Source organism: Staphylococcus pseudoxylosus (genome assembly GCF_003697915.1).
Taxonomy (GTDB): Bacteria; Bacillota; Bacilli; order Staphylococcales; family Staphylococcaceae; genus Staphylococcus; species Staphylococcus pseudoxylosus.
In genome coordinates this window covers 57,672-115,342 of the sequence record NZ_RCVN01000011.1, presented here as the reverse complement: position 1 = coordinate 115,342, position 57,671 = coordinate 57,672, and the positions used below count along the sequence as shown (strand labels likewise).

The window sequence follows — 57,671 nt, the reverse complement described above, 5'->3', positions numbered from 1 at the left end:
GCTCAGGTAATCATTAATCCCACTTTAAAGAACCACTTCTCAATGTAAAGAGTTAGTGGTTCTTACACATGAGTAATGACTCAGGTGTACTGCTATTGAGTTAGTGGGACTTATGCATGAGCGTTAGCTCAGGTAATCATTAATTCCACTTCTCTAAAGAACCACTTCTCAATGTAATGAGTTAGTAGTTCTTACACATGAGTAGTGACTCAGGTGTTCTGCTATTGAGTTAGTGGGACTTATGCATGAGCGTTAGCTCAGGTAGACCTTTTATTTTTTATCAAATATAGTCATCTTAATGGGGGGAGACGGTGAAATCTTTTTAATTAAATTAGATTTCAGTCTCACTCCTTATCTATTTATAGTCATTTAGTCTCCTTGTTGAGAAAACATTAATACAACGAAGTTGTTTAGCAAGTGTGGGGTTTCTGTTTTGCTGCCAATTTGACTTGTTAGCAGAATGAAAGTTTTTAGCGCAATGTAGACCTAACTTTATTTTTAATTTACATAAAATTTACTGTATTAAAATAATCACTCAAAATTTGTGCACTACACTTAAAGTGTAGGTCGATAATACATATTTAAAGGAGTTATTACTTTATGAAAATTTTTAATAAATTCGCAACTGTTTCTGTGGCAAGTGCAATCGTTATGGGTTCTGTGTTGGGGAGTGCGCAGTCAACGTATGCCTCGGGTGGAGGACATACATCAAAGGAAAATGAAGTTTCATATATGGGTAATACAAAAAATCCAAAGAATGTAATATTTTTAGTTGGGGACGGTATGGGCCCTTCATATAATTCTGCTTATCGTTATTTTGCTGATAATCCAGAGACAAAAGAAATGGAAAAGACTGCTTTTGATAATTATCTAGCAGGTAATCAACGTACAAATCCAAGTGACCCAAAAGAAAATGTAACTGATTCTGCGGCTGGTGCAACAGCGTTTAGTTCTGGTCATAAAACTTATAATGGAGCAATTGGTTTAGATGATAATAAGAAAAAAGTGAAAACTGTGTTAGAGCAAGCAAAAGAGAATGGTAAATCAACTGGATTAGTTTCTACTGCAGAATTAACCGATGCAACGCCAGCTGCATACGCAGCGCATGTTGATAGTCGAGACAAAAAAGATGAAATTGCTAAACAATTCTATAACGATAAAATTAATAGTGAGCATAAAGTAGACGTCTTACTTGGTGGCGGGGCAGAATATTTTGGTAAAGAAAATGGTAATTTAGTAGATAAGTTTAAAAAAGATGGCTATGATGTTGTTGATAATAAAACAGATATGAAACAGTCTACGAACAAAAAAATCTTAGGGCTGTTTGCTGACAATGATATGCCATTGCAAATTGACGCACCAGATAAAAGCCCTAAACTTCTAGATATGGCAGATACAGCAGTAAATAAATTACAAGAAAATGATAAAGGTTTCTTCTTAATGGTAGAAGGTGCATCTATAGATAAAGCTGGTCATCCAAATGATATAACCGGTGTCATGTCTGAAATGAATGGTTTCGAAAAAACCTTTGAATTTGCGACAAATTATGCAAAATCAAATCCTGATACATTGGTTGTTGCAACAGCAGACCATTCAACTGGTGGTTTGTCTATTGCTAAAGGCAAAGATTATGTGTGGAATCCAGAAGCAATTCATTCTATGAAACATTCAGGTATGCATATGACTAAAGAAATTGCTGAAGGCAAAGATCCACAAAAAGTAATTCAAGATGGCTATGGTTTTGAAGTTGAGCAATCACAAATTGATAAAATTAAAGATGAAGCAACAAAACTTAATAAATTAGATAAAGAATCGGATGAATATAAAGAACAAATGCAAAAAGTACAAGATGCAGTACAAAAACCAATTAATGATAAATCTCACACTGGTTGGACAACATATGGTCATACTGGAGAAGATGTAAACACATATGCATATGGACCTGGCAGTGAGCAGTTTAGAGGAAATATCGATAACACAGATAATGCGAACAATATCTTTGATTTCTTCAAAAATGAACAAAACTAATTGAATCAAATGAAATTAATATAAAAACATTGAGAAAATGATAAATAAGAAAGAAGCGAGATTGATAAACCACATAAAACATTGGTTTATCTCTCGCTTCTTTCTTTATTTGATGGGGAAAAATGATATGAACTAAAATGTTTGATTCATACAAGGATTATAAAAAGATAAAACCAACCTACTCAACGTAAAGAAACAGTTGCTAGGTTGGTTTTATGTTAATGTTTGAAATGTATATTTGATAAATGTTTTCGATAATTATCTAAAGCCATTTTAGATTGAGTAATAGCGTCTAATGATTTATCGTAATTTAATGCGATGTAACGGTAATATAAAATATCGACTGTGAACAATTGGGCAAATAGAGAGGTTGTTGCAGCCATACGTAATTCATTTTCATCAGTTTGACCATATATCAGTGTATAATCTGATATTTTTGCAATAGGATTATCGTTTGAACTGGAAATAGTTATTATAGGAATTTGATAATCTGTGGCAACTTTTGCCATAGACTGCAATTCACTATGGCTACCTTGATTTGTCACAAATATAATACAATCACGTTCATCATGTGTAGCAAGTGTAGACATGAACAAATGTGTTTCTTGCAAAAGTCTTACATTTAATCCAATTCTAGATAACTTTTGAAATAGGTCTGTAACAATAACAAGTGAAGCCCCGTAACCAAATAGAAAAATTGTGCGAGCGCTTTGCATCTTTGCGCATATCATATCTATATTTTCATTCTCAATATGGTTTGAGACGAAGCTCATCGTGTTTGTAACACGTGACAACATTTTAGACTTCAATACATCTACAGATTCATTATCCATTAATTCAAGATGATTATTGTTTAATGTTTCTTCGGGTAAATAGCGAGATATGGCTATTTTAAGTTCTTGAAACCCTTTTTCAGTCATTTTCTTACTAAATCTAACAATAGAAGCGGTACTTGTATCTATTTCATTAGATAAATCTTGAATTGACATATTGATAATCTTGTGTGGTGTATTTAAGATATAATCAGCAATTTTTTTCTCACTTTTAGTTAATTCTGGGTATTGTCGATCAATTTTATATAATACGTTGGTCATAGTTAATCACCTAGAGTATCAGTTTCTCGCATAGCCTTTGTCGTGCCAAAGAAATAAGTGAATAAGAAACCACCGGCATATGCTGCGAGTAATCCGGCTATATAGCCTAAGTACATGTGGTCCGAAATCAATGGTAATAATGATATGCCACTAGGGCCAATTGCGGTTGCACCAATATGGCCTATGCCTCCAATGACAGCGCCACCGATACCACCACCAATACAAGCCGTAATAAATGGTTTACCTAAAGGTAAGGTAACACCGTATATAAGCGGCTCACCAATTCCTAAAAATCCAACCGGCAGGGCACCTTTAAGTGTATCTCTTAACGTTGTATTTTTACTACATCTTACCCATAATGCTAAAGCAGCTCCTACCTGTCCAGCACCAGCCATAGCCGCAATTGGTAATAAATAAGTTGCACCAGTTTGATTGATCATCTCAATGTGAATAGGTGTGAACATATGATGCAAGCCTAACATAACTAATGGTAGGAAAAAGGCACCAATAATAAACCCACTAAAGACACCACCAATGTCGATAATTGCATTGATGACTGAGACAAGTCCATCTGAAACGAAGCCAGCTAAAGGCATAAAAATAAAGATTGTTAGAAGCCCTATAATAAACAGAGTAATTGTTGGCGTAACGATAATATCTATGGCGTTTGGAACAATTTTATGTAATCGTTTCTCAACGATACTAAGGAGCCATACTGCAAAAATCACGCCAATTATACCACCTTGACCAGCTTGTAACGGTTCGCCTGTGAAAATGTTGGTAATCATATTTTCATCAGTTAAACCCGTTAATAATGTTGTACCACCAATAACACCACCTAAACCTGGTGTAGCGCCAAATTCTTTAGCTGCATTGATACCAGTAAAGATTGCCAAATACGCTAGCATACCATCTTTAATAACATTAAAAACTGTGACAAGTTGTGTTACCCATTCGCCAGAAATCTGACCAGCCGCTAATAGGTTACTTAATACAGCTGCGATACCACCAATTAAACCTGCCCCGATAAATGCCGGAATAAGTGGTATAAAGATGTTAGCAATTGTTTTTAGTAATTTATTAAATTTACCCCGTTGCTGTTTACTTTGAATAGAAGTTTTATTTTCTTTAGCTTTTGCTTCAGCATCAGCACGGTAATTTTTAGTGTTATGAGGAATAGTTTCACCTAAACGTACACCGCTTAAGTCGGATATACGAGTAGCAACTTTATTCACCGTTCCTGGTCCGACAACAACCTGTACGCGATCGTCTTTTACGACACCCATCACGCCTTTAATTGCTTTCAGTTTCTCATAGTCAACCTTATCTTCAGTGAGTACTTTTATTCTAACTCGAGTCATACAATTAATAACGTTATCCATATTATCAAGTCCGCCTACAGCGTCTATGATATTTTCGGCAAGTATTTGCTCTTTTGTCATAAAATGACCTCCTTTTCTGTCATTAAAGATTTATGAAATTTGTAAATAAGCGACAGTTGTATTTAAAAATAATTAGTTTTTAATGGCTTGTTTGATAATATTGTCGTTTTGTTGTAAACGTTTTGAAGCTTCCGATTTGGATATATCGCATAGGTGCATGACAACAGCAACTTTTAAATTTTGGTCTGCGTCTTCATATAATATTTGAGATTGGTCGTATGTGGTATCGCAAATATCTTGAATAATACGAATAGAACGATCAATTAATTTTTGATTTGTTGCTTTAACATCAACCATAAGGTTGTCGTACACTTTACCAACACCAACCATTGTGATAGTAGATATCATATTCAGTATTAATTTTTGTGCAGTTCCTGATTTTAATCTAGTAGAACCAGTTAATACTTCTGGTCCAACATTAACTTCAATAGGGTATTGGGCTAATTTGCTAATTTGAGTGTCTACATTACAAGAAATTGCTACGGTAAATGCACCAACTTTGTTTGCAAATTTTAGTCCTCCTTTGACATAAGGGGTACTACCGCTTGCAGCAATACCAATAACAACATCTTTTTCAGACAGGTGGATGTGTTTTAAATCTTCCTGTGCGAGGCTTTCATCATCTTCTGCACCTTCAACTGCCACAGTCATCGCGCGTTGTCCACCAGCGATTAAACCAATGACCTCATTTGTATTCGTATTAAATGTCGGTACGCATTCAGCGGCATCAAGTACGCCTAACCGACCACTTGTACCTGCTCCCATATAGATAATACGGCCACCTTGTTTAAACTGTTGTGTGGTAATTTCAATTACTTTTGTTAAATCAGGCAAGATGACTTTTATTTGCTCTGGTACCTTTTGGTCTTCTGCATTCATTGTTTCTAAAGCTTGTTGAATAGTCATTTCATCTAAATGCATGGTTGCTTCATTTCTTGATTCAGTTATTGATTTATTCATGATTTCAACTCCTTAGCATTTATAGTGAATTCAAATGAATCATTAGGTCGCATACAGTTGATAATGGGTATGTCGTCGTTATCAACTTGCGCTACAACATTGACATTTTTATGAGGTGGTAATACTTTCTTAATGATTTGTAATTCACCTTGATAACGTCCGTTGTGTTTATTGTCTAAAGTTATTGAACCGCGTGTCCTTTCGTTTATTAATGATGGCTGGATGTCATCTTTACAGTAATGGCGTGCTTCTTGAGATCTGATTAAATTACCGGGATTGTCAGGACGAACTGTGTGAGGTTTTAGTAAAATTTCTTCCGCCGGTGTATCAAATAATGTTATAGATAATTTAAAATGTCTCTGCTTTAAAAATGAAATAAGTTGTTGCGCACGATGACAGTTTAAATACGGGTCACCAATCATAATATATTGTGTATTTAAGTCTTGAAGCAATTGGGCGCTCTCAATTGTATGCAAATATCTTGTGGTTTCTATTGTTGGTAAGCCTTTGAAAAGTGGCCCGCGAAGTGTAGTTCCTGCAATAAATCCATAAATATTAGCCTGAGGATTATACGCTAAAATCAAGTCGTTTTGTGATTTAACAAATTGCGCTTCTAATCCTGTGTCAGGCCTAGGATAATAGTTATGGCAATAACATAAGTAATTAAAATGATTTAAGTGTTGATATAAATGTTGTAGTAAATGATCTGAAATAATACTAGCGTTTAAACAACATTGAAAATCATTACTTATAATTTCATTAACAGTGTCAATGGAAGTACTGTGATCAATTCGAATAATAAATTGAGCAGAGTCATATTGCTTTAAAAAGTCATAAAAATGATGATCCAGCAATGAAGGATTGATATCAATCATATAGTTCAGCTGGTCGTTTGATAAAAAATCTAAAAGTTCTCCCAAATAGCGATATTTAGTGTCATCATTATCTTCAGGTATTTGAACTGAAGTAAAAATCGTTTTGTACCCTAAATCGACCATGCGTCGTATATACGACTTATCGATGGGGTGGCCGAGATAAACGGAAAAGCCATGCATCAGTTATCACTCCTTAATTACTGTAATCGTTTTCATTGTACAATACATGAAAAACTATTACAATTTCATTTTCAATAAAACCTTAAAGTGAAATTTTATTACAAAATAAAGGAGAGTGATTTTAGTATTTTGAGTAATTGTCCTTGAATAATTTCAATATGTTTAAGCGTATTGCCAATTGTGAACTCATCCATTGGATCTTCTATTTGATTGGATAGAAAGTTGAAATAGTTATAATGAAAAAGGGAATGGTGTTGTAAATTGTTTTGAATAAAATCGTTGTAGTCGTGTTCTATGTATATATGTAAGTCTTGCTGAAATTTTAATTTGTCTCTATGATTGGTCATAATGCCATATTTGTATAATTCGATTAAATTTAATAATTTCATTATACGTTGTTCTAAGTTGTGTAATTCTAGGTGATACATAAAAAGACATCCTTTCGTAATTTATGATTTTAATATTAGATAGATTTTAAAGTGTAGATAAATGTTTAAAATAAATAGACATTATTAAGTGGAATGTAGTAGAGGTGTTATATTAGCTTAGTTTCAAGTTTAATTAACTTAATGGCAAATTAAACTTGGAACAAAACAGAAAATAATAAAAAAACCAACTGGCACATTAGGACTCAGTTGGTTTTAAAAATTGCTGATAGTTATTTATATTTATATCTTGTGTCTTAATTGTTTTTTCAAATGAATACGAAATATCATGAATATCAATAATCGGAATTTCATTTGTTTTACCGAGTCCAATTTCAAAGATAATTGCTTTCCATAATCCTTCATCACATAAAAGGCCAATAAAAATGACATTTTCTGTTACAACTTGATTGTTGTTGTAAAATTCCATCGCCATTACGTTTCTTTCGGTACTATAAATGAGTACATCAGAAAAGATGGGGGGCAAGTTTGTGTGTTGTTGTTTGTCAAATTTAATATAACGATCTAGTTTTTTTAGCGTTCGTCTCATTTTAGTATAGGGTAAGTTGAGACATTTTTTAATAATAGCATTAATTTCTTCTCTGTATGGAAGCGTTGTATATGATTGACTTTCATTGAGTACCAAGAATAAAGCGGATAATTGATTCTCGGTCAGCTCAATTTCATAACTATTTGGCGTTTCTTGCAGTTGATAACCACCAAGTTTGCCATGTTTTGCTAGTATTTTAACACCTTGATCTTCTAAATCTTGAATATCTCTTAAAATAGTACGCTTTGACACATTTAAATTTGTAGCTAATTCTGATGCTGTAATCTGTTTATTCTCTTGAATGGCTAGAACAAGTTTATTTTGTCTTTCGCGTTTATTCATTAGAAAGTCACCTCCCGAATGATTACATATTACATTTATTATAGCATAAAAGTGACAATGACGACATTTAGAAAATAAATTTTAAAAAAATTAAAGAAAACGCTTACATTATTAAGAGGATTATGTTAATATGAATTTAGTAACAAGGGGATAGCGAGTAGATGACAAAGGGGTAGGCTATTACATAATAGTTTTGTTAATATCTATTCGTACGAGTTACTAATAAAACATCTTCAATATTTATTACTTACTTTCCTTTCTATTTAACCGACTAGCATCGCTAGTCGGTTTTATTTATGTTATGGATGGGGCTTTAAAAGCTTCACATTTATATATAGGCGTTTTCAATGTTAGTTTCTATCATATATTTCTTTGATAATTCTATGATAGAATATAACAAATTATACATAGCGATTATTTTCTTAATATACTATTTAAAAGAGGTGTACTACATATGGAAAAAACACAATTAAATTACATAGATGAGTCAGTAATAACTTGGTTAGAAACTTTGGACGAGATTATTCCTAGCCTCATACAAGAAATGGTAACGAGCACGAAACAGAATAGATTTGATTTGGTGACAAATGTTGATCAATCAATTCAACAAAACTTTGAACAATTTTTAGCTGAAAACTTTTCAAATCACCAACTATTTGCTGAAGAAAAGTCTAATATTGATATCAATGCCAAACAAGGGCACGTTTGGGTAATGGATCCTATAGACGGTACGACAAATTTAGTTAAACAACAAGAGGATTATTGTATTATCTTAGGTTATTTTGTTGATGGAGAGCCTGTTTTGTCTTATATCTACGATTATCCACATAGAAAACTATATAAAGCAATTAAAGGATACGGTGCTTATGTAAATGGAGAGCAACTTGTAAAACCAGAACCTATAGATTTACAAGAGGCGATTATTTCATTTAATTCATTAGTGATTAATGATGAAACAATTCATGGTTTACAGGATGCGTCATTTGGCTATCGTTGTATTGGTTCATGTGGGTTAGATTCAATACGTGTTATTAAAGGACAATTTGGTGCTCATATAAATACAAATCCTAAACCATGGGATATTGCAGCACAATTTTTATTTGCAAGTGAACTTGGCTTGAAAATGACAACATTGGATAATACTGAGTTGGATTTTTCTAAGGCAGGCCCTTTTATAATTAGTAATCCAGCATGCCATGAAAAAGTATTAGCAATTTTGAATTCCGGAAATGGATATAAGAAATAAAAATTGATTTACTATATTAATATTTTATTTAATAAATAATAGGTCTTAAGAACTATGTCATCTTAAAAGTAATACTATATAATGTATTATTAAATAGAGTAGAAAATTGAATACGGAAATGGAGTATGATAAGAGTGAATCGTTCTGAGAAGAATAGGAAAATGGGCTTACCTGCTAAAATATTTTTATGGTTTTTTGGGATATTAGTTTTATTTGCTTTGCTAGCAGTGATTTACCTAGGTTTTAAAATATTTTCTGTCGGTGGGTCAATACACAACCCATTAGATAGAGATAAATCCGCATTAAGAGATAAAAATGTGAATTTAGATAATGGTGATCCATTTACTATAGCGTTGTTTGGTGTAGACTCAGATGCTAAAAGAGATGCAGCTGGAGGCGGACAACGTAGTGATACGGTGATGGTACTATCGATAAACCCACAAAAGAAAACAACTGAAATTGTAAGTATCCCTAGAGACACACAAGCTGATATCGTAGGTAAAGGAACTACTGAAAAAATTAACCACGCCTATGCTTATGGCGGCCCAGATATGGCAGTAAAATCAGTTGAAAAACTATTAAATGTACCAATTGATCATTACGCAACGATAGATATGGATGGTATGAAAGATATGATTGATACGGTTGGCGGTATCTCAGTAACAAGTAACGCTACATTTTCTTATGATGGCTATCAGTTTAACCAAGGTGAAAACACAAAAATGGACGGCAAAGAAGCCATGGCATTTATTAGAAGTCGTAAAGAAGATGGCGCAGGCGGAGACTTTGGACGTCAAGAACGACAACAATTAGTGATACAAGGTCTTGCAAACAAATTAACAAGTGTAAGTTCAGTTACACACTTCAATTCATTGATGAATCACGTCGAGGACAACGTTAAGACAGATCTAACAGTTGGACAATTAAATAAAGTTAGAAGTAATTATAAAGATGCTAATGACAATGTCAATAGACACCAATTAGAAGGTCAAGGTGGCATACAAGATGATGGACTTTATTACTTCGAACCAAGTGAAAGTTCAATAAGTGAAATAGAATCAACAATTAAAGATAATCTAGGTATATAATTTATAAAGCTATATGTTTACACTATCATGTAAATATATAGCTTTTTTTATTTGGCTATTGTAATGGTCGTAGTTTCGTTTTCTATATGTTTAATTTTGCACTATATACTAAATAAAGAATAAAAAACAGTGGAATATAATAGAATACCTTAACATTTAATGTAAATACATATACAATGTAAGTAACATTATCTTAAAAAAGTGTGGGGCTTTTTAGATGGAATGTTAACCAACATCTTATGAAGTTTTTACATGGGCAGAATAAATAATAATAGGGGTGAAGATTATGCAAGAACATTTAATTGTCTCTTTAGACGGTAAAGACTATCTTGTAGAACCCGGAACAAATTTACTTCAGTTTATTAAATCTCAAGATACTTTTGTTCCGTCTATATGCTATAACGAATCGTTAGGTCCTATCCAAACTTGTGATACATGTACTGTGGAAATTGATGGTAAAATGCAACGAGCATGTAGCACGACAATAGATAGACCAATGATTGTTAATACGCAAAACGACAAAGTACAAACAAGTCAAAAAGAAGCACTAGATAGAATTCTAGAAAAGCATATGCTTTATTGTACTGTGTGTGATTATAACAATGGTGATTGCGAAATTCACAATACAATGGACCAATGGGGATTAGAACATCAAACTTATGAATATAAGGAAAAACCTTATGAAAAAGATTACGGTCCATTCTACCGTTATGACCCAAATCAATGTATTTTATGTGGTCGCTGTGTTGAAGTTTGCCAAGACGTTCAAGTTAACGAAACACTTACAATTGATTGGGAACGTCAACAGCCACGAGTAATTTGGGACAATGATACAACGATAAATGATTCATCATGTGTAGGTTGTGGACAATGTGCAACGGTATGTCCGTGTAATGCAATGATGGAAGTGAATATGGAAGGTAACGCAGGTTACATGACAGATTTAGAGCCAGGTTCACTTGCAGCGATGATTGATTTAACTAAAAAAGCAGAGCCAGGTTATGGTCCATTGTTTGCTGTTTCAGACTCAGAAGCGGCTATGCGCGAAGAACGTATCGAAAAAACTAAGACAGTATGTACATACTGTGGTGTAGGATGTTCTTTCGATGTGTGGACGAAAGATAGAGAAGTGTTAAAGGTTCAGCCACAACACGAATCACCAGCAAATAAAATTTCTTCTTGTGTTAAAGGGAAATTTGGTTGGGATTATGTTGATTCAGATGAACGTTTAACGAAGCCTTTAGTACGTAAAAATGGGCAGTTTGAAGAGGTTGAATGGGAAGAGGCATTGAAAGTTGTTGCGGATAACTTTAACAAGGTGAAAGCTTCGCACGGCTCTGATGGTTTAGCATTTATTTCTTCTTCTAAAGCTACAAATGAAGAATCTTATCTCATGCAAAAACTCGCTAGACAAGTTATTGGTACAAATAATGTAGATAATTGCTCACGTTATTGCCAGGCGCCAGCGACTAAAGGATTATTTAGAACTGTAGGGCATGGCGGTGACTCAGGTTCAATAGATGATCTTGAGATTGCAGATATGGTTGTATTGATAGGTACAAATACAGCAGAAGCACATCCGGTAATTGCATCTCGTATTAAACGAGGACATAAATTATATAACAATACTTTAAATGTTTTTGATATACGTAAACATGAAATGGCAGAGCGTGCCGACAATTTCTATCAACCAAAACCAGGGACAGATTTAGTGTGGTTATCCGCTGTAACAAAATATATTATTGATAATGAATTGCATGATAAGTCATTTATTGATGAATGGGTAAACCATTTTGAGGATTATTATAATTCGTTAGCACCATACACTATGGAATTTGCAGAAGAAACTACAGGTATTTCTAAAGAAGCATTAATCGATTTCGCACAACAAGTAGTAGATGCTAAGTCAGTATCTATTGCATGGGCGATGGGGGTTACACAACAAGATATAGGTAGTGATACATCAACTGCAATTTCTAATTTATTGTTAGCAACAGGTAACTATAGAAAACCAGGCACAGGTGCTTATCCTTTACGTGGACATAATAATGTTCAAGGATGTAGTGATATGGGTAGTATGCCTGATCAATTCCCAGGCTACCAAAAAGTTGTAGACGAGGAAATTAGAGCTAAATTCGAACGTGAATATGGCGAAGCATTACCAAGCAAAGTTGGTAAAGATAATCATCAAATGATGGAAGGCATACACGAAGGTGAAATCGATTCCTTATACCTATATGGTGAAGATACGGGAATTGTCGATTCTAATATCAACTATGTACAAGCAGCATTAGAGAAAGTTGGATTCTTAGTAGTACAAGATGAATTCTTTACGTTCACAGCAACGTTTGCAGATGTTGTGTTACCAGCAAGTCCTTCACTTGAAAAAACTGGAACATTTACCAATACAGAGCGTCGTATCCAACGTTTATATCAAGCTTTAGATCCTAAAGGCGATTCTAAACCTGACTGGGAAATTATCCAAGCAGTAGCCAAATCATTAGGATATGATTGGGGCTACACACATCCAAGTGAAATCATGGATGAAATTGCTAGAGTTACACCACTTTATTCAGGTGTAAGTTACGACAGACTTGAAGGGTATAATAGTTTGCAATGGCCAGTTGCTGAAGATGGTACAGACGAACCAACGTTATATCTTAATGGATTTAATTTTGAAGATGGTAAGGCTAATTTCTATCCATTAACGTTTGATAACTTCTTTAAAGTGAACGAAACGTATGACTTACATGTTAATAACGGACGTTTATTAGAACATTTCCATGAAGGTAATATGACTTATAAAGTACCAGGATTGGAATATAAAATGCCACATGCTTTCGTAGAAATATCTCCTGAACTTGCTAAAGAAAGAGATATTCATGAAGGCGCAGAAATTAAATTGATTTCTGAAACTGGCGAAGCAGAATTAATTGCTCACGTAACAGATAGAGTAAAAGGTAAAGAGATTTATATTCCTTTAAATAATAATGCAATGGTTCATGGTGATAAAGGTGCAATCAACTTATTAACTAATAGTGATGTTGATAAAGACACAGATACACCATCATACAAACGCACAAGTTGTCGTATGGAAGTTAAAACGCGTAGGGGTAAATCGCCACTGAATCCTACGAACTTCCGTGTCAATAAACAACGTCAACCACAATATAGTGTTCGAGTTCAAGACAAATGGAAACGTGAGGATTATACATTCCCAGGAAGTCAGGTGGATAAATAATGGCTGAAAGAATAACGAATATTAAACGTATGCAAAAGTCCGAAGAAGAACTGAAACAAGATAGTTTGGCGGAAGTGACAGATGCAATTGTTGCTAATAAAGACAGTATTTTAAAAGCAATAAATATTATCAGCACATTAGATGATGCTAAATTATTAGATGCATTATCCGGTGCCGTGAAAAGTAGGGGCGTCATTGCTAATAAATTTGCAGTCGAACTCAACAAAGAACAGTATACAGGATTAATTTCAAATATGGCTTCACTTGTATTCTTACTTGGTGACTTAGATGTAAATGACTTATCGACAATGCTTAATAAAGTAAACAAAGGTTTGAGTGTTGCCAATAAAGCAAACCCTAATCAAAAAACATCTATTACTGGTTTAATGGGTATATTGAAAGATGATGAAATGAATCGTAGTTTAACCTACATGCTGAATATGCTAAGAGGTATGTCTAGAGAATAGATAGTTTGTAATTATAAAATTTTAAAAAATAAGCGAGGCTAGGATAGTTATTATTGTCCTAGCCTCTACTGTGTTTATAGGTGGAATTAATCTACACCAATTGATACATATTTAGTTACTTAAAAGTAAACAATCTGCTAGAAATGTACTAAAACCCATGGTGGAATTTGAATTTCTTTGGATTACCTTACTGTTATTGTTTTTAAAATGACATATTGAAAGATGATTAAATGTGATACAATTTCTATTATTAGTGTTTTATTTTAACTTATTATTTAAGGCAAGGAGTGGAAGACGTATCAATCCGAAGATGATAAAAATCTCAGCTATAATGTCAAATATATTTCTAGTTATTGGAATTGTATTTTTATTAACTTTTAATATTTTAATGGCGATGACGATGTTTGTATTATCTCTAGTCATTAGCTTAACTATATTTAACACGTTATTTAGAGATAGAAAAGGTATGAGAATAGTAATTAATGTTTCCTTTATAATTGTTTTAATTGCTATTGTATTTGCTTATGTTACATTAACAAAATAAGTGTAGGATAAGGGGTTATTTCACATAATGAATGAAAATCTAAAGCGTAAATTACCGTTGATTTTGGTGGGGCTAATTGTATTAATATTTATTGTTTTATTGATTATTAATGAAACAGATTTATTTGATAATCGTAAGACGCACACTTTTGATGAAGCGGTTGATAAGCAAGTTGGCGCAGGCACATTAAATATGACTGAAAAAGATGGTCAATTTGTTGTAGCTTCAAAAAATGATGTAAAGCAAGCAATGGATGTTAATAATGATAAAGATAATTTGAACCATATGGATATTTCTGAAAAAGTGCCAATGTCTGAAAAGGAATTAAACAATATTTTAAAAGATAAGGGCATTTTAAAAAATAAAGGTAAGGCTTTTTTAAAAGCACAAGATGAATATGAAGTGAACGTACTATATTTAGTAAGTCATGCGCTTGTAGAAACGGGTAATGGCCAGTCAGATTTAGCTAAAGGCATTGAAGATGATGGAGAGCACTACTATAACTTTTATGGCATTGGCGCATTTGATGAAGATGCTGTTCATACGGGTAGTAGTTTTGCAAAGAAACAGCAGTGGACCTCACCTGAAAAAGCAATTATGGGTGGCGCTAAATTTGTAAGAAATAATTATTTTGAAAATAAGCAACTTTCGTTATATCAAATGCGTTGGAATCCAGAATCCCCAGGAGAACATCAATATGCCAGTGATATTGAATGGGATGAAAACATCGCAACGTTTATGCAACGTTACTATGATGATTTAGGTATAAAAAAAGATCATGTAAAAAAAGATCATGTAAAAAAAGATTACTATTTATAAACAATAACAATAGAGAAGACTAGGGAAATATGGAGTGGTTTGAAAAATGAAAATAGCTATAGTTGGAGCAGGCATTGGTGGTTTAACCGCAGCAGCTTTATTAAAGGAACAAGGACATGAAATAAAGGTGTTTGAGAAAAACAGTGAAATAGCTGAAGTTGGAGCTGGTATAGGTATCGGCGGTAATGTCATCGATAAATTAGGCAAACATGATTTAGCTAAAGGTATTAAAAATATTGGGCAAATTATAGATGTAATGGAAGTTTTGGACGACAAAGGAAACGTGTTAAGCAAAGCAAAACTTAAAAAGAATACTGTGAATTTAACTATGACAAGACAAGGATTATTAGATGTTATTAAATCGTATGTACCTGACTCTATCATATTTACAAATCATAAAGTAACACACGTGGATAGTGGTGCCTTGAAAGTTAAATTGCATTTCTCAGAACAACAATCAGAAGCATTTGATTTATGTATTGGTGCAGATGGTTTACACTCTCATGTTCGTAATACGGTAGTGCCTAATAGTGAAACATTGTATCAAGGCTATACGGTATTTAGAGGCTTAGTAGAGGACGTAAATATTAAACCGGACAACGTTGCTAAAGAATATTGGTCATCTAAAGGAAGAGTGGGCATTGTTCCGCTATTGAATAATAAAGCCTATTGGTTTATTTCAATTAATGCTAAAGCGCAAGACGCTACGTTGAAATCTTATGGTAAGCCTCACTTACAAGCTAGATTTAATCATTTTCCCAATGAAGTTAGGCAGATTTTAGACAAACAAAGTGAAACGGAAATCTTATTACACGATATGTATGATTTACAACCATTGAAAGCATTCGTATATCAACGTGTGATACTCTTAGGTGATGCAGCGCATGCAACTACTCCAAACATGGGACAAGGTGCAGGACAAGCGATGGAAGATGCTATTGTACTTGCAAATTGTTTGCAGGCCTATCCCTTTGAAGAAGCAATTCAAAGATATGATAAGTTACGCGTTAAACATACAAAGAAAGTAATCAAAAAGTCTAGAAAAATAGGTAAGGTAGCACAACTAAGTAATAGAATATTGATTGCTTTAAGAAATAAAATCGCTAAATTAACACCAAATCAATTGATATCTAGAGAAACAAAATTCTTATACAAATCGAAAAGTAAATAAAATATTGAAATAAATAATAAGAACCTAGAAATACGTTTAAATTGTAAAACGTGTTTCTAGGTTCTTTATTTGTTGTTCATAATTAATAGCATAAAGATATAAAACTTTAATTAACTACGTATTTAGGCTCATGATTAGTCAATTTACTAACTGTATCATTTGCAACAATCTTAGACATCATATCTCGAGATTCAAATGTTGCATTACCAATGTGCGGTGTAAGCACAACATTGTCCAATTTTTTAAGTTCATCATTGATCTCTGGTTCGAATTCAAAAACGTCTAATGCTGCGCCTTCAATTTCTTTATCTTGTAAAGCTTGTACTAAGGCTTGTTCATGTACGATAGGGCCTCTTGATGCATTGATAAGGTAACTTGTTGGTTTCATTATTTCGAATTGCTCAGTATCAATCTGATGATGCATGTCTGGATTATATGCAGCATTTATTGTTACGAAATCTGCATTTTTTAATAATGTTTCTAAATCTACATATTTGGCACCAATTTCACGTTCTCTATCAACTTTTTGATTAGGGCCTGTATAAAGTACATTCATATCAAATGCTTTGGCACGTCTAGCCACTGCACTACCTATTTCTCCAAGACCAATGATACCAATAGTCTTACCGGAAACTTCTCTACCACGGAAGAATAATGGTGCCCATCCATCAAAACCAGTTGTACGGCATAGTTTATCACCTTCTACAATGCGTCTTGCAGCAGAGAGTACAAGGCCAAAAGTTAATTCGGCGGTTGAGTTAGTTGATGCTTTAGGTGTATTGGTAACATCTATATTGAGTTGACGTGCATAATCGCCATCTATATTATTAAAACCTGCACCGTAATTTGCAATTATTTTTAAATTACTTGCTGCATCAATCACATCTTTATCTACATTTGTTGAAAGTAGACTAATTAATGCATCGGCATCTTTTACACCTTCTTTTAGTGTTTCTTTATCAATAATGCCTTTGCCTTCATACATATCAACTTCAAAACCTTGATCTTTTAATAAATTGAGTCCTACCTCTGGAATTGGACCTGCTATATAAACTTTTACCATGTATAATCACTTCCTTTATATCAAAGTATAGTAAATTTCATTGAGTCAAACAAATAAAAGTAATGATTATATAGAAAAATATGAAAACGTTTTACATTTTTTAAAATTTAGTTTATTAATTTTAATCCAACAATGGATAAGATAATGAGGCCGATAAAGAAAATGCGCTTTATACTTTTAGATTCATTATAGATGAGCATACCAACTAAAGTGCCGCCTCCAGTACCAATACCACTCCAAATGGCGTAAGCAGTTCCCATTGGTATATCATTCATTGCTACTTTAAGCGTGCTAAAACTACAGATAAAAGCGACAGCTAAAAGTACGACTAGCCATTTCTTTTTAGTTCGTGCAATTTCATTTAAAATAACGACGCCGATGACTTCTAATAGTCCTGCGATAAATAATATAAACCAAGCCATCAGCTTTCAGTCTCCTCAGTTGATAATTTTAATCCAATAATACCAATAACTAACAAAATGATTAATCCGATTTTTAAAAAGTTAAACGGGTCACCCAAAAAGATCATATCTACTGCTACAGTTCCAACTGCGCCAATACCGACAAAGACAGCATAAACTGTCCCAACAGGAAGGTATTTACAAGCGGAAATAACTAAGAAGAAACTAATTATAATCACGATGATTGTACCAGTCCAACTAAGTAAAGAATCAGCAGCATTTAGTCCTGTTACCCATAATATTTCAATTAGTCCGGCTAAGATAACTTTAAACCACTGCATAAATTGTGCCTCCTTTTTTCACTAAACTATTCTATTTTCTCAAATAATATATAAGAATTCAATGTTATCAATTGTACAAAAGTTATAGTGATTTGTGATTAATTATAATATGAAATGAAAATGAGCAGAAATAAGTGGTAGGGGAAAAATCAAATTTGGATATTTAATGAAGGGATAATATGGTTTATGAGGTTGAAATAATTTAATAAGCATAGAATTAAAGTTAATGTTTAAAACACTGATGATTTTCATAAAAGGACCACCTGAGCTTAATGCTCATGTGTAAGAACTACTAACTCCATAAAAGGACCGCCTGAGCTAAGGCTCATGTGTAAGAGTCACTAGCTCAATAAAAGGACCACCTGAGCTTAAGGCTCATGTGTAAGAACTACTAATTTTCATGAATGAAAAAAGTAGTTCTTTAAAAAAAAGTCCGGAACATATGTTTATGTTCCGGACTCAATAGGGTATTTTCTATAAATAAGTTGAATTAAAATTAATTATAGTAAATAACCATATTTATTAATTTGTAACTATAGATTAGTTTACGTGGATATAGTTATAAGAGCTTGCTTCACCAGCTGAAATTGTACGTTCACTTACTGAATAAGGTCCACCATTATAGTTCATTTCTGATACTGTAACAGAACCGTCACTACCCACACTTTCAACGTAAGCCACGTGACCCATTGGGCCTGAACCTGATTGTAAGATTGAACCAGCTTCTGGATTGTTATCTACTGCATAACCTGCAGAAGAAGCAGCAGAAGCCCAGTTATTAGCATTTCCCCAAGTAGAACCAATGCCTCCACCTACTTTGTCAAATACATACCAAGTACATTGTCCTGCTGTATATAAGTTAGCGCTTGAATGATTTGATTGTGTAGTTTCATTTGTTTGTTGTGTTTGTTCAGCTGCATCAGCTTCGCTTCCGTGATCTAATCCTACGATTGCTGCGCCAATACCTGCTGTTAATGTTGTTGCTGTAACTAATTTTTTCATAATTAATAAATCCTCCCAGAGATTTTAAAAAGTTTATATTTTAGCTTAAATGCTTATCTTTAAATTTTATTTTTCGCTTTGCTTTCAACGACAAGTAATACTCTAACAGATGAATCAAGCTTTGTGTGGAATGTTACGCTTTTGTAAAACAATTAAAAAAACCTCACATATCGTTGTAATAAACGAGATGTAAGGTTACAAAATCGTATCGAGCCGTAATATTTCACAAACGGTGATATTATAAGGTTTTTGTTATTAATTTAAAGTACACTCCGACTTTATTGTTACATTCATTGTAAAAAGTCACAAAATTGTGATTCAAATTATTTGAAGAATCTAATGGATAAAGGTGGTAAATAATCTTCACCATTATATGCTTTTACAGCTGCCACAATTGTGAAAATGAAATTTAAAAGTACAAGTATAGGAAGAATGATAATTCCTATAATAATAAATATAGCGATTGTAGCCACTGTTACCCAAATTAAGTATGAAAGTAAAAAGTTCAAATAATTCTTGCCGGCTCTATCTACAAACGGCGATTCATCCCGTTTGATTAGCCAAATAATTAATGGTGCAATTAAAGATGTAAAGAAACTTAATACATAGATAAGGGTTGCCATTAATCTAGCATCTGCATCTGGCTCTTGATTCCCATATGTGTTTGAATATTGTTCTTCAAACTGTGTTGTCATAAGTAACAAACCTCCTTTGCTTTAATATAATCATATCAAATCTAAGTGGACTTTAGTATGTAATTAAAATAATTCAAAAACTTTTAAAATATACCTATTTTGATATAACGTTAGTTGTTAAAATATAGCAATATCACTATAGGTACTTACTTATGTTATAACCATAAACTTAAGTTGTAAACCAGTGTTTATTTAATTTCTTATTAGGCTATAGTTCAAAGTAATGATTTAATATCGTACATAATAAATTTGGAAAGAAGGTTGATTATGAAAATTGCTATCGTAGGCTCAGGGAATGGAGCGGTAACAGCAGCATTAGATATGATTAATAAAGGACATGAAGTGAAGTTATATTGTCGAAATCAATCTATTAATAAATTTGATAAAGCATTAGAACAAGGTGGATTTACTTTTAATAATGAAGGTGAAGAAAGCTTTGTAGCATTTACAGACATTAGTGATGACATGGAATATGTAATGAGTGATGCAGAAGTCATTCAAGTCATTATACCATCATCATTTATTGAACATTATGCACATACTATGGCTCCTTTTGTGAAAAAAGACCAATTGATTTTCTTTAATATTGCAGCAGCTATGGGTTCAATAAGGTTTATGAATGTTTTAGAGGATATGCACATTGATGTCATGCCTCATTTCGCAGAAGTCAATACACTAACATACGGTACTCGAGTGAATTTTGAAGCAGCTCGTGTAGAGCTATCATTGAATGTAAGAAAAGTGCATTTTTCAACTTATGATAAAGATTATTTAAGTGATTGTTTCGATAAAATTGAAAAGCTATATCCATATATTGTAAAAGAAGAAAGCTTATGGAAAACTAATTTAGAAAATGGTAACCCTGAAGTTCATCCAGGTCCAACATTATTAAACGTAGGTCGCATAGATTATTCAGATGAATTCGCGTTATATGAAGAGGGCATTACGAAGCATACAGTTAGGTTGCTACATGCGGTTGAATTAGAACGTCTTACATTAGGTCGTAAATTAGGGTTTGAGTTATCTTCGGCAAAGGAAGCACGTATTGAACGAGGTTATTTAGAAAGACAGGATGAAGATGAACCATTAAATAGATTGTTTAATACAAGTCCAGTATTTTCACAAATTAAGGGACCAAATCATGTCAAAAATCGTTATCTAACAGAAGATATTGCCTATGGCCTCGTATTGTGGTCTAGTCTTGGACGTGAGATTGACGTTCCAACACCTAATATTGATGCAATCATAGTAATTGCTTCAACTATTCTAGAGCGTGATTTCTTTGAAGAAGGACTGACGATAGACGAATTAGGGAAAGATAAGTTAGGACTTGATTAATTAAAGTAATTGATGAGGGGGATGCGTATGAAAAGACAACCAACATTTTTAGAGGCAATCTCAACCATATTAGTAATGATTGTAATCGTAATTACTGGTTTTGTTGTTTTTGAAATTCCGATACAAGCATTGTTGATTCTATCTTCTGCATACGCAGCTTTGATAGCAAGACGAGTAGGTTTAAAGTGGCAAGACTTAGAGGAAGGTATAACGTATCGTTTGGCAACAGCGATGCCAGCCATTTTCATTATTTTATCAGTAGGTATTATCGTTGGAACATGGATGTTTTCAGGAACAGTTCCTGCATTAATTTACTATGGCTTAGAATTTTTAAATCCTAATTTATTTTTAGTATCAGCGTTTATTATTTGTGCTATTACTTCTGTAGCAACTGGTACAGCATGGGGGTCAGCATCTACAGCAGGTATTGCATTAATGGCTATTGCTACACAATTACATATTCCAGCAGGTATGGCTGCAGGCGCAATTATTGCAGGGGCAGTATTTGGAGATAAAATGTCGCCGTTGTCTGATACAACTAATTTAGCAGCATTAGTTACAAAAGTGAATATATTTTCGCATATTCGAGCAATGATATGGACGACGGTTCCTGCTTCGATTATCGGACTTATAGTTTGGTATATTGCTGGAAGACAATTTGGTGGTAATACGAATACATCAAATGTTAATGCGTTACTTAATGAACTATCCCAAATTTATAATATTAATATTTTCGTTTGGTTGCCATTAATCATTATTATCATATGTTTATTGATAAAAATATCAACAGTACCAGCAATGCTTATTTCGAGTTTAAGTGCCATTATTGTTGGTGTATTCAATAATGGGTTTAACGTGGTTGATGGATTCAAAGCGACATTTGACGGATTCAATAAAGGGATGGTGTCATCAAGTAATGGAGCATTAACTGATAGAGCGATTGGCCTGATTGAACAGGGTGGTATGATGAGCATGACTGAAATTGTCGTCACCATTTTTTGTGGTTATGCTTTTGCTGGTATTGTTGAAAAATCTGGTTGCTTAGATGTCATACTTAATAAAATTTCTAAAAACATCAATTCTGTCGGTCAGTTAATATTAGCTACAGTACTTGGTGGTATTATGATGGTACTTGCAGCAGGCGTAGCTTCCGTCGTAATTATTATGGTGGGTGTATTATTGATGGAAATGTATAATAAAATGGGACTAGATCGAACTAACTTATCTAGAACACTTGAAGATTCTGGTACTATGATCATTCCATTAATTCCTTGGGGGACATCAGGCATTTATTATACACAACAGTTAGGCGTAACTGTAGATCAATTCTTTATATGGACAGTTCCATGCTATTTATGTATTGTTTTTGCACTATTTTATGGTTTTAGCGGTATCGGTATTAAAAAAGTAAAAACTACAGAATGAAGCATTTTACAACATATTCTAAATCAAGATGGTTAGAATGTTTAATATTGAATTGCAGCATGTTAGAGAGGCTGGGGCAAATTTTTAATTGTCCCAGCTTAAATAATATAAATGCATGTGCATCAAGCTCAGGCGATTTTTTAGCAATTGCGACCTTAGTGATTTTTGTTGAGTTAGAACAACGAAATTTTTAAAATAAATTGTATTTCTGTTTCGCTACCTTATACTCGCGCTTTCTTTACGCTGCATAGTTCATTACTAATTAAATGCTATTTCACTATACTAATAAGATAGCACTTTTAACTAATATTCTTTTATAAATTTCAGATTAGAAGTTTAAAAAAATATAAATAGGATATATATAACTATGAATGAGGTGGAGTTTTGTTATACATAGTAATAATTGTAGCGATATTACTATTAGACATTGCAACTCATCAATATTTCAATATAGGTAAAAATTGTTAAATATACTTCCGTTATCTATTGTGCAATCGGTTTTGTTTTGTATATTGTAGCGATATTACATGACAAAATCGATTGATTAATGTAGCGAATGATTTTAGTTGTTATGGAAAATACAATATGACATTTAAGTGTATCACTTAAGTAATAACTTTCTATCACGGCAGCATAGATTAAATCATGCTTTTACTTAATAGGTAAGTTTGAATGAGGAAGTCATAAATATAAATACAGTAAGATATTGGTTAAATAATTGCTAAGTGGATATTATTATCAATAATCAGTATGTGCCGTTACTATCTTAATTGTTAATATAAAAAAAGACCAAATGCTAATAATAGCATTTGGTCTTTTTTATATCACTAATTAGTGAATGTAATTGTAACCTGAAGCTTCGCTTGCAGAGATAGTACGTGAAGTTACAACACCAGCACCTTGGCCGTAGTTCATTTCAGAAACGTTGATTGAACCGTCGCTGTTAACATTTTCAACGTATGCAACATGTCCCATAGCACCAGTTGAAGATTGTAAGATTGAACCTTGTGAAGGGTTGTTGTTTACTGTGTAACCTGAAGCTGCTGCTGCGCTAGCCCAGTTGTTAGCATTACCCCAAGTAGAACCGATTTTACCGCCAACTTTGTCGTATACATAGTATGTACATTGTCCAGCAGTGTATAAGTTGTTTGAAGAACCTGAAGTACTTGAAATTGAGTTTGAAGAACTTGATGGTGCACTAGTTGTACTAACTTTAACATTGCTGTTTGAAGTTGAGTGTGAAACTGCGCCACTTCCACCAGTACCTTGGTTGTTTGCTGTATATGATTGAGTCGAGTTCGTGTTGCTTGTAGCATATGAACTATTGTTATTGTAGTTATTGTAGCTATAACCACTGTTTGAGTGACCTTGGTCTGCTTGACTTGGGTTCCAGTTACCTTGCCAAGTGTAGTTGTAATTACCTTGTTGATCTATTGTATAAGAATAGCTATATGAAGTAGGGTCATTTGGATTATACCCACCATTATTGTTTTCTGCTGCGTCTGCTTCGTGTTGAGCTAAACCAAAAGTAGCGATTCCTGCAGTAGCGATTGTAGCTGTAGCGATTTTTTTCATTGTTAAATATCCTCCTAAGAATTGTAAATAAATATATCCCAGTCTCTAAACGACAATTTTTATAATTTTTTAATTCGCTGTTTTAACGACAAGCAATACTTTATCAGAAAAACTTACGTTTGTGTGGGTTGTTATCATTTTGTAATTTAGTTCTAATAATATATCGGTTTATGTAATAAAAGAAATATAAGTGTTGCGCGTTTTAAAGGCGTTGTTATAGCGTTTTCGTTTTGGTCGGTGTAACATTGCACTACACTTTATTACAACGATGTAAAATAACAGAAAATTTGAAACTCTAAAAAACAGGGGTATTTGATATTTAAAATATAAATAATTACTCTTACAAATTGTAGTGAATTATCTTATTTAAATTAAGCAAATTAATATTTTATTTACTATTCAAGCAACGATATTGACACCTTATAAAGAAGATATTAATATAGTAGTATAAAAATTATACTTATTTAGTGAGGTGAATAAATGAAAATTGAATTGGGTTTGACATCTTTTGCTGATAATAGTGATATATATATGGAAGATGGTTATCAACCTGCTATAAGTAATGCACAGAGAATTCGTAATATAATAGAAGAAATTGAAATAGCAGATCAATATGGACTTGATATTTATGGTCTAGGGGAACACCATAGACCTGATTATGCCGTATCAGATCCAGTCACTGTGTTAGCAGCTGCAGCAAGGAATACTGAGCATATTAAACTTAGTAGCGCAGTAACTGTACTCTCTTCTGACGATCCTGTACGTGTATATGAAAGATTTTCTACATTAGATGCAGTTTCGAATGGGCGTGCAGAAATTATGGTAGGTAGAGGGTCGTTTATTGAATCATTTCCACTATTTGGTTATGATTTGAAAAATTATGAGGAACTTTTCAATGAAAAGATTGAGTTATTAATGCAAATTAATAAGAAAGAAGTTGTAAATTGGGAAGGTCATATGAGACCATCAATTCATAATTTAGGTGTTTATCCAAGAACAGAAAGAGGTTCACTACCTATTACTATTGCTACTGGAGGTACACCTGAATCTTCTTTAAAAGCAGGAGCGTTAGGATTACCGATAACTTATGCTATAATAGGTGGCGATCCAAAAAGGTTTAGAAGAAATATAGATATGTATAAATCTATTGCTGAATCTTATGGGCATAATGTAAATGAACTACCAATAGCTACACATTCTTGGGGATACATTGCTGAAACTGATGAACAGGCAAAGCGAGCGTTCTTTCCATCGGTTAAGGCAAATCATGATATATTGGCAAAAGAACGTGGATGGCCAATGTATGATGAGAATAGTTTTGAGCGAGAAGCCGGACCTAATGGCGCACTATACGTAGGTAGCCCTGAAACGGTTGCTCAAAAAATAATTGAAACGATTGAAGCTTTGGGTATTACTCGCTTTATGTTGCATACCCCTGTTGGATCAATGCCACATGAAAATACAATTAACACAATTAAATTGTTGGCAGAGCGGGTAAAACCTATTGTAGATAAATATTTTGAAAACAAATAAAAGGAGATTTTGTAATGATATTACGTTATTTAACAAATTTAAAATTAGCTAAAGAATTATATGGTGCAGCAAAACCTAAACTTAAAGGTGACCAATCAATGAAAGATACATTTGTAGAGGTATTTAATTTACCTTCAAATGCAGTACCTTTAGCTGGTGCAGTAGAAGCATTAAGTGCAGTATTCTTCGTATTAAGTTTTGCTAGTAAAAGACTTTCTCGTGTTGCTTCACTATTAACAATTTCAGTTTTAGGTGTAGCTGCTTATAAACATTTTGAAGCTGGTCATGGTAAAGCAGGGGCTAAACACGCTTTAGATTTATCAGGTTTAGCAGCGTTAAGCTTCCTTGATACAATTGATTGTAAAAAAAAGTAAGTCATTCATTTAAATAGATTAATAAATAAAGCGTGTCACTTTGAAAGTGTCACTGTATAAATGACAAGCGCCGGGACATTTAAGAATGTTTCGGCTTTTATTATTTTAAAAAGCAGGATTCATAAACTGTTTTATTATATTTATATGTTATTTTGGATGACATGCTAGTAAAAATTATGAATTTTGAAGTTGCATGCCTCAATATTCGTTTATTGTTATATTGATAATAATTTAGAAAAGTTAAGAGGAAATGTTGTTTTGCATTTTACAAAGTCATCATTTGTTAAATGCAATGGATGAACATATTCTTTTTTTAGTAATAAAAAGAATGAATATCCAACTAAAATTTGAATTTGAAAAGTAAATACTAAAAAAATAGTAGTATTTTTTAATATTTCTTATACTTGGAGATATTGAATTAACGGAATGTAATAGTATAGAATTATTATATTAATATTGTTAGAAATCGCTTTGACATATTAACATCATGAAGAAACAAAAGGAGTGGTTTTATGATTGAACAAAATTTTAAAACACTGAATGAACTAATTACAACTTATCAAAAGGGCAAACATTTTTTCAAAACAACTAAAAAGCAACATAAGCTTAACTATGAAGAGATATTTATTTTAAACTATATCTTTAATTGTAAGGAAAATGAGATTACAGCAAAAGAAATAGCTAAGTATTCAGAGCTACAACCTTATTATTTAACGAAAGCTTTACAAAAATTGATTAAAATGGGGTATTTGAGCAAAAAGAGAAGTGAAATAGATGAACGAACAGTAGTTGTGCGTGTGAATGAAGTACAACGTGGTAAAATTAATGGGATAATTAAAACGTTACAACAAACATTGTGATGAATGATGAAGGTAGTGATAAAATAGAATTGTACATAAGTAAAAATAAAAAGAATATTCTGAATAATGTAAAATTATAATATTTATTATGTATTTAACTGATATTTATTTTTAGAAACAAATTAACTGTGTTATACTAATATTTGTTGAATGAAAGCGCATACAAAAAGCATACAAAACGACTGGGAAAGGTGTTAATATGAATTTACTAATCGGAGTCATATTTTTAGGGATTGTTTTATGTTTGTTTACATTATTCACTAGTAAAGCGCCTAATGGTGGTAAAGCGATGGGGGCACTTGCCAATGCTGCAATTGCATCATTTTTAGTTGAAGCATTTCATAAATATGTAGGCGGAGATTTGATTGGCATACCATTTTTAGGAGATTTAGGAGATGTTGCTGGTGGACTTGGTGGTGTTGCAGCTGCAGGTTTAGTTGCATTAGCAATGGGCGTGTCTCCTGTCTATGCATTCGTAATTGCTGTTGCTTGTGGCAATATGGATTTACTACCAGGATTCATTGCAGCTTATATCGCTAGTTTTGGTATGAAGTGGATGGAAGAAAAATTACCAGACGGACTCGATTTAATCGCAGCAATCATTGTTATTGCACCGATTACAAGATTAATTGCAATTGGTACTACGCCTTTGGTTGATGCTAGTTTGATTCAAATAGGTAATATTATTAAAGAATCAACTACATCAAGTCCGATATTAATGGGTATTGTTTTAGGTGGTATTATTACAGTGGTTGCGACTGCACCATTAAGTTCAATGGCATTGACCGCATTACTAGGGTTAACTGGTACGCCAATGGCTATAGGCGCATTAGCAGTATTTGGTTCTTCATTTATGAATTTCGTACTATTTAAGCGTATGAAGTTTGGAGATCGTAAAACAACGATTTCAGTAGCGATTGAACCGTTATCTCAAGCAGATATTGTAACTGCAAACCCAGTACCTGTATACATAACTAACTTTATGGGTGGTGCAATTTCTGGTGTGATTATAGCTATGTTTGGATTAGTTAATGACGCGACAGGAACTGCTACACCAATAGCTGGACTTATGGTTATGTTTGGATTTAATAACGCGTTAACTGTGATTACAGTCGCAGTTATGTGTGCTGTCAGCAGTGCAATTTGTGGATACTTAGGTTCACTTATATTTAAAAATTATCCAATTATCACGAAAGATGAATTACAAAATGGCACGATGCCTAAAAAGGTCAAAAAATATTATAAATTGAAAAAGCAATATGCTAAAAGTTTAGCTTTATAAAATTTTGTGAGTGAAATGTTGGCTAATTTAAAAAGGATAGAGACAATAAGATCTATTTACAAATGTTTCATTTTTGTCATATTCCTACATATATTAAATGTACAAAAAGTATTAAAAAACAAAGGATACATAGTTCAAGATGAAAAAGCTTGATAATGTATCCTTTGTTTTTTTATGAGTGAAACGAATCAGCATTGAATATTGTTAATTTTGGTAAGTTAAATAATCTAGTGACAGAATAAAACTCTCAAAAAATCAAAAATGTTGGCGAAGTTAAAGGCAATGGTCAAAGCTGTATCACTTTTGTAATGAGATATTATCCATACATTAAAGCTATTTAACAGCCTATTAACCTATATTAAGTTGTACGCGTATTTAAATAATGTGTTGTTCTATATTCCATTTTTGAAAAAAAGAACTCTAATAAAATCGCTAATAACCAATAAAACGCTGCAGCAACTGAATAAACTGTTATAAATCTATAGCCTTCATTAGCAATGACATGACTTACTGCCATAATTTCAGTGACTTGTACGGCAAATGCGAGTGAGGTACCTTTTATTAGCATAATAAATTGATTTTCTATATTAGGCAGGGCATACGCAAAAGCTTGAGGCAAAACGATTTCTTTATAAATGTGAAATCTTGAAAGACCTACGCTTTGAGCTGCTTCTATTTGAGCAAATTCTACCGACTGTAATCCACTTTTTATTGATTCAGATAGATAAGCTATCGCATGTAATGAAAATACAATAAAAGCAATAATTAAAGGTGAAAAAATATCTGGATTAATATGCCATTTGAATTGATCATTTAAAAATATAATAAATGTAGGTAATCCATAATATAAAATAAACAACTGAACGATTAATGGCGTACTTCTGAAAAATGAATTGTAGACAATGATCAATTGTGATAGTACGGGCATGCGTTTTAAACGAATCAGTGCAAAGCATAATCCTACAATTAGACCTACGATTATGGCAACAATAGAAATCATTATTGTATTAGGAACACCTTTAAGCACTTCAGTTATTGTATATAAAACAAAGTCCAAATGAATATCCTCCTTAAATGCGGTATGGTTTTTGTGCACGTTTATCTATTAAAGTAAATGTGCCTTGTATAATTAAAGCGATAATCCAATAGATGATTGAAATGACAATATAAACTTCTAACATGCCTAAACCATAATTATTCCCGATAATCAATTTAACTTGTCCCATCATGTCAATGATGCCTATAGTAAAAGCTAATGAAGTATCTTTAACTAATTCGATAATTTGCGTTGTTAAATTTGGAATACTATTTCTTAAAGCCTGTGGGACGATTATTTCTTTTAGTATTCTTGGGTAGGATAGGCCGATTGATAAACCGGCTTCTATTTGATGATAGTCTACAGATTGATACCCAGCACGTATTATTTCTGATAAATAAGCTCCAGTATGTAACGTGAAGGCTAAGATAACGAAAAATAATCTACTAAAATGATTAATATCTATATGAATCAATAACAATAATTGTGGTAATGCAAAGTAAACTAAAAATAGTTGTAAAAGTAGTGGCGTGCTACGTATGAAAGATAAATAAATTCTTACAATTGGTGAAAGTACCTTCATCTGTTTAATGCGAATAAGCGCTAATATAAAACCTAGCATTAACGCACATATTAATGATGTAACAATCATTAACAGAGTTAATGGCAATTGCTGTAATACTTGTCCAAACAAATCTAACCAATTTACAGATTGCATTATCATTGCACCTCCAATTGCGATTTTTTGTCATTAATTTCATCTAAGTCATCGAATACATTAATATCAAAATATTTTTCTGAAAGTGCTTGTAATTTACCTTCTTTTTTAAGTTCTAATGTCGCTTGATCAATGTCATTATGTAATTTTTGATGTTTTTTATTATAAACGATATGTAGTGGCTCTTTTTTGACAATGCCACCAATTTTAACATCTTCTTTGACTTGTGTTTGAATAGCTTTATAAGTGTTCCAGTTTAATAACATAACGTCACGTCGCTGTTGGCTGACCATTTTTAAGTTGTCTCCATTTGAAGGTTCTTGAATCGTATTAATATTGATTTTTGGTGAATTATTTTTGTTGTACTGAGATAAGATGGAATATAGTCCGCCACTAGGCGCCATGGGTGTCAATGATTTTCCAGGTAAATCATCTAAACTGTGTATATCCGTATTGTTACGATTGACTACTAACATAGGCAACGCATAACTATAGGGCACATCTTGGTACAGAAATTGTTTTTCACGTTCGGGTGTTTTGAAAAACCAGTTAATTCCCATATCAAATTTACCAGCACCAATACCAACTAAATTTGATTCTTCTTCACCTACTTCATATTTAAAATCGTATTGTGGTAACTTTTTTTCGATTAATTTCATATAGTCCATATCGAGCCCTACAAACTCATTTTGCTTATTGGTATACAAGTAGGGTGGGTTGACCTCTGCTGACAGTGCTACTTTAACTTCTTTTTTGTGAGATTCCTTATTTGAATTATCATTTTGAGTACAAGCAGTTAATACGAAAAGGGATGAAAGAATCATGGCGGTAATAAATATTTTTTTTAATATCATTGTTTATCACGCTCCGTGCTTACTTTATTTAAGAAGCGATTTATTCTTTCTGAGTTATTATGATCTAATACTTCTTGAGGTGTACCATGATGAATAATTTGACCATCATCAATAAATATCATTTGATCGGCAATAGCTTTAGCAAATTCAATTTCATGTGTTACTAAAACCATCGTCATACCTTCTTGTGCAATAGACTTAATGAGTGATAGTACACCTTGTATAGATTCTGGGTCTAATGCAGAAGTTGGTTCATCCAGCAGTAATACATCCGGATTAAGAGCAAGAGCACGAATGATACCAATGCGTTGACTTTGACCGCCAGACAATTGAATTGGGTATTTATCTTTTTGACTTGCTAAATTAACACGTTCTAAATAGGAGAGCGCTATTTCTTTTGCTTGAGATGTACTGTGATTTTTACCATGTATTAAACCGACAGTTATATTTTCTAAGATAGTTTTATTCTTAAATAAATTATAGTTTTGGAAGACCATTGCAGATTTTTGTCGTAATTTTGCAATGTCTTTTTTAGTATGTTTAGAAGTATTAAATGTTTCATTGCCAATAGTAATGGTGCCAGATTCTGGTAGTGCTAATGCATTTAAAGTCCTTAACAGCGTTGTTTTACCAGAGCCACTTGGCCCAATAATTGCAGTTACAGTTCCTTGTTCTTGGTTAAAACTTACGTCATTGAGTATCGTATTTTCATTATATTTATGTATAAGATGTTTAACGTTAATCATTCAATTTCCCCCAATATTTCATTAAGTATAAACTATCATAATAAATCTTATCGGTAAAGTAAGGTTTTTGTGCTTGAAAAGCTTTATTTCAAGCATGGCGAGTGTTAAACTTGTATTTAATAAGGAAAAAGTGATGAACGGGGTGAAGGAAATGAATACGTCCGCATTAATACATACGGAGATTCAAGAAAAATGGATTGCTAAATTAGATACTATAAAAGACGATTTTAGAGCGAAAGCTGAATATAATGACATACATTCACATTTTCCCTATGAAAATATTGAATGGCTTGTAAATGAAGGTTACACATTGCTAACGTTACCTAAAGCATATGGTGGCGAAGGCGCGACTATTGAAGATATGGTGATACTTCAAAGTTATTTGGGATCAATCGATGGTGCAACTGCTTTATCAATAGGCTGGCATTTGAGTGTCATTGGACAATTATATGAACAACAAATGTGGGAACACGATATGCTTGATCAATTTGCTGAAGCAGTGAAACAAGGGGCATTGGTGAATAGGGCCGTTAGTGAAGCGGAAACTGGTAGCCCAACGCGTGGAGGTAGACCTGCAACAAACGCAGTAAAAGTAGATGGCGGCTTTGTACTTAATGGGGTAAAAACATTTACTTCTATGAGCAAAGGGCTTACACATTTTGTAGTAAGTGCTTATTACGAAGCAATTGACCAAGTAGGTTTTTTCTTAGTGACAAAGGATACTCAGGGTGTGGAGATAGCTGATAATTGGAATATGGTAGGTATGCGTGCAACAGAAAGTCATGACCTTGTATTAAATGATGTATATTTACCAGAAGAAAATTTTGTTGAAATAAGGGGTGCTGGTGGTAAAAAGCCAAATGGCTGGATATTACACATACCAAGTGTTTACTTAGGTATCGCTCAAGCAGCACGAGATTACGCAGTAGACTTTGCCAAAACATACAGTCCGAATAGTATAGAGGGAACTATTGGTGATTTACCTACTGTCCAACAAAATATTGGGAAAATGGAAACACTTTTATTATCTGCGCGTCATTTTTTATGGAGTACAGCTGCTTTATATAATGATGAAGCTTCTGAAAAAGTGAAATGGAATGAAACGTCTGCCAGTAAAGTAATGGTAATGAACCAAGGTTTAGAAGTTATAGATATTGCCATGCGAATTGTAGGCGCGAAAAGTCTTGAAATGGAACGTCCTTTACAACGTTTTTATAGAGACATGCGCGCAGGTTTGCACAATCCGCCTATGGAAGACATGGCATATACAAATATTGCACACAGTGTATTAGATCATTTTTAAATATTAAGAGCAATACAATAACCATGCATTTAGACAATTTGTCTGAATGCATTTTTTAATAATTAAAAAAATAAAAAATTCACTTGTTTGCTATTGTAAAATTACTAGACTCATTATATAATCAATTGGTACTGATAATCATTTTCATTGGAGGAGAATTATGAAAAAATTATTGTTTCCGTTACTTGTTTTAGTACTCATTTTAGCTGCATGTGGTAATAAATCAGATAGTGACAAAAAAGAAGCAACAAAATCTTATAAATTAGATAGTGGGAAAAGCATAGATATACCTAAAAAACCTGAAAGAATAGCAGTTGTAGCACCTACATATGCAGGGGGGATTAAATATCTTGGTGGTAATATTGTAGCTGTCAACGAACAAGTAGATAGTAGTAAATTACTGAAAGATAAGTTTAAAGGTGTAGAAAAAATTGGGGAAAATGATGTAGAAAAGGTAGCAAAAGCAAAGCCCGACTTAATTGTTGTTTATTCTACGGATAAAAACATTAAAAAATATAATAAAATTGCACCAACTGTTGTTTATGACTATGGGAAGCATAAATATTTAGATCAACAAAGGGAATTAGGTAAATTACTTGGTAAAGAAGATAAAGTAGCTTCTTGGGAAAAAGAATGGAAAGCTCAAACTAAAAAAGATGGACAAGAAATCAAAGATAAAATTGGTGAAGATGCAACAGTTTCTATTTTTGATGAATTTGATAAAAAATTATACAGCTACGGACCCAATTGGGGACGTGGTGGTGAAGTATTATATCAAGCATTTGGTCTAAAAATGCCAGACAAATTAAATGACTTAGTTAAAAAAGAAGGCTGGGCAGAAGTGAAGCAAGAGAAGATTGCAGATTATGCAGGTGATTATATTGTTTCAACAAGTGAAGGTAAATCAAAACCAGCTTATGAAAAAACAGATTTATGGCAAAATATACCAGCTGTTCAAAAAGATCAAGTGATTCAAGTTCAAGCAGAAACATATTGGTATAATGATCCTTATACTTTAGAATATATGAGAAAAGATTTAAAAGAAAAATTTTTAAATAAATAGAAATTCAAGTTCTTTAAATGTATAAGATAGTAAATTTAATAACTAATTAGTCTCTAAGGGGCGAGCATGTGAATTCAAAAGTAATGTTTTGACTTCTAACTCGTCCCTTAAATTATGACTTCTTAAATGTAAACTACCAGTTTTTATTAGTTTACATTTGTGGTATAATTTTTTTCATTGAAGGGGGAATCACTTTGACTACAAAATATTTAGTATATACAGCTTTGATGACGGCAATTATAGCTGTTCTAGGTTTTGTGCCTGCCATCCCATTGCCTGTCATGCCTGTGCCAATTGTATTACAGAACATTGGGCTATTTCTAGCGGCAATTTTGCTTGGTCGTAAATATGGTACGTTGAGTGTCATTGTCTTATTATTGCTAGTAGCTACAGGGTTGCCATTATTATCAGGTGGTCGCGGAGGCATCGGTGTATTTGCTGGACCATCAGCAGGATTTTTATTGATGTATCCAGTTGTTACATATCTTATTGGCTTGGTAAGAGACTTATATTTTAAAAAAATTAATTTTGTTGTACTATTAATTACAACAATCGTTTTTGGTGTCTTATTATTAGATATCACAGGTACCATTATAATGGGGTTAATAACTAATTTACCTGTCACGAAATCTGTTACGTTATCATTATTATTTATGCCTGCTGATATTCTGAAAGCGATTGTCGCAAGTTTAATTGGAAATATTATGTTGAATCATAGTCAATTTAAACAGTTATTAAAATAAACTTTTAGACATTCAATTAGATAAGCATTGATGAGGCAGAAGAAGATAGGGTGAAGGTTCATGACAATTTCGATGGCAAACATATTTCAAGAGGGTAAAATTTTTTCTAATGATCAGATTAAAACAATTTATTTAACACCTGAAGCACCTTTAGTGTATGACGCGAATAAATGGGTGTATAAAGAAATGCCTGCGATCAAGGATTGGAAACAACATATGGAAATGCAACAAAGTTTACATAGACAACAATATTCCGACCATTTAGCATTTACTTTTCCAGAAAATACACCGTTAAGCCAAGCTTGGTTAGATGAAATTAAAGCTTGTGGTTTCGAACTAGGGTGTATGGAGCTTTATGCAATTGAATCACAGAATATTCGTAGAAGCCATAATAATCACGTTGAAGTCAAATTTGTCACGAATCAAAACTTAGAAGATTATATTGCAATCTATCGACAGTTTTCAGAACCTTTTGGGCTTGAATATACAGAAGAAAGTATACAAGTAATACGTAATCAATTTCAAAGTGAAAGTAAATCACGTATTATTGCCTATGAGCAACACACACCAGTAGGAATTTTAGATTTAATAATGACTGATAAAACAGTTGAAATAGATGGTTTTGGTGTGTTGGAAGATTTTCAAAGACGAGGGATAGGTCAAACCATGCAATCATTTGTAGCTGATGTCTCGGATGATAAAGTAATTATACTTATCGCTGATGGTGAGGATAGTGCAAAACATATGTATATCAAACAAGGATACATTTTTATCAGTTATTGCTATCAAATATTGAAAGAACAAGCTTAAATATCAATACGAAGCGATCCTAAGACATTCAGCTATGTCCTAGGATCGCTTCATATTTATTAGTGGATTATTTATTTATACGCTCTATTTGTACACGTTCAGGGTGGCTATATATATTGAAATTTCCATCTCTAATAAACCCAACTGCAGTAATATTTAAGTCTTCAGCTAGTGTAACAGCTAATGTAGTCGGGGCAGATTTCGAAAGTATAACACCTACGCCTATTTTAGCGGCTTTAATTAGTATTTCAGAGGAAATACGACCACTGAAAATTAGCACTTTATTTCGCACAGGAATGTGTCTTTGAATACAATAACCATAAAGTTTATCGAGTGCATTATGACGACCAATATCTTGACGATGTTCGAAGAAAGCCTCTCCGTCACTAATAGCTGCATTATGAAGGCCGCCAGTTTGTTTGAAAACGGCACTTGCACTTTGTAAACGTGTCATCATGTTTAGAATTTGTTTTGGGCTAATAACAATTTTTGACATAGAAGTTTTTGCTACAGCAGCATCATTTTGAAAATAAAACTCTCTACTCTTACCACAACATGAGGCAATCATCCGTTTAGTTGAATATTCAAAACGTTCGCCTAATGATCTTGTTAATTCGACGTGAGCAAAGCCTTTACTATCATCTATTTGCACTGATTTTAAGTCATCACTTTTTAGAATAGCCCCTTCAGACGCTAGAAAACCAAGCACAAGTTCCTCCATATGGTTAGGACTACAGATTATGGTAGCAAATTCTTCTCCATTAACCATAATTGTTAAAGGGAATTCGGTTACATAGTGATCTGTTTTATCAATAAGTTCACCATTTTCGTATCGTACGATTGGTTGATTGGTTAAAACGTCTTCATTCATTCGTACACCTCTTTTCGTATTCACTTTATATTTTAGCGCATTTTTAATTATAAAAAAATAATTCGGTTTTACTCATGTAAATTAATATACATCTATGTAGTGTTTAAATCATAACTAGGCATAGTCAAGATTGATTTACGAACCTAATGAAAGTAAACTTGGGGTAAACAGATTAAGAGGTGATTTTGACATGGTTAGTATAAGAGATATTGCACATTTAGCAGAAGTTAGCCCAGGAACTGTATCCAGAGTATTGAATAATGACCCAACGCTTTCGGTATCGAAAAATACTAGAGAACGTATCCATCAAATTGCGAAAGAGAAACAATATCACAAGTCAACAAGGAAAAATAAAAGTATTCAAATCATTACTTATGCGTCAAGAGCTAAAGAAATGTCAGATCCTTATTATAGAGAAATTAGATTGGCAATTGAAGCGGAAGTTAAACGTTTAAATCTGTCGTTAAAGCGAACAATACGTATTGATGGTAACCAAAATAATAATGAGTTAAATACAATAGAAAAGGCAGGCGCAATAATAGTTATAGGTAACTTTTCTGTTGATGCGCTACACAAACTCCAATCTTATAACCCTAATATGGTAGTAATTAATAACCCCCATGTCCCTAAATCTATAGATGCTGTATATTCAGATCTTCATTATGCTATGACTCACTTGCTAGACAAGATAAAGAGTTTAGGTTTAACACGCATAGCATACATAGGCGGGTATCATACAATAAGAGATTTAGATGGCACACCAACTTCAAATGCAACTGATGTAAGGTATAAAGCTTACCAAACTTGGTGTGAAAGACATCAATTAGAAACGATAGCATTGCTTAATGGATGGAAAAAAGAACACGGTGAGCTAGCGGTTAAAACACTTATCGAGCACAAACAATCGCTCCCACAAGTGTTTGTTGCAGGAAATGACATGGTCGCAATAGGTATTTTACAGCTAATTCAAGAGAATAAAATTGCAATACCAGAGAAGGTAAAGTTAATTAGTTTTAATGATTTAGAAGTTATCCAATATGCTGTGCCTTCTATTAGTAGTGTACATATTCCTGTAGATGAATTTGGTAGAACGGCAGTAAGGATGGCAGAAGAACGTATTAATCAAACAAGAAAGCTTGCTATCCATATAGTAGTAGAAGCACCATTGAAATCTCGGAATACTTTTAAAGTTTAAGTGAAGTATATTACATTGACAAAACTTTTAGTAAACAAGTAAACTTTATTTGTGTTTACTAATAAAAAGAAGAAAAGAATTAATCACTTTGCATTTAATGTAGATAAAAAGGAGTGGGAATCTTATGTTACAAGCAATGCGCGAAAAGTTTGAAACGTTATTTGGTGTAGAAGCTGAAGTCAGTGCCTTTGCCCCTGGGAGAATCAATTTAATTGGGGAACACACTGATTATAATGGGGGGTATGTTTTTCCAGCGGCAATAGAATTAGGAACTTATGGATTAGCAACTAAAAGAGAAGACCGTAAAATTCAACTTTACTCTAATAATTTTGAAGAAAAAGGTATTATCACCTTCACTTTAGATGATTTAATATTTAACCAAGATGATGACTGGGCAAACTATCCTAAAGGCGTCGTAAAGTATTTAACTGAAACATTCGATGAAATTGACCACGGATTTAATATTTTAGTCGAAGGTAACATTCCAAATGGAGCCAGCTTGTCGTCGTCTGCTTCAATCGAAATCCTTACAGGTTGGTTATTAAAAGATTTATTTGATTTAGAATTAGAACATCTGCAGCTTATTAAAATAGGTCAAGTTGTTGAAAATGAATTTATGGGTGTAAATTCAGGCATTATGGATCAATTTATTATTGGTATGGGGAAAGCAAATCATGCCATATTACTTGATACTGCGACGTTGGATTTTGAATACGTTCCAGCTAAATTTGGAGATTATGTGATTTCTATAATGAATACGAATAAACGTCGTTCATTGACTGAAAGCAAATATAATGAGCGCAGAGCAGAATGTGAATCTGCACTTGCTGACTTAAAACAAGCATTGAATATAGAAGCGCTAGGTGAACTGACGTTAACTGAATTTGACCAAAACAAGCATCTTATTAAAGATGAAGTATCACGCCGTAGAGCTAAGCATGCTGTATCAGAAAATGAACGTACAAAACTTGCGCGTAAAGTACTTGCTGAAAATGATTTTGACCAGTTTGGCAAACTACTTAATATGTCGCATGCTTCATTGAAAGAAGATTATGAAGTTACAGGAATTGAATTGGATACATTAGCTGAAACAGCTCAACAAGTTAATGGTGTATTAGGGGCGAGAATGACAGGTGCAGGATTTGCAGGTTGTGCGATTGCCTTAGTGCATAAAGACAGTATCGAGCGATTAGAACATGAAGTTTCTCAAATGTATATAGAAAAAATTGGTTATGCCCCTTCGTTTTACCACGTAGGTATTAGCGGTGGCGTAACATCTTTATAAGTGATACAAAATAAATGAAGGAAGGTTTTTATATGTCTGTTTTAGTGTTGGGTGGGGCAGGTTATATAGGCAGCCATGCCGTAGATCAATTGATTGAGAAAGGTTATAAAGTTGTAGTTGTAGACAATTTAGGAACGGGACATAGAGAGGCGGTACATCAAGATGCAAGTTTCTATGAAGGTGATATTCGTGACAAAGCATTTTTAGACCGTGTTTTTACAAATGAACAAATTGAAGGTGTTTTTCACTTTTGTGCATACTCGTTAGTTGGAGAATCTGTAGAAAAACCATTAGCCTATTTCAATAATAATGTATATGGTTTACAAGTACTATTAGAGGTAATGTATGCGCACCAAGTAAAACATATTATATTCTCGTCAACGGCAGCTGTATATGGGGAGCCCGATACAGTTCCAATAACTGAAGAAGATTCTAAAATACCAACGAGCCCATACGGCGAAAGCAAATTAATGATGGAGAAAATGATGCATTGGAGCCATAATGCTTATGGTGTAAACTATGCTGCACTGCGTTACTTTAATGTTGCTGGTGCTAAACAAGGTGGATGGATAGGTGAAGACCATCGTCCTGAAACGCATTTAATTCCTATTGTATTACAAGTAGCTTTAGGACAACGTGATGCTTTAATTATTTTTGGTGACGATTATGATACTGAAGATGGTTCTTGTATACGCGATTATTTACATGTTGTAGATTTAATTGATGCACATATTTTAGCTTATCAGTATTTACAAAACGGAGGCACATCGGGTGCATTTAACCTAGGTAGTAGTCAAGGCTACTCTGTTTTTGAAATTTTAGAAGCTGCACGTAAAGTAACGAAAGAACCAATTAAGGCTGAAGTTGGTCCAAGAAGAGCTGGGGATCCAAGTAAGTTAGTTGCGGCAAGTGACAAGGCACAATCTGTCTTGGGGTGGAAACCGCAACATGATAATATTCATGAAATCATTGATTCAGCATGGCAATGGCACCATCAGCATCCTGATGGTTATCAACAAAGTATGGAGGGATAACGCATGTTATTAAACCAACAATTGGTGCAACAATTTATTACACAAGCAATTTCATTTGGCGATTATGAACAAGAAGATAGTATCTATATTCAAAACCAATTATTGCGTATTTTAAATGCACGAGGGATAACTGAGACGTTAGAATCACCTTTAGCTAAAAATGCTACCCCAAATGATATAACACAATATTGGATTAATGAAGCTATAAATGAAAATTGCATTGAAGATGCGTTATACAATAAAGAAATTATTGAAGCACAACTTTTAGACATAATCACGCCAAGACCGTCTGTTATTAATAGAAAGTTTAGAGAAGCTTATGAACAATCACCGGAAACAGCGACAAACTATTTTTATGAAATCGCTAAGCGTAATCATTATGTGAAAGAAGACGCGATAGCAAATAATATTAATTATGAGGTGGGTACTGAATATGGCGACATAGAAATCACCATCAATTTATCCAAACCTGAAAAAGATGCAAAGCAAATTGCAAAAGCTAAAGCTGCTCCGGCTACTGAGTATCCAAAATGTGCTTTATGTATTGAAAATGAAGGATTTCAGGGATCTGTTACACAAGCAGCACGTACTAATCATCGTGTGATACGTTTGAATTTAGATGGGCAACCATGGGGTTTTCAATATTCTCCATATGCTTATTTCTTAGAACATAGCATCGTATTTTCTGAACAACATGAGCCCATGGAGATTAACAAGCAAACCTTTCATAATTTAATTGATTTTATAAAACAATTCCCACATTATTTTATAGGGTCTAATGCGGATATACCACTAGTAGGTGGGTCTATATTATCACATAATCACTACCAAACAGGGCAACACATATTCCCGATGGATAATGCAGCGGAAATTGAAAAATTTATTATAGCGGGTTTTCCATCAGTAGAAGCAAGTACTTTAAATTGGCCAATGAGTGTGATTCGATTAAAAAGTAAAAATAGTAATGAGCTCATTCAAGCGGCAACACATGTGATGGTACAGTGGAATCAATATTCTGATAATAGTGTGAACATTAAGGCTTATAGCCAAGATGGAGAAAGACATCATACGATTACACCTATTGCAAGGTATAGAAATGGATTGTATGAATTGGATATTGTACTAAGAGATAATCAGACATCTGCGGCGTTTCCAGATGGTATTTTTCACCCCCACAAAGATGTGCAACACATCAAAAAAGAAAATATTGGATTAATCGAAGTGATGGGGATGGCCATATTGCCTGGCCGTTTAAAGGAAGAATTAAAACAAGTGAAATCATATTTACTAGGTGCCGTTCATGTTGATATAGGTATTCATCAACCATGGGCCGATGATATGAAACAAACTTATGATATCGATACTAACAATGTAGATGATATTGTTGAAAAAGAAGTAGGTTACAAATTCAAACGCGTATTAGAAGATGCTGGTGTCTTTAAAAATACTGAGGTTGGCCGAGCAGCGTTTAAACGCTTTATAGACATTTTATGATTAAAATAAGTTATCAATGAAGACATGAACAAGGTAGATAAGGTAGTTTCTATGAAACTTTATCTACTTTTTATTAATTAGGAGTTTGGTGAGGTTATCAAATGATGAAATTTGATTTCCATCTATCATGCTCCTATTTTCTTGCTTTTATTTTATTATATGCAAGCATATAATAAAGTGAAGGAGTGATTTTTTTGAAAATTAGACCTAAATACATACTTATTACATTTATTGTTCTAACATTCATTTTGACTGGGTGTTCTAATGAGCATAAAGGTGATGAAAATGCAAAGACGAAAAATGAAGAAACCCAAAAACAAGTATTGCATATTGCTGCAGCAGCAAGTCTTACAGATGCAACAAAAGATTTAGAAAAAGCTTTTAAAGAGCAACATAATAATGTAGATGTTACTTTTAATTATGGTGGTTCAGGTGCTTTAAGACAGCAAATAGAAAAAGGGGCTCCAGTTGATGTTTTTATGTCAGCAAATGAAAAAGATGTAGATGCACTTGTAGATAAAAATCAAGCACAAAATACATACGAATATGCCAAAAATAAGTTGGTGCTTATCGCTGGTAAAGACAGTGATTATAAATCTGTAACAGATATTAAAGATGATGACAAATTAGCTATCGGCGAAACCAAATCAGTGCCAGCTGGTAAATACGCTGAACAATATCTGAAAAGTAATGACTTATTTGAAGGCGTAAAGCCTAATCTAGTATATGCAAAAGATGTACGCCAAGTATTAAATTATGTTGAAAAAGGTAATGCACAATTGGGATACGTCTACCAGACTGACTTATATCAAAGTCAACAAAATGGTAATAGCAAAGTTAAAGCGATTAATACAGCAAATTTAAATAACCCAATTGTTTATAAAGCTGCTACGATTACAGATAATAAATCGGCAAAAGCATGGGTAGATTTCTTAAAAACAGATAAAGCGAAAGCTATTTTGAAAGAATATAAATTTGAAGCATAGGAGGTTTTAGCGATGCAAGATATGACACCATTTTGGATATCGCTTAAAGTAGCTCTAATTAGTACTATAATTGTTACTTTGTTGGGGATTTTAATATCAAAATGGTTATATAAACGCCATGGAATCATTGCTAGAATCTTGGAAAGTGTCATTGTCTTACCCATTGTCCTACCACCAACTGTAATGGGTTTTATTTTGTTGATTGTATTTTCACCACAAAGTTATGTAGGTGCATTTTTTAAGGAAACACTAAATATGCCAGTAGTTTTCACTTTGACTGGTGCAGTTATTGCATCAGTAATTGTAAGTTTTCCGCTGATGTATCAACATACTGTACAAGGTTTTCGTAACATTGATCATAAAATGTTAAATACCGCCAGAACAATGGGGGCTAGTGAGAATAAAATATTTTTCAAACTCATTTTTCCGCTATCGAAAAGGCCAATACTTTCAGGTATTATGATGAGCTTTGCACGTGCGATTGGTGAATTTGGGGCGACGCTCATGGTTGCTGGTTATATTCCAAATAAAACGAACACCTTACCATTAGAAATTTATTTCTTAGTAGAACAAGGCAAAGAAAATCAAGCTTGGTTATGGGTGATTGTGTTAGTAGCATTTGCAATCACAGTGATTGGAACTATAAATATATTAAATAAAGACCGTTTTCGGGAGGTGGACTAATTGTTGAAAATACAATTAAATCATCCATTAAAAAATCAACAATTAAAAATCCACATTGAAGACAATGAGCCTAAAATTTATGCTATTAAAGGTCCATCGGGAATTGGTAAAACGACATTATTAAACATGATAGCTGGTTTAAGAAAACCCAATACGGCCTTTATCCAACTCAATGGTCATGTTATTTGTGATACAAAGCAAGCTATAGACGTGAAAATACAAAAACGAAATATCGGATATTTATTTCAAGATTATCAATTATTTCCTAATATGGATGTTTATCACAATATAACTTTTATGACAAAACCTTCTCAACATATAGACAAGCTTTTACAGCAATTGAATATAGCGCATTTAAAGAATCAATATCCTTTACGACTTTCAGGTGGTGAAGCACAACGTGTGGCATTAGCAAGGGCGCTAAGCACAAGGCCGGATTTGATTTTATTGGACGAGCCATTTTCAAGCTTAGATGATACAACAAAAGCAGAAAGTATAGAGCTTGTTAAACGTATTTTTGAACAATGGCAAATACCTATTATATTTGTGACACATTCCAATTACGAAGCTACAAGCTTAGCGCATGAAGTTATAAATATCAAATGAGTTTAACGCTGCGTTGCATTTAGACAAAACACTGAAGAAATTAAACACTTCATCAAATATGATAAATGTATTTTAAAAAATTTAAGTATTTTTGAAGGTGGTGTATACATGAGAATAGAGTTTTTGGGAACTGCTGGTGGTGTTCCTTCGTTATATAAGTCAGTTTCTCAACATTTAGATACGATTCAGCGAACTGGACCTGCCATTTACATTAACGACTTACAATTGTTAATTGATACATCAGAAGATATTTTTTATCAATTACGGCGCTCTCAAATAGATGATATAAAATATGGGGTATATTCACATTGGCATCCAGATCATACAGTGGGTCTTAGAATTTGGGAAACACTCAACTATGATTTTATTAATAAAATACCGCAATCTAAAAAGTCTAAAATTTATATTACAGAACAACAAGTGGCTTATTTTAAAAAGTATTTTGGCCATTGGGATCATTTGAACTACCTAAGTGAACTCGGTGTGATTGAAAAAGAAATTGTAGAAAACAACTCCCGAATAAATATAAATAATGCGTCAATCGAGTGGATTCAATTAGCAGAGGGGTTTGCATTTGGATTTTATATTACATTTAATGCGGAACGTATTTTGATTATTCCGGATGAGATAAAAAATTATATACCTATAGCAAAAATCAAAGAAGTTGATGTTGCAATTTTACCTTTTGGTAGTAATGAAGTTAACCCTGTAACTCATGAACGTATACATGAAGCAGGGATGCTTGAGGAATTAGGAGAAGTACGATTTGATGAAAGTGTAGAACTCGCTTACGAAATTAATGCAAAACATACTTATTTTACACACATAGAAGCAACAGAAAGTTTAAATGAAATACAGGTAATGAAGTTAGAACAACAACTAAAGCAGTCTGGCCTGAATGCGACCATTGCTTATGATGGTTTAATTATACAGACTTGAAAAGGCATAAAGTTCCAATTGGAACTTTATGCCTTTTACTCGTTACTGGTATTTGGAATAGGGAAATGTTCGAAAATTTCTCCATTATTAAGTGATTCAGACAATGTAGATAACCAAGCATAATATACTTTAGAATGATCTAATTGCTTTGACATTTCTTTAGCTTCTTCGATGACTTCCTCAGATGCACTTTCTGAATGAATAATGGGGTCCAATAATTTTTCTGCTCGTTGAATAACTTCTAAATTTAATTTAATCTCTCTGTTCCATTTTTGTGAGAAAAAATTACCGAAGAAAGTAAAGAAATCTTTTTCAGCAACAAAATGTTGTTTTCTACTGCCACGCGTAAATTGTTGTTTAACGCCGTCAAATTCTTGAAGTTTTTTAACTCCTGCACTCATACTTGGTTTACTCATTTGTAATTCGTAGCGCATTTCATCTAGTGTCATGCTTTTTTGTTCGAATACCATCGTTCCATACAAATTGCCGACACTACGGTTAACACCGTAAAGATCCATAGTCTCACCTATAGAATTAATCACGATGTCTTTAGCTTGGGTTAATAGTTGTTCATAATCCTTTGAACGTGCCATTGATTCACCTCCGAATAATATTCAACTAATTGTACCACGAACATTTAAGCAAGGGATATGATTAATTAATATATAGCGTATTGAATAAGATTTCAATATAGAAATAAATTTCAATCATAAATATTTAACATAGGGAAAACGCTACTTTTTATCATATTAATATCAAAACATTGTTACATTGTGACCCAAGATTTATAATGGAAACAATGATGTATAGAAAGGGTAATGCTTGTGACTAAAGATCGCTATTCGAGACAAACGTTATTTAAACATATTGGTTCCAAAGGCCAAGATAAAATTATAAACGCGCATGTCGTGATAATTGGAATGGGTGCTTTAGGGACGCATCTTGCTGAAAGTTTAGTTCGTGCTGGGTTAGGGGAACTTACAATTGTGGATCGAGATTATATTGAGTTCAGTAATTTACAAAGACAAACGTTATATACGGAAACTGATGCAAATGAAGCATTACCTAAAGTCGTAGCAGCTGAACGCCATTTAATGGCAATTCGCCAAGATTTAAATTTAAGTTGTCATATTGCACATGTTGATCGACAGTTTTTAGATGAACATTGTAAAAATGTACAGCTTATATTAGATGCGACAGATAATTTTGAAACACGCCAAATGATTAACGATTTTGCATTTCAGCAAAGGATTCCTTGGATATATGGTGGTGTTGTAGAAAGCACATATATAGAAACTGCGTTTATACCAGGTTTAACACCGTGTTTTAATTGTTTGATGCCACAATTACCTGTTATTAATAGAACTTGTGATACAGTTGGTGTCATTCAACCAGCTGTAAGTATGACTACAAGTTTACAGATGAGAGATGCGTTAAAAGTGTTAACTCAGCAAGACATTACCACCAAAGTAACATATGGAGACTTATGGGACGGAACACATTTTACGTTTGGTTATCGTAAATTACAGCGACCCCATTGTCCAACATGTGGTGAATCACCTACATATCCATATTTAAACGAAACAAAGCGTCAATTTGTTAGTTTATGTGGAAGAGATACGGTACAGTATGAAAACCCTAACATTTCCCAGGAAATATTAGAAGCATTTTTAGCAGAATATCAAATTCCATTTAAGCGAAATGACTATCTGCTTCAATTTAAATACAAAGGGTATCGAATAGTAAGTTTTAAAAATGGGAGAATGCTGATACATGGTATGACTAAGCCTGATGCGGCTATTACACTAATGAATCAACTTTTTGGATAAAGGAGAATTAATAATGATGCATACAAATGTAAAGCTAGATAAAGATATTAATTGTGCAATATTAACTGTATCTGACACAAGAAATTACGATACAGATAAAGGTGGCCAATTGGCAATATCTCTTCTTTCTGAATTGAACGTTCATATTGCTGATAATCATTACTGTATTGTAAAAGATGATATAACTGCAATACAAACACAACTAAAGCAATGGTTGACCGAAGAAATTGACGTTATTATCACTACGGGTGGCACGGGTATTGCACAAAGAGATGTGACAATAGAAGCGGTGTCATCACTTATAACAAAAGAAATTGAGGGATTTGGAGAGCTATTTAGATATCTTAGTTATACTGAAGATGTTGGGAGTCGAGCGTTATTATCAAGGGCGATTGCAGGTACAGTTGGTAAACAGTTGATTTTTAGTGTGCCTGGTTCTACTGGTGCAGTTAAATTAGCATTGAACAAGCTAATCAAACCCGAATTAAATCATTTAGTTCAAGAAATAACAAAATAAAATAGGAGAGATAAAAATCAAAAAATTTCAATTGATTTCATCTTCTCCCTCCTAACAGTTTGACTCAATAGTCAAAATAATTGTTATACACAGTCATATGTATTTACCTAACATAGTATTGATTTTAAGGTCATATCATACCTAAGTCATATTGTGATATGCAATATAGCTTGGTATGTGTTTCATAGGCATGTATAACCGGATATTAATTTGGTCGTTGGAAATCACCAGATTTACCACCAGTTTTAGATAACAAATATGTTTCGCCAATGATCATACTTTTATCTAGCGCTTTCGTCATGTCATATACAGTTAACGCAACTGCAGATGCTGCGGTAAGTGCTTCCATTTCTACACCAGTTTTTCCAGTTGTTGAAACGCTCGCTTGGATATTTAAAGTAAATGATGTTTCATTTTCTTTCCAGTTAAATGAAACATCAATCCCAGTAAGTGGTAATGGATGACACATAGGAATAATATCAGCCGTATTTTTAGCTGCCATGATACCTGCGATTTGTGCAGTATTAAGTACATTGCCTTTTTTATTTGTATTATCGACAATTTGCTGATAAATTGCTTGATTAACTGTAATACTTGAATGTGCAGTGGCTGTGCGTTTGGTAATGTTTTTTTCTGAGACATCAACCATCTTAGCGTTGCCTTGTTCATTGATATGTGTGAATTCAGACAAAGTAATCCCTCCTAATCGTTTCCTAGTATATCACGAAATCCATTTTTTTAAGGAGTAGATTTTAAATGCCAGTTGAAAAAAGAAATCCAATACCAGTAAGAGAAGCAATCGAGCGCGTTGTGAGTCAAGATATATATACAAAACAAATCGAAGTGCCTTTAGAAAATAGTGTTAATTATATATTAGCGGAAGATATCGTAGCTACATATGAAATCCCGAGATTTAATAAATCACCTTATGATGGATTTGCACTGAGAAGTATAGATACTGAAGGTGCAAGTGGAAACCATAGAATTACCTTTAATGTGATTGACCATATTGGTGCAGGATCAGTTTCTGAAAAAGAAGTAGGTCCTTTTGAAGCGGTACGTATTATGACAGGCGCTGAAATGCCAAAAGGTGCAGACGCAGTAGTAATGTTAGAACAAACAGTAGAAGATGAACAAAGTTTTACTATAAGAAAATCATTTACTGCTAATGAGAATGTGTCTTTAAAAGGTGAAGAAACACAGATTGGTGATACAGTTCTAAATAAAGGGCAACAAATCAATCCAGGTGCTATAGCAGTTCTAGCAACTTATGGTTACACACAGGTTAAAGTATTTGATAAGCCTAGTATTGGCGTTATTGCGACAGGAAGTGAGTTGCTAAAAGTAGGAGATGACTTAGAACCGGGTAAAATCAGAAATTCCAATGGGCCTATGATTGCTGCCTTAAGTCAAACGTTTAATTTAGATGTAGCGTCTTACCAAATTCAAGAAGATGATTTGAAAAGTAGTATTCAAGTGGTAAAAGACGCTATGTCTAAACATGATATTGTTATCACAACAGGAGGTGTTTCTGTTGGTGATTTTGATTATTTACCACAAATTTATGATGAGATTAATGCCGAGGTGCTGTTTAATAAGATTGCTATGCGACCTGGTAGTGTGACAACAGTCGCAGTAGCTGATGGTAAATATTTATTTGGTCTATCTGGTAATCCGTCGGCATGTTTTACTGGTTTTGAACTATATGTTAAACCGGCTGTACTGCATATGATGGGGGCAACAGCTATTTATCCCCAAATGGTACAGGCAACTTTAATGGAAGATCTAACCAAAGCTAATCCATTTACACGTTTCGTACGAGCAACGGCTACTTTTAATGGGAAATCAATGACAGTCGTGCCTTCAGGATTTAATAAATCTGGGGCAGTCGTTGCTATTGCACACAGTAATGCGATGATAATGTTGCCAGGGGGAACAAGAGGATATCAAAAAGGGTATACAGTAGATGTTATTTTAACGGAGTCACAAGCTTATGAAACGGATTGTTTTATATGATTCTACAAATAGTAGGTTTCAAAAACTCAGGCAAGACTACTTTGATGTCACATACAATTAAACTTTTGAAAGTACATGACTTAACCGTTGCTACTGTAAAGCACCATGGACAATATCAACAGGATTTTCAAGATGATGATATTACGTTACAAAAAGATCAGGTGGATCATATGAAACATTTTCATGCTGGTGCTGATCAAAGCATTGTACAGGGGCATGTCTATCAACAAACAGTGACAAGAATTGAGAAACAAAGTCTTGAGGAAATCATAAATGAATCTGTTACAATAGACAGTGACATCATATTGGTAGAAGGTTTTAAAAATGCAGGTTTTGATAAAGTAGTCGTTTACACTAATGAAAATGAGCGCCAAGCTTTAGCCAAGCTTTCCAATATACAGTATTATATGAAAATGAATGACATCAATGCAATGGAGCATTATGAAAATTGGTTATTAACTTATTTTAAGATAAAAGGAATGCATTAAATGAAGCAGTTTGAAGTAGTGAATGAACCCATACAAACAGAACAGTATAGGGAGTTTGTTTTAAATGAACATCAGGGTGCGATTGTAGTTTTTACAGGACATGTAAGAGAATGGACAAAAGGAATAAAAACAGAATACCTTGAATATGAAGCTTATATTCCTATGGCAGAGAAGAAACTTGCACAAATAGGTGATGAAATTTCAAAAAAATGGCCAGGAACCTTAACGGCGATTGTCCATAGGATAGGACCACTAAAGATATCAGATATTGCTGTACTTATAAGTGTTTCATCTCCCCATCGTAAAGATGCCTATCGTGCAAATGAATATGCAATAGAACGTATTAAAGAAATTGTGCCTATTTGGAAAAAAGAAATATGGGAAGATGGTGCGCAATGGCAAGGTCATCAACATGGTAATTATAATGATGCTATTATAGGAGATGATGCTAAATGAAGCTATTATACTTTGCAGAAATCAAAGATATATTAGAAAGAACGTCTGAGGAGATTGATTTGAGTTATGATATTACGGTAGATGAATTTTTAATAGATTTATTTGAGCGATATCCACAAATCAAAGATAAACAATTTCAAATCGCAATTAATGAAGAATTCGTTCAACAAGATGACATCGTACATCCAAATGATACAGTGGCATTAATTCCACCAGTTAGCGGAGGGTAAATAAGACATGAAGGCTATTATACTTGCCGGAGGACAATCAGAGAGATTCGGCGAACCAAAGGCTTTTGCACAAATAGATTCTCAATATTTTTATAAGCGAATTATTAGTGTGTTAGAAGCAACAAATATGTTTAACCAAATCATAATCAGTACAAATGAGAATTTAGCTTCACAGTTTGATTATGACGATATTGTTATTGACGACGATCAAAATAAAGATAAAGGTCCTTTGGCAGGTATTCGTTCCGTGATGAACTTATATAAAAACGAAGAGCTCTTTTTTGTGATTTCGGTTGATACACCCATGATAACGCAAAAAGCCGTTAGTAAATTATATCAATTTATGGTGGAACATTTGATAGAAGATCAATTAGATGTTGCAGGTTTTCATGAACAGGGAAGACCAATACCAACTTTGGCATTTTACAGCCCACATACATTGAATACGATGAATGAAGCTTTAGCTTCGGGTGATTTCAGCTTGAAAAATGTATATAGCAAAGTTAAAAGTGACTGGTTAAGTGTAGATACGATACAATCACCAGACTATTGGTATAAAAATATAAATTATCAACAAGATTTGGACTCTTTACAACAAGATATATTAAATAGATAAGGAGGCCTAACGTTATGGTAGAACAAATAACTGATAAACTCGGACGTCCGATTCGTGATTTAAGATTGTCAGTAACCGATAGATGTAACTTTCGTTGCGATTATTGTATGCCAAAAGAAATTTTTGGTGATGACTTTGTGTTCTTACCTAAAGATGAACTACTTTCATTCGATGAAATGGTACGTATAGCTCATGTCTATACAAAGTTAGGTGTAAAAAAGATAAGAATAACAGGTGGAGAACCGTTATTGAGACGTGATTTGGATAAACTTATTTACAAATTAAATCAAATTGATGGAATAGAAGATATTGGACTTACTACCAATGGTTTGCTATTAAAAAAACATGGTCAAAAGTTATATGATGCTGGTTTAAGACGTATAAACGTAAGTCTTGATGCTATTGAAGATGAAGTGTTCCAAAGCATAAATAATAGAAATATTAAAGCTTCAACGATCCTACAACAGATTGATTATGCTGTTTCTATTGGATTTCAGGTGAAAGTCAACGTTGTTGTGCAAAAAGGCGTCAACGATAACCAAATTCTTCCAATGATTCAATATTTTAAAGAGAAGCAAATTGAAATTAGATTTATTGAATTTATGGATGTTGGTAATGATAATGGTTGGGATTTTAGCAAAGTTGTTACAAAAGATGAAATGTTAGAAATGATTGAAAAAGATTTTGATATTGAAGCGGTCGAACCTAAATACTATGGGGAAGTGGCCAAATATTATAAACATAAAGATACTGCAGCACAATTTGGATTGATCACAAGCGTTTCACAATCTTTTTGCTCTACATGTACTCGTGCTAGACTATCATCAGATGGTAAGTTTTATGGGTGTTTGTTTAGTACAGTAGATGGTTTTGATGTTAAATCATTTATGAGAAATGGTGCAACTGATGCTGAGTTATTTGAACAATTTAAGATGCTTTGGAATATAAGAGATGACCGTTATTCAGATGAACGTACAGCTCAAACAGTTGAAAATAGAAAACGTAAAAAAATAAATATGAATTATATTGGTGGTTAATTCAGCTCATACAGCCACGTCCCTATTAAAGTAGTCATTTAACACTTTGCACACTTTAATAGGGATTTTTTGTTTTGAAAATCAAATAAAATCAAATAATTTAGCATAGTAAACACTATTATATATGTATCATATCATAAAGAGATTAAAGTATCATATCATAAAGAGATTAAAGTATTATAAAATAATAATGTTAAACAAAGAGGTTAATTGAGGTTGAAACATTTTAGTGAATACAAATTTTTAAAGATATTCATTTTAAGTGATATAAATAATGTTCAATAGAAAAAAATATTTATCTTTTCGATTAAAAATAATAGATTAAAAGAAGAAAGTGTTATATAATACTTTTGAAGCTTATTCATTAAGTAAAGCCAAATAAAAAAATTAAAACAACTAGAGTAGTCAATAAGGAGGCCATTTTTATGGATAGTAAAGTATCATATTTTATAACATCTGAAAGAGATTTGTGTCAGTTAAAACATTGGTTGAAATCAAAGCATAAAATGTCGATTGAAGAATTTGTTGTATTGTTCAAAGTATACGAAGCTACAAGAATAAGTGGTAAAGAATTACGTGACGCACTTCATTTCGAAATGCTTTGGGATACTAGTAAAATTGATGTAATTATAAGAAAGATTTATAAAAAGAATTGATTTCGAAAGTGCGTTCTGAGACAGACGAAAGACAAGTTTTCTATTATTATAATAATGATCAGAAACAGTTGTTAGATGACATTATTAAAGAGGTTGAAAAAATTAATGTTGCGCAACCATCAAAATGATACATAAGTAATGTAATTACAAAAGCAAAGATAAGGCTGGGACAATTTAATTGTCCCAGCCTTAATCATAATATTGAATTAGTGTAAGTTATACCTAAGATTCATGTCAGGTAAACCTTTGGTTCTTACTAATCGTAGTCAACTTTGTAGAGGAAGCATGACAAAACCTTTTAAAATAAATTAGGTTTTAGGGCATTCCGACCTAATACTATTTTGTTACTACGGTAAGATAATACGATCGTGTTAGTTATATAATTTTAGTTAGAAGCTAATTTTTTTACTTTTCTACCATGTAAAAAATAATAAATAATTGCAGTTATTAAGACAATGATTGCCATAATGCCATATAGCTGCGCATAACTAACAGTAGAAGTGATAAAACCTAATACATAAGGTCCAAAACCAAGTCCTAAATCAAGACCTATGAAATAAGTCGAAGTAGCTATCCCATATTTTGCAGGAGGTGATACTTTTATAGCAATTGCTTGCATACAGGAAGAAATATTACCATAACCGGCACCTAAGCATAGACCTGCTATGATAAGTAACCAACCATTATTTGTAATACTCAAGGTTAAAAAAGTAATAATTAAGAAAAAGAATGCAGGATATGCAATAACATTTTCATTTTTTTGGTCCATTAAGCGACCTGCTATTGGACGAGTCACTAATGAGGCAATAGCATAAAATATAAAGAAGTAACTAGATATGGTTACGAGATTAATTTCTTGGGCGAAGAACTGTAAAAACGTAAGAATAGATGAATAAGTCAGACCTGATATTAACATGATGATAGCGACAGGTACTGCTTCTTTTGCGATATAATTGTTTATATTAAATTTCTTATTTTTAACATGTTCAGGCGTGCTTTGTGCTTTTGTTTCTAATTTGAAATCTAAGTTTACAAAGAAAGAAATGATAAAACTAACAATGCCACAAACTAAACAAATTAAAAATAATAATTTAATTGGGAAAGTATTGATAAGTAATAGACCAAAGAATGGACCTATTGCAGCACCAATAACAAGACTTAGCGAGAATAAGCTAATACCTTCACTTTTTCTATCATTTGGTGTTACGTACGCTGCAATTGTTCCAGTTGCAGTAGTGGTAATACCTGTAGCAATCCCATTAATTAATCTAGTAAACATTAATAGGGCCAATGAGCCTTCTATAAAATAAAAGAGCTGTGTGATGATTAAGAATATTAAACCTATTAATAATATGGTTTTTGGACCTACTTTATTAACATACTTACCTGTAGCGAATCGTCCAATTAGGGACCCTATTATAAAAAGGCCTGAAACGAGTCCAGCTATACTATCGGACACGTGATATTCCGATTTAGTATAACTCGCTATAATAACGATGAGTAAATACATGCTAAGATATATTGCGAAGTTCGTTATAAAATTGATATTAAAGCTTTTGGTCCATATAGGTGATCGCATGGATGATGATTGATTCATTTTACATTTCCTCCATTTTAGTTATCTCTTCATGAATTTTTTGAATGACTTGAACTGTATGATTCAGCTCAGCTTCAGATAAATTAGTATTTTGAAGTATTTCTTCTTGGACGATAGAAACACGTTCATTTATATTGTCATAAAGAGTTTGTCCTTCTTCAGAAAAAGATAATAATTTTTCTCTTTTATCTTCTCCAGTTTCAATTTTTAACAATGATTTTTCAGAAAGTACTTTTAAGATTTTTCGAGTTGTAGGCTTTTCGATTGCACGACGCTTAGAAATTTGAACTAATGTCGTTGGTGCATTATGTGCAATGTCTTTCATCACTAACCATTGTGCTGGATATAAATCATAGTCTTCAAATATAGGTGAAAACAACTTTGTATAAGGGCGATAAACTGCAATTAAGTTATTGAATATGTTTGGTGTATTCATAATGGCCTCCTAAAATAGTTAGCAAGGCTAACTTTTAATAACAGATAATATTCTAAGCCTTTTTATGAAATAAATCAATAGTATTGTTTTAAAATAATAATTAAAACATACGGTAAAGAGTTAATTAACAACTTCTTTAGTTACTTATAAGAAGTAAAGTAGTATACAATTTGTTATGATAAGGTTAAAGATGAAAATAGGGGAGAAAAGTTATGCAATATTTAAAATTAGATCATTTAGTACACTATATTCAACAATTAGACAACTTTAAATACCCAGGACATTTGCTAACTTTACAACAAGGTGGACAACACGAGCGATTAGGTACATACAATAGGTTGGCTTATTTAAGCAATGCATATATTGAATTGATAGATGTTTACAAGCCAGACGTCTTACAAAAAATTATTAAAACTGATGAAGGTAGAGTGTCATTTCCTTCAAAAATAGTTCAAGATCATTATGCACAAGGTTTAAAAACAATGGCATTTCGAACACAAGATATTGAACAGTTAAAATTAGATTTAGAAGAAAGAGATATAGAGGTTATTGGACCAGTAAACATGCAAAGAGAGAATATGAAAGGCGATAAAACATCATGGAAGTTATTATATATTGCAGACCCAGACTATAGAGTGAAGCCCCCATTTTTTATCCAGTGGAATGAACAAGAAGATACGCGAAATGAAAAATTAGCATCACTGCGTCAAAATGAATTTATAATTCAATCTGTAGAATTGACTAGTACTGAGCGTGAACATACAGTGAATAAGTGGCAACGTTGGTTTGATATGGAAATTATAAACGAAACAGAAAGTGTCACAACATTAAAATTAAAAGGGGATGAGACATTATTTAACATTAGTGATGGCACTGACTCAGGTTATAAATCAGTCACTATAAAAGATAATAAAACAACGTCCCCTTACACATTAATTATACGTGGTTTAAGTTACAAATTTATAGCAGACTAATAAATATACAGGTATGCACTATGTGCGATTATGAATATGTGTATCAAAGATGTGATAAGTGTTAAAATAGCCAAGTAAGTAGAAATTTTTTGAGTACGCAATAATAGTAAATAAACAGTTATTATAAATGTAAATGCTGCTAAAATAATTCTTAAACTTAAATATGAAATTGTAAGTGGTTCATTGATAGCTTGAAAAATAAAAATCAAATTAATTAGTAATAGTAAGGCAATAATAAAAATCCGCATAAAAAACCCTCATTTCTATATTTATTATAGTATAGCAAATGATGGTTTGTATGTGAAAATTAGAATAAAACAATATATAATATCATAGAATTGAATTGATAAAGGAGACATCAGTTTTTATGGAAAAGATGAATATCACTAATCAAGCGCATGATGCATTTGTTAAAGCGCATCCGCAAGGTGACTTATTACAATTAACTAAGTGGGCTGAAACCAAAACATTAACTGGCTGGTATTCAAGACGTATCGCAGTTGGAGAAGATGGAGAAATTGCTGGAGTAGGTCAATTACTATTTAAAAAAGTGCCTAAGCTACCTTATACACTTTGCTATATTTCGCGTGGATTTGTTACAGACTATAGCAATAAGTTAGCTTTAGAGACATTATTGGAAGCTGCAATGCAAATCGCTAAAGAAGAAAAAGCATATGCGATTAAGATTGATCCAGATGTAGAGGTAGATAAAGGGGCAGAAGCTTTAACCAATTTACGTGCATTAGGCTTTAAACATAAAGGATTTAAAGAAGGACTATCTAAAGACTATATACAACCAAGAATGACAATGATAACGCCTATCGATAAAACAGATGAAGCATTGATTCAAAGTTTTGAACGTCGCAATCGTTCGAAAGTAAGATTAGCATTAAAACGTGGCACTACAGTTGAGCGTTCAAATAGAGAAGGTTTAAAGACATTCGCTAATTTAATGCAAATTACAGGCGAACGTGACGGGTTCTTAACAAGAGATATCAGCTATTTCCAGAATATATATGACGCCTTGCATCCTGACGGAGATGCAGAATTATTCCTAGTTAAATTAGAACCCAAACCAGTTCTACAAGAATTAAGAAAAGAGTTACAAGAAATTGAAGCTGAAAAAGTAAAATTAGCCGATAAGAAACAAGATAAAAAAACACTTAACAAACTGAACGATGCAGATAATAAAATAAGTAAAACACAAGAACTCATTGATGAAATGGTTGTATTAGAATCGAAACATCCTGAAGGTATCTATTTATCAGGCGCATTGTTAATGTTTGCAGGTAATAAATCCTACTATTTATATGGTGCTTCTTCAAATGAATACCGTAATTTCTTACCAAACCATCATATGCAATTTGCAATGATGCAGTATGCTAGAGAGCATGGGGCAACAACTTACGATTTTGGTGGTACAGATAACGATCCAGATAAATCTTCTGATCATTATGGCTTATGGACATTCAAAAAAGTTTGGGGCACTTATTTGAGTGAAAAAATTGGTGAATTTGATTACGTATTAAATCAACCACTATATCAAGTTATCGAGAACTTTAAACCTAAACTGACAAAAGCAAAAATTAAATTATCACGTAAATTAAAAAATAAATAAGTAGTCTAAATTCAAATGCATGCACGTTATAAAGTTTTAGAATTAATTTAATAAACTATATAACGTGCGCTATTTATGTATACATATTTTACCGGTGTTTATATTAATTAATGTTATTGCAATAAAAAGGGAAATGTTTGTTATTAAAATGGAATGTGTGATATTTAAGAAACGTGAGAGGGGAAACGATATGATAAAGAAACTGTTACAGTTTTCACTAGGGAACAAATTTGCCATATTTCTAGTGGTACTATTAGTTATTTTAGGTGGATTATATGCTAGTGCAAAAATGAAACTGGAATTATTACCAGATGTAGAATCTCCAATGATTACAGTACAAACGTCTATGCCAGGTGCCACACCAGAAACAGTTAAAGAAGACGTTAGTGATAAAATTGATGATCAAGTTAGATCGATGGCTAGTGTTAAAAACGTCACAGCGCAATCTATACAAAATGCTTCCATGGTTACAG

Annotated in this window: 58 protein-coding genes and 1 pseudogene (1 of these 59 only partly in view); 38 read left to right on the top strand and 21 right to left on the bottom strand. The window is 33.0% G+C overall.

Annotated elements, in window-relative coordinates:
* The first annotated feature begins 600 nt into the window (after positions 1-600).
* The gene (locus D9V42_RS10975; RefSeq protein ID WP_122064942.1) at positions 601-2,028 is read left to right on the top strand and encodes an alkaline phosphatase; all 1,428 of its coding nucleotides are present in this window, start codon (positions 601-603) and stop codon (positions 2,026-2,028) included.
* Positions 2,029-2,246: 218 nt separating this feature from the next.
* Here the strand turns inward: D9V42_RS10975 and D9V42_RS10970 are convergent, their stop codons facing one another.
* The 6 genes from D9V42_RS10970 to D9V42_RS10945 form a co-directional block, all read right to left on the bottom strand.
* Complete coding sequence (locus tag D9V42_RS10970; RefSeq protein WP_107531138.1) at positions 2,247-3,122, bottom strand: MurR/RpiR family transcriptional regulator; 876 nt, start codon at positions 3,120-3,122, stop codon at positions 2,247-2,249.
* 2 nt (positions 3,123-3,124) lie between these two features.
* Positions 3,125-4,564 (bottom strand): PTS transporter subunit EIIC, encoded by a 1,440-nt coding sequence (locus tag D9V42_RS10965; RefSeq protein WP_122064940.1) that lies wholly within the window; start codon positions 4,562-4,564, stop codon positions 3,125-3,127.
* A 72-nt stretch (positions 4,565-4,636) separates the two neighbouring features.
* Entirely contained in the window at positions 4,637-5,524 is an 888-nt protein-coding gene (gene murQ / locus D9V42_RS10960; protein ID WP_107531136.1) for an N-acetylmuramic acid 6-phosphate etherase, read from the bottom strand.
* Positions 5,521-6,579 carry a MupG family TIM beta-alpha barrel fold protein gene (locus tag D9V42_RS10955; RefSeq protein WP_107554841.1) on the bottom strand — a complete coding sequence of 353 codons (1,059 nt, stop codon included), beginning with the start codon at positions 6,577-6,579 and terminating at the stop codon, positions 5,521-5,523. Before D9V42_RS10955 ends, murQ begins: the two co-directional genes overlap by 4 nt.
* A 98-nt stretch (positions 6,580-6,677) precedes the next feature.
* Positions 6,678-7,007: a hypothetical protein gene (locus tag D9V42_RS10950; RefSeq protein WP_107531134.1), complete on the bottom strand. Its 330-nt coding sequence runs from the start codon at positions 7,005-7,007 to the stop codon at positions 6,678-6,680.
* Positions 7,008-7,203: 196 nt separating this feature from the next.
* The gene (locus tag D9V42_RS10945) at positions 7,204-7,896 is read right to left on the bottom strand and encodes a helix-turn-helix transcriptional regulator (protein ID WP_107531133.1); all 693 of its coding nucleotides are present in this window, start codon (positions 7,894-7,896) and stop codon (positions 7,204-7,206) included.
* 454 nt (positions 7,897-8,350) lie between these two features.
* Between D9V42_RS10945 and D9V42_RS10940 the strand changes: the two genes are divergently transcribed.
* From D9V42_RS10940 to D9V42_RS10910, 7 genes are all read left to right on the top strand, one after another.
* Positions 8,351-9,142, top strand: a complete 792-nt coding sequence (locus D9V42_RS10940; protein ID WP_107531132.1) for an inositol monophosphatase family protein — start codon at positions 8,351-8,353, stop codon at positions 9,140-9,142.
* Positions 9,143-9,267: 125 nt separating this feature from the next.
* Entirely contained in the window at positions 9,268-10,230 is a 963-nt protein-coding gene (locus D9V42_RS10935) for an LCP family glycopolymer transferase (RefSeq protein WP_267920815.1), read from the top strand.
* Between the two features lie 286 nt (positions 10,231-10,516).
* Positions 10,517-13,471: a formate dehydrogenase subunit alpha gene (gene fdhF / locus D9V42_RS10930; protein ID WP_122064936.1), complete on the top strand. Its 2,955-nt coding sequence runs from the start codon at positions 10,517-10,519 to the stop codon at positions 13,469-13,471.
* The gene (locus D9V42_RS10925; RefSeq protein WP_017722864.1) at positions 13,471-13,938 is read left to right on the top strand and encodes a helical membrane plugin domain-containing protein; all 468 of its coding nucleotides are present in this window, start codon (positions 13,471-13,473) and stop codon (positions 13,936-13,938) included. Before fdhF ends, D9V42_RS10925 begins: the two co-directional genes overlap by 1 nt.
* A 310-nt stretch (positions 13,939-14,248) precedes the next feature.
* Complete coding sequence (locus tag D9V42_RS10920; RefSeq protein WP_017722865.1) at positions 14,249-14,482, top strand: hypothetical protein; 234 nt, start codon at positions 14,249-14,251, stop codon at positions 14,480-14,482.
* A 27-nt stretch (positions 14,483-14,509) separates the two neighbouring features.
* Complete coding sequence (locus D9V42_RS10915; RefSeq protein ID WP_122064934.1) at positions 14,510-15,301, top strand: N-acetylglucosaminidase; 792 nt, start codon at positions 14,510-14,512, stop codon at positions 15,299-15,301.
* Between the two features lie 46 nt (positions 15,302-15,347).
* A complete protein-coding gene (locus D9V42_RS10910; RefSeq protein ID WP_122064932.1) occupies positions 15,348-16,472 on the top strand; it encodes an FAD-dependent monooxygenase in 1,125 nt (374 codons plus the stop codon).
* Between the two features lie 106 nt (positions 16,473-16,578).
* Here D9V42_RS10910 and D9V42_RS10905 read toward each other — a convergent pair whose 3' ends face one another.
* The 5 genes from D9V42_RS10905 to D9V42_RS10885 all read right to left on the bottom strand — a co-directional run bounded on the left by D9V42_RS10905 (position 16,579) and on the right by D9V42_RS10885 (position 19,974).
* Positions 16,579-17,535 carry a 2-hydroxyacid dehydrogenase family protein gene (locus tag D9V42_RS10905; RefSeq protein WP_122064930.1) on the bottom strand — a complete coding sequence of 319 codons (957 nt, stop codon included), beginning with the start codon at positions 17,533-17,535 and terminating at the stop codon, positions 16,579-16,581.
* 107 nt (positions 17,536-17,642) lie between these two features.
* Complete coding sequence (locus D9V42_RS10900) at positions 17,643-17,957, bottom strand: DMT family transporter (protein WP_107531126.1); 315 nt, start codon at positions 17,955-17,957, stop codon at positions 17,643-17,645.
* Positions 17,957-18,277, bottom strand: coding sequence for a DMT family transporter (locus D9V42_RS10895; RefSeq protein WP_122064928.1), 321 nt, complete (start codon positions 18,275-18,277; stop codon positions 17,957-17,959). The genes D9V42_RS10900 and D9V42_RS10895 overlap by 1 nt, the downstream gene beginning before the upstream one ends.
* Before the next feature lie 540 nt (positions 18,278-18,817).
* The gene (locus D9V42_RS10890; RefSeq protein ID WP_017722871.1) at positions 18,818-19,279 is read right to left on the bottom strand and encodes a CHAP domain-containing protein; all 462 of its coding nucleotides are present in this window, start codon (positions 19,277-19,279) and stop codon (positions 18,818-18,820) included.
* 323 nt (positions 19,280-19,602) lie between these two features.
* The gene (locus D9V42_RS10885) at positions 19,603-19,974 is read right to left on the bottom strand and encodes a DUF4870 domain-containing protein (protein ID WP_107556147.1); all 372 of its coding nucleotides are present in this window, start codon (positions 19,972-19,974) and stop codon (positions 19,603-19,605) included.
* Between the two features lie 267 nt (positions 19,975-20,241).
* Here D9V42_RS10885 and D9V42_RS10880 point away from each other — a divergent pair, with 267 nt between their 5' ends.
* Positions 20,242-21,312, top strand: a complete 1,071-nt coding sequence (locus tag D9V42_RS10880; RefSeq protein ID WP_122064926.1) for an NAD/NADP-dependent octopine/nopaline dehydrogenase family protein — start codon at positions 20,242-20,244, stop codon at positions 21,310-21,312.
* 27 nt (positions 21,313-21,339) lie between these two features.
* The gene (gene nhaC / locus D9V42_RS10875; RefSeq protein ID WP_107556149.1) at positions 21,340-22,737 is read left to right on the top strand and encodes a Na+/H+ antiporter NhaC; all 1,398 of its coding nucleotides are present in this window, start codon (positions 21,340-21,342) and stop codon (positions 22,735-22,737) included.
* Positions 22,738-23,568: 831 nt separating this feature from the next.
* Here nhaC and D9V42_RS10870 read toward each other — a convergent pair.
* The gene (locus D9V42_RS10870) at positions 23,569-24,312 is read right to left on the bottom strand and encodes a CHAP domain-containing protein (protein ID WP_107556150.1); all 744 of its coding nucleotides are present in this window, start codon (positions 24,310-24,312) and stop codon (positions 23,569-23,571) included.
* Between the two features lie 480 nt (positions 24,313-24,792).
* Between D9V42_RS10870 and D9V42_RS10865 the strand changes: the two genes are divergently transcribed.
* From D9V42_RS10865 to D9V42_RS10850, 4 genes are all read left to right on the top strand, one after another.
* Positions 24,793-25,845, top strand: coding sequence for an LLM class flavin-dependent oxidoreductase (locus D9V42_RS10865; RefSeq protein WP_107531119.1), 1,053 nt, complete (start codon positions 24,793-24,795; stop codon positions 25,843-25,845).
* A 14-nt stretch (positions 25,846-25,859) separates the two neighbouring features.
* On the top strand, positions 25,860-26,219 hold the full coding sequence (locus D9V42_RS10860; RefSeq protein ID WP_029378475.1) for a DoxX family protein: 360 nt from the start codon (positions 25,860-25,862) through the stop codon (positions 26,217-26,219).
* Positions 26,220-26,731: 512 nt separating this feature from the next.
* Positions 26,732-27,079 carry a transcriptional regulator, SarA/Rot family gene (locus tag D9V42_RS10855; protein WP_122064924.1) on the top strand — a complete coding sequence of 116 codons (348 nt, stop codon included), beginning with the start codon at positions 26,732-26,734 and terminating at the stop codon, positions 27,077-27,079.
* A gap of 199 nt (positions 27,080-27,278) precedes the next feature.
* Positions 27,279-28,361: a PTS sugar transporter subunit IIC gene (locus tag D9V42_RS10850; RefSeq protein ID WP_107555563.1), complete on the top strand. Its 1,083-nt coding sequence runs from the start codon at positions 27,279-27,281 to the stop codon at positions 28,359-28,361.
* A 358-nt stretch (positions 28,362-28,719) separates the two neighbouring features.
* Here D9V42_RS10850 and D9V42_RS10845 read toward each other — a convergent pair whose 3' ends face one another.
* From D9V42_RS10845 to D9V42_RS10830, 4 genes are read right to left on the bottom strand one after another with little or no spacing between them, the layout of a single operon-like run.
* The gene (locus D9V42_RS10845; RefSeq protein WP_107555562.1) at positions 28,720-29,418 is read right to left on the bottom strand and encodes an amino acid ABC transporter permease; all 699 of its coding nucleotides are present in this window, start codon (positions 29,416-29,418) and stop codon (positions 28,720-28,722) included.
* 13 nt (positions 29,419-29,431) lie between these two features.
* Positions 29,432-30,115 (bottom strand): amino acid ABC transporter permease, encoded by a 684-nt coding sequence (locus D9V42_RS10840; RefSeq protein ID WP_122064922.1) that lies wholly within the window; start codon positions 30,113-30,115, stop codon positions 29,432-29,434.
* Positions 30,116-30,117: 2 nt separating this feature from the next.
* Complete coding sequence (locus D9V42_RS10835; RefSeq protein ID WP_122064920.1) at positions 30,118-30,969, bottom strand: amino acid ABC transporter substrate-binding protein; 852 nt, start codon at positions 30,967-30,969, stop codon at positions 30,118-30,120.
* Positions 30,966-31,715: an amino acid ABC transporter ATP-binding protein gene (locus D9V42_RS10830; RefSeq protein ID WP_107555559.1), complete on the bottom strand. Its 750-nt coding sequence runs from the start codon at positions 31,713-31,715 to the stop codon at positions 30,966-30,968. Before D9V42_RS10830 ends, D9V42_RS10835 begins: the two co-directional genes overlap by 4 nt.
* A gap of 151 nt (positions 31,716-31,866) precedes the next feature.
* Here D9V42_RS10830 and D9V42_RS10825 point away from each other — a divergent pair, with 151 nt between their 5' ends.
* The 4 genes from D9V42_RS10825 (at position 31,867) to D9V42_RS10810 (ending at position 35,634) form a co-directional block, all read left to right on the top strand.
* Positions 31,867-33,018, top strand: coding sequence for an acyl-CoA dehydrogenase family protein (locus tag D9V42_RS10825; protein ID WP_122064918.1), 1,152 nt, complete (start codon positions 31,867-31,869; stop codon positions 33,016-33,018).
* A 160-nt stretch (positions 33,019-33,178) separates the two neighbouring features.
* Positions 33,179-34,081, top strand: a complete 903-nt coding sequence (locus D9V42_RS10820; RefSeq protein WP_107555557.1) for an ABC transporter substrate-binding protein — start codon at positions 33,179-33,181, stop codon at positions 34,079-34,081.
* A gap of 194 nt (positions 34,082-34,275) precedes the next feature.
* Positions 34,276-34,824 (top strand): biotin transporter BioY, encoded by a 549-nt coding sequence (locus D9V42_RS10815; RefSeq protein ID WP_122064916.1) that lies wholly within the window; start codon positions 34,276-34,278, stop codon positions 34,822-34,824.
* A gap of 72 nt (positions 34,825-34,896) precedes the next feature.
* On the top strand, positions 34,897-35,634 hold the full coding sequence (locus D9V42_RS10810; RefSeq protein ID WP_122064946.1) for a GNAT family N-acetyltransferase: 738 nt from the start codon (positions 34,897-34,899) through the stop codon (positions 35,632-35,634).
* Positions 35,635-35,701: 67 nt separating this feature from the next.
* On the opposite strand, the gene fdhD is transcribed toward D9V42_RS10810, so the two are convergent.
* Positions 35,702-36,505 carry a formate dehydrogenase accessory sulfurtransferase FdhD gene (gene fdhD / locus D9V42_RS10805; protein ID WP_107555555.1) on the bottom strand — a complete coding sequence of 268 codons (804 nt, stop codon included), beginning with the start codon at positions 36,503-36,505 and terminating at the stop codon, positions 35,702-35,704.
* Between the two features lie 190 nt (positions 36,506-36,695).
* Between fdhD and D9V42_RS10800 the strand changes: the two genes are divergently transcribed.
* The 8 genes from D9V42_RS10800 (at position 36,696) to D9V42_RS10765 (ending at position 44,728) form a co-directional block, all read left to right on the top strand.
* Positions 36,696-37,700 (top strand): LacI family DNA-binding transcriptional regulator, encoded by a 1,005-nt coding sequence (locus D9V42_RS10800; RefSeq protein WP_122064914.1) that lies wholly within the window; start codon positions 36,696-36,698, stop codon positions 37,698-37,700.
* 124 nt (positions 37,701-37,824) lie between these two features.
* Complete coding sequence (locus D9V42_RS10795; RefSeq protein WP_122064912.1) at positions 37,825-38,985, top strand: galactokinase; 1,161 nt, start codon at positions 37,825-37,827, stop codon at positions 38,983-38,985.
* A 32-nt stretch (positions 38,986-39,017) separates the two neighbouring features.
* Positions 39,018-40,019, top strand: coding sequence for a UDP-glucose 4-epimerase GalE (gene galE, locus D9V42_RS10790; protein WP_122064910.1), 1,002 nt, complete (start codon positions 39,018-39,020; stop codon positions 40,017-40,019).
* Positions 40,020-40,022: 3 nt separating this feature from the next.
* Positions 40,023-41,513: a UDP-glucose--hexose-1-phosphate uridylyltransferase gene (gene galT, locus D9V42_RS10785; protein ID WP_122064908.1), complete on the top strand. Its 1,491-nt coding sequence runs from the start codon at positions 40,023-40,025 to the stop codon at positions 41,511-41,513.
* A 200-nt stretch (positions 41,514-41,713) separates the two neighbouring features.
* Complete coding sequence (gene modA / locus D9V42_RS10780) at positions 41,714-42,499, top strand: molybdate ABC transporter substrate-binding protein (protein ID WP_122064944.1); 786 nt, start codon at positions 41,714-41,716, stop codon at positions 42,497-42,499.
* 12 nt (positions 42,500-42,511) lie between these two features.
* A complete protein-coding gene (gene modB, locus D9V42_RS10775) occupies positions 42,512-43,183 on the top strand; it encodes a molybdate ABC transporter permease subunit (RefSeq protein ID WP_107555550.1) in 672 nt (223 codons plus the stop codon).
* Positions 43,184-43,789 carry an ATP-binding cassette domain-containing protein gene (locus tag D9V42_RS10770; RefSeq protein WP_107555549.1) on the top strand — a complete coding sequence of 202 codons (606 nt, stop codon included), beginning with the start codon at positions 43,184-43,186 and terminating at the stop codon, positions 43,787-43,789.
* 108 nt (positions 43,790-43,897) lie between these two features.
* Positions 43,898-44,728: an MBL fold metallo-hydrolase gene (locus tag D9V42_RS10765; protein ID WP_122064906.1), complete on the top strand. Its 831-nt coding sequence runs from the start codon at positions 43,898-43,900 to the stop codon at positions 44,726-44,728.
* A gap of 35 nt (positions 44,729-44,763) precedes the next feature.
* Here the strand turns inward: D9V42_RS10765 and cudC are convergent, their stop codons facing one another.
* The gene (cudC, locus tag D9V42_RS10760) at positions 44,764-45,321 is read right to left on the bottom strand and encodes a choline uptake/conversion transcriptional regulator CudC (RefSeq protein ID WP_122064904.1); all 558 of its coding nucleotides are present in this window, start codon (positions 45,319-45,321) and stop codon (positions 44,764-44,766) included.
* A gap of 231 nt (positions 45,322-45,552) precedes the next feature.
* On the opposite strand from cudC, the gene D9V42_RS10755 reads away from it, so the two are divergent.
* Together D9V42_RS10755 and D9V42_RS10750 are read left to right on the top strand one after the other, a co-directional pair.
* Positions 45,553-46,557, top strand: coding sequence for a ThiF family adenylyltransferase (locus D9V42_RS10755; RefSeq protein WP_107555547.1), 1,005 nt, complete (start codon positions 45,553-45,555; stop codon positions 46,555-46,557).
* 16 nt (positions 46,558-46,573) lie between these two features.
* A complete protein-coding gene (locus D9V42_RS10750) occupies positions 46,574-47,074 on the top strand; it encodes a MogA/MoaB family molybdenum cofactor biosynthesis protein (protein WP_107530868.1) in 501 nt (166 codons plus the stop codon).
* A gap of 205 nt (positions 47,075-47,279) precedes the next feature.
* On the opposite strand, the gene moaC is transcribed toward D9V42_RS10750, so the two are convergent.
* Positions 47,280-47,765, bottom strand: coding sequence for a cyclic pyranopterin monophosphate synthase MoaC (gene moaC / locus D9V42_RS10745; protein WP_107555546.1), 486 nt, complete (start codon positions 47,763-47,765; stop codon positions 47,280-47,282).
* A gap of 65 nt (positions 47,766-47,830) precedes the next feature.
* Between moaC and D9V42_RS10740 the strand changes: the two genes are divergently transcribed.
* From D9V42_RS10740 to D9V42_RS10710, 7 genes and pseudogenes are all read left to right on the top strand, one after another.
* The gene (locus tag D9V42_RS10740; RefSeq protein WP_122064902.1) at positions 47,831-49,090 is read left to right on the top strand and encodes a molybdopterin molybdotransferase MoeA; all 1,260 of its coding nucleotides are present in this window, start codon (positions 47,831-47,833) and stop codon (positions 49,088-49,090) included.
* A complete protein-coding gene (gene mobB, locus D9V42_RS10735) occupies positions 49,087-49,578 on the top strand; it encodes a molybdopterin-guanine dinucleotide biosynthesis protein B (RefSeq protein WP_122064900.1) in 492 nt (163 codons plus the stop codon). Before D9V42_RS10740 ends, mobB begins: the two co-directional genes overlap by 4 nt.
* Positions 49,579-50,034, top strand: coding sequence for a molybdenum cofactor biosynthesis protein MoaE (locus D9V42_RS10730; RefSeq protein ID WP_107555543.1), 456 nt, complete (start codon positions 49,579-49,581; stop codon positions 50,032-50,034).
* A complete protein-coding gene (moaD, locus tag D9V42_RS10725; protein ID WP_107555542.1) occupies positions 50,031-50,264 on the top strand; it encodes a molybdopterin converting factor subunit 1 in 234 nt (77 codons plus the stop codon). Before D9V42_RS10730 ends, moaD begins: the two co-directional genes overlap by 4 nt.
* A 7-nt stretch (positions 50,265-50,271) precedes the next feature.
* The gene (mobA, locus tag D9V42_RS10720) at positions 50,272-50,880 is read left to right on the top strand and encodes a molybdenum cofactor guanylyltransferase MobA (protein WP_107555541.1); all 609 of its coding nucleotides are present in this window, start codon (positions 50,272-50,274) and stop codon (positions 50,878-50,880) included.
* Positions 50,881-50,894: 14 nt separating this feature from the next.
* Positions 50,895-51,917 (top strand): GTP 3',8-cyclase MoaA, encoded by a 1,023-nt coding sequence (gene moaA, locus D9V42_RS10715; RefSeq protein WP_122064898.1) that lies wholly within the window; start codon positions 50,895-50,897, stop codon positions 51,915-51,917.
* A gap of 425 nt (positions 51,918-52,342) precedes the next feature.
* A pseudogene (locus D9V42_RS10710) lies at positions 52,343-52,701 on the top strand (transcriptional regulator, SarA/Rot family).
* Between the two features lie 257 nt (positions 52,702-52,958).
* Here D9V42_RS10710 and D9V42_RS10705 read toward each other — a convergent pair.
* Together D9V42_RS10705 and D9V42_RS10700 are read right to left on the bottom strand one after the other, a co-directional pair.
* Positions 52,959-54,170 (bottom strand): MFS transporter, encoded by a 1,212-nt coding sequence (locus tag D9V42_RS10705; protein ID WP_122064896.1) that lies wholly within the window; start codon positions 54,168-54,170, stop codon positions 52,959-52,961.
* A gap of 1 nt (position 54,171) precedes the next feature.
* Positions 54,172-54,606: a MarR family winged helix-turn-helix transcriptional regulator gene (locus tag D9V42_RS10700; protein WP_107554772.1), complete on the bottom strand. Its 435-nt coding sequence runs from the start codon at positions 54,604-54,606 to the stop codon at positions 54,172-54,174.
* A gap of 212 nt (positions 54,607-54,818) precedes the next feature.
* On the opposite strand from D9V42_RS10700, the gene D9V42_RS10695 reads away from it, so the two are divergent.
* From D9V42_RS10695 to D9V42_RS10680, 3 genes are all read left to right on the top strand, one after another.
* Positions 54,819-55,580: a VOC family protein gene (locus D9V42_RS10695; RefSeq protein WP_107554773.1), complete on the top strand. Its 762-nt coding sequence runs from the start codon at positions 54,819-54,821 to the stop codon at positions 55,578-55,580.
* 367 nt (positions 55,581-55,947) lie between these two features.
* Positions 55,948-57,198, top strand: a complete 1,251-nt coding sequence (locus tag D9V42_RS10685; RefSeq protein WP_122064894.1) for a lipid II:glycine glycyltransferase FemX — start codon at positions 55,948-55,950, stop codon at positions 57,196-57,198.
* 190 nt (positions 57,199-57,388) lie between these two features.
* On the top strand, positions 57,389-57,671 hold the 5' end (the start) of the coding sequence (locus D9V42_RS10680) for an efflux RND transporter permease subunit (RefSeq protein ID WP_122064892.1). It continues 2,912 nt past the right edge of the window; the window shows 283 of its 3,195 coding nt (coding positions 1-283); the start codon lies at positions 57,389-57,391; the stop codon falls past the right edge of the window.

Bases quoted from the DNA above. Each gene is read 5' to 3' on its own strand.
- D9V42_RS10795 (WP_122064912.1), top strand. From the start codon at position 37,825: ATGTTACAAGCAATGCGCGAAAAGTTTGAAACGTTATTTGGTGTAGAA.
- D9V42_RS10890 (WP_017722871.1), bottom strand. From the start codon at position 19,279: ATGAAAAAATTAGTTACAGCAACAACATTAACAGCAGGTATTGGCGCA.
- D9V42_RS10870 (WP_107556150.1), bottom strand. From the start codon at position 24,312: ATGAAAAAAATCGCTACAGCTACAATCGCTACTGCAGGAATCGCTACT.
- D9V42_RS10820 (WP_107555557.1), top strand. From the start codon at position 33,179: ATGAAAAAATTATTGTTTCCGTTACTTGTTTTAGTACTCATTTTAGCT.
- mobA (WP_107555541.1), top strand. From the start codon at position 50,272: ATGAAGGCTATTATACTTGCCGGAGGACAATCAGAGAGATTCGGCGAA.
- D9V42_RS10740 (WP_122064902.1), top strand. From the start codon at position 47,831: ATGCCAGTTGAAAAAAGAAATCCAATACCAGTAAGAGAAGCAATCGAG.
- nhaC (WP_107556149.1), top strand. From the start codon at position 21,340: ATGAAAAGACAACCAACATTTTTAGAGGCAATCTCAACCATATTAGTA.
- moaA (WP_122064898.1), top strand. From the start codon at position 50,895: ATGGTAGAACAAATAACTGATAAACTCGGACGTCCGATTCGTGATTTA.
- D9V42_RS10730 (WP_107555543.1), top strand. From the start codon at position 49,579: ATGAAGCAGTTTGAAGTAGTGAATGAACCCATACAAACAGAACAGTAT.
- D9V42_RS10955 (WP_107554841.1), bottom strand. From the start codon at position 6,579: ATGCATGGCTTTTCCGTTTATCTCGGCCACCCCATCGATAAGTCGTAT.
- D9V42_RS10765 (WP_122064906.1), top strand. From the start codon at position 43,898: ATGAGAATAGAGTTTTTGGGAACTGCTGGTGGTGTTCCTTCGTTATAT.
- D9V42_RS10880 (WP_122064926.1), top strand. From the start codon at position 20,242: ATGAAAATTGCTATCGTAGGCTCAGGGAATGGAGCGGTAACAGCAGCA.
- D9V42_RS10695 (WP_107554773.1), top strand. From the start codon at position 54,819: ATGCAATATTTAAAATTAGATCATTTAGTACACTATATTCAACAATTA.
- D9V42_RS10970 (WP_107531138.1), bottom strand. From the start codon at position 3,122: ATGACCAACGTATTATATAAAATTGATCGACAATACCCAGAATTAACT.
- D9V42_RS10825 (WP_122064918.1), top strand. From the start codon at position 31,867: ATGAATACGTCCGCATTAATACATACGGAGATTCAAGAAAAATGGATT.
- D9V42_RS10905 (WP_122064930.1), bottom strand. From the start codon at position 17,535: ATGGTAAAAGTTTATATAGCAGGTCCAATTCCAGAGGTAGGACTCAAT.
- D9V42_RS10920 (WP_017722865.1), top strand. From the start codon at position 14,249: ATGATAAAAATCTCAGCTATAATGTCAAATATATTTCTAGTTATTGGA.
- D9V42_RS10965 (WP_122064940.1), bottom strand. From the start codon at position 4,564: ATGACAAAAGAGCAAATACTTGCCGAAAATATCATAGACGCTGTAGGC.
- galT (WP_122064908.1), top strand. From the start codon at position 40,023: ATGTTATTAAACCAACAATTGGTGCAACAATTTATTACACAAGCAATT.
- D9V42_RS10865 (WP_107531119.1), top strand. From the start codon at position 24,793: ATGAAAATTGAATTGGGTTTGACATCTTTTGCTGATAATAGTGATATA.
- D9V42_RS10750 (WP_107530868.1), top strand. From the start codon at position 46,574: ATGCATACAAATGTAAAGCTAGATAAAGATATTAATTGTGCAATATTA.
- cudC (WP_122064904.1), bottom strand. From the start codon at position 45,321: ATGGCACGTTCAAAGGATTATGAACAACTATTAACCCAAGCTAAAGAC.
- fdhD (WP_107555555.1), bottom strand. From the start codon at position 36,505: ATGAATGAAGACGTTTTAACCAATCAACCAATCGTACGATACGAAAAT.
- D9V42_RS10925 (WP_017722864.1), top strand. From the start codon at position 13,471: ATGGCTGAAAGAATAACGAATATTAAACGTATGCAAAAGTCCGAAGAA.
- modB (WP_107555550.1), top strand. From the start codon at position 42,512: ATGCAAGATATGACACCATTTTGGATATCGCTTAAAGTAGCTCTAATT.
- D9V42_RS10685 (WP_122064894.1), top strand. From the start codon at position 55,948: ATGGAAAAGATGAATATCACTAATCAAGCGCATGATGCATTTGTTAAA.
- D9V42_RS10945 (WP_107531133.1), bottom strand. From the start codon at position 7,896: ATGAATAAACGCGAAAGACAAAATAAACTTGTTCTAGCCATTCAAGAG.
- D9V42_RS10860 (WP_029378475.1), top strand. From the start codon at position 25,860: ATGATATTACGTTATTTAACAAATTTAAAATTAGCTAAAGAATTATAT.
- fdhF (WP_122064936.1), top strand. From the start codon at position 10,517: ATGCAAGAACATTTAATTGTCTCTTTAGACGGTAAAGACTATCTTGTA.
- D9V42_RS10940 (WP_107531132.1), top strand. From the start codon at position 8,351: ATGGAAAAAACACAATTAAATTACATAGATGAGTCAGTAATAACTTGG.
- D9V42_RS10895 (WP_122064928.1), bottom strand. From the start codon at position 18,277: ATGCAGTGGTTTAAAGTTATCTTAGCCGGACTAATTGAAATATTATGG.
- D9V42_RS10855 (WP_122064924.1), top strand. From the start codon at position 26,732: ATGATTGAACAAAATTTTAAAACACTGAATGAACTAATTACAACTTAT.
- D9V42_RS10700 (WP_107554772.1), bottom strand. From the start codon at position 54,606: ATGAATACACCAAACATATTCAATAACTTAATTGCAGTTTATCGCCCT.
- D9V42_RS10975 (WP_122064942.1), top strand. From the start codon at position 601: ATGAAAATTTTTAATAAATTCGCAACTGTTTCTGTGGCAAGTGCAATC.
- D9V42_RS10835 (WP_122064920.1), bottom strand. From the start codon at position 30,969: ATGATATTAAAAAAAATATTTATTACCGCCATGATTCTTTCATCCCTT.
- D9V42_RS10950 (WP_107531134.1), bottom strand. From the start codon at position 7,007: ATGTATCACCTAGAATTACACAACTTAGAACAACGTATAATGAAATTA.
- D9V42_RS10840 (WP_122064922.1), bottom strand. From the start codon at position 30,115: ATGCAATCTGTAAATTGGTTAGATTTGTTTGGACAAGTATTACAGCAA.
- galE (WP_122064910.1), top strand. From the start codon at position 39,018: ATGTCTGTTTTAGTGTTGGGTGGGGCAGGTTATATAGGCAGCCATGCC.
- D9V42_RS10850 (WP_107555563.1), top strand. From the start codon at position 27,279: ATGAATTTACTAATCGGAGTCATATTTTTAGGGATTGTTTTATGTTTG.
- D9V42_RS10900 (WP_107531126.1), bottom strand. From the start codon at position 17,957: ATGGCTTGGTTTATATTATTTATCGCAGGACTATTAGAAGTCATCGGC.
- D9V42_RS10830 (WP_107555559.1), bottom strand. From the start codon at position 31,715: ATGATTAACGTTAAACATCTTATACATAAATATAATGAAAATACGATA.
- D9V42_RS10810 (WP_122064946.1), top strand. From the start codon at position 34,897: ATGGCAAACATATTTCAAGAGGGTAAAATTTTTTCTAATGATCAGATT.
- D9V42_RS10800 (WP_122064914.1), top strand. From the start codon at position 36,696: ATGGTTAGTATAAGAGATATTGCACATTTAGCAGAAGTTAGCCCAGGA.
- mobB (WP_122064900.1), top strand. From the start codon at position 49,087: ATGATTCTACAAATAGTAGGTTTCAAAAACTCAGGCAAGACTACTTTG.
- murQ (WP_107531136.1), bottom strand. From the start codon at position 5,524: ATGAATAAATCAATAACTGAATCAAGAAATGAAGCAACCATGCATTTA.
- D9V42_RS10705 (WP_122064896.1), bottom strand. From the start codon at position 54,170: ATGAATCAATCATCATCCATGCGATCACCTATATGGACCAAAAGCTTT.
- D9V42_RS10910 (WP_122064932.1), top strand. From the start codon at position 15,348: ATGAAAATAGCTATAGTTGGAGCAGGCATTGGTGGTTTAACCGCAGCA.
- D9V42_RS10915 (WP_122064934.1), top strand. From the start codon at position 14,510: ATGAATGAAAATCTAAAGCGTAAATTACCGTTGATTTTGGTGGGGCTA.
- moaD (WP_107555542.1), top strand. From the start codon at position 50,031: ATGAAGCTATTATACTTTGCAGAAATCAAAGATATATTAGAAAGAACG.
- D9V42_RS10885 (WP_107556147.1), bottom strand. From the start codon at position 19,974: ATGACAACACAGTTTGAAGAACAATATTCAAACACATATGGGAATCAA.
- D9V42_RS10935 (WP_267920815.1), top strand. From the start codon at position 9,268: ATGATAAGAGTGAATCGTTCTGAGAAGAATAGGAAAATGGGCTTACCT.